This window comes from Ferrovibrio terrae (assembly GCF_943371255.1).
GTDB classification, from domain to species: Bacteria; Pseudomonadota; Alphaproteobacteria; order Ferrovibrionales; family Ferrovibrionaceae; genus Ferrovibrio; species Ferrovibrio terrae_B.
Window position 1 is genome coordinate 1 of sequence record NZ_CALRUC010000020.1, and the last position, 47340, is coordinate 47340.

Sequence of the window (47340 nt, forward strand, 5' to 3'; positions counted from 1 at the left end):
TCTATATCCAGGTGATGGTGGAGACGCCGGTGAAGCTGAGCAAACGCCAGCGCGAGCTGCTGGAGGAATTCTCCCAGCTGGATGGCGAGGAAAGCAGCCCGGAAAGCACCGGCTTCTTCGACAAGGTCAAGGAGATGCTCGGCGGCAAGTCCGAGTAATCCATGAAATGGGCCGCCGCTTCCGAGCAGGTCGCGACTCGTCGCGCTGAAATCCAATACGATCCATCGGTCGGCTACTATCTGTACATTTTCGATTCTGAAGACTGCACATACGATTATCTGCAGGACACATTCGAAATCGCCGTCGCCCAAGCCGAAGAAGATTTCGGCATTCCCTCCTCTGCATGGCGCTCTGTTAGTTCCTGACAATTCCGATATATTGGCGGCGGAACTGACACCTTTTCTGGGGAATCTCATGTCCGCAGTCCGCATCGGCATCGTCGGCATCGCCGGCCGCATGGGCCAGGCCATCACGCGCGAAATCGCCGCCAGCAATGGCGCGGCCGCGCTGGGCGGCGGCATCGAGCAGCCGGGCAATCCGACGCTGGGCCAGGATCCCGGCCTGCTGGCCGGCGTCGGCGCCACCGGCGTGACCATCACCGAGGATACCGCCGCCCTGTTCGGCACTGTGGATGTGGTGATCGATTTCTCACCGCCGGCCGCTGTCGGCAAGCATGCGGCATTGGCCGCCCAGGGCAGAACCGCCTATGTGGTCGGCACCACCGGGTTCGAGCCGGCGCAGTTCGAGGCGCTGCAGAAGGCCGCGCATCACTGTGCGGTCGTGCAGAGCTATAACATGAGCCTCGGCGTCAACATCCTGGCCGGCCTGACCCGCCAGGTCGCCGCCATGCTGGGCGAGGACTGGGATATCGAGATCGTGGAAATGCATCACCGCATGAAGGTGGATGCGCCGAGCGGCACGGCGATCATGTTCGGCGAGATGGCAGCACTCGGCCGCGGCCAGCCGCTGGAGAAAATCTCCGACCGCGGCCGCGACGGCATCACCGGCGAACGCAAGCGCGGCGATATCGGCTTTGCCGCCCTGCGCGGCGGCAATGTCGCCGGCGAGCATACCGTGATCTTCGCTGCCGATAACGAGCGCATCGAACTGACCCACAAGGCCACCGACCGCAGCATTTTTGCGCGCGGTGCCGTGCGCGCGGCGATCTGGACCAAGGGCAAGGCGCCCGGCCTCTATCGCATGGCCGATGTGCTCGGCCTCAACGGCTAGGCTTTACGCGCTGCCCAGCGGGCGCAGCCCGGCGCCGGGCGGCTGGCGCCAGCGCACCAGCGCGTCCTGCAGACCCTCAGCCAGCCGGCGGCGTTCGTCGGGGCTTAAGAACGCACCGAGCGTCAGCGCGCGGCCGTGGCTCCACAGGTGCAGCGGTGCACTCTCATCCTCGGGGTCGCAATCCACCCGCAGCCAATAGGGCTGCAGCCGCCAGACCTTTTCCCGGCCCTGGATATCGACCCGCCGCACCACCAGGGCATCGGCATCGAGCCGGATGAATTCGCGTGCCCGCTGCTGGCGGTAGCTGAACTTGAAGGCAGCATAGACCAGCAGCACATCCAATCCGCAGAAGGCGAAAACCGGCCAGGCGCCGAGCAGCCAGAAGGCCATTCCGGCGCCGAGATTCAGCAGGGCGACAAAGGCGATCAGGATGGCGAAGCCACGCGGCCCCAGCGAGCGATAGGGCTTCAGCTCGATATCGAAAAACGGGTCTGGCTCGTGGCGCGCCGCCTGGGTCATGGCTCAAGGCTAGACCCGGCCGATGCCGGCGCCAAGTAAAACTCCCGTATATCCAGTGACCCCGCCGAAGCGGTTGATTATAGTGGGCAATCCGCAGTTTACCCGGTTCCCGCCGATGACCAGCCTCGCCCCGCCGACCGCGCTTGCCCCGATCTCGCTGGAAGACGTGCGCGCCGCCGCCGCCCGGATCAAGGGCGCCGTGGCCGAAACGCCCTGCCTGCATTCGCGCACGCTGTCCGATCTCACCGGCGCGCAGGTCTGGTTGAAATTCGAGAACCACCAGTTCACCGCCAGCTTCAAGGAGCGCGGCGCGCTCAACAAACTGCTGCAGCTCACTGATGCCGAGCGCAAGCGCGGCGTGATCGCCATGTCGGCCGGCAACCATGCCCAGGGCGTGGCCTACCACGCCGGACGACTGGGCATTCCCGCCACCATCGTGATGCCGACCATCACGCCCTATGTGAAGGTGCGCCATGTGAAGGCCTTCGGTGCCAATGTGGTGATCGAAGGCGATACGCTGGTGGAGTCTGCCACCCGCGCGCGACAGCTGGCGGCGGAACAGAACCTCGTCTTCGTGCATCCGTATGACGATCCTGCCATCATGGCCGGTCAGGGCACGGCGGTGCTCGAAATGCTGCAGCAGGCCCCGGCTATTCAGGATCTGATCGTGCCCGTCGGCGGCGGCGGGTTGATCGCCGGCATGGCGGTGGCCGCCAAGGCGCTGAAGCCAGAGCTGCGCATCTTCGGCGTCGAGAGCGAACTCTATACCGCGATGTATCAGGAGATGCATGGCCTGCCGGTGCAGGTCGGCGGCATCTCGATTGCCGAAGGCATTTCCGTGCGCGATATCGGCCGCGCGCCGATGGATGTGGTGCGGCGTTACGTCGACGATGTGCTGATCGCGCGCGAGGCCGATATCGAACGTGCCATTGTCGCACTGGTGGAAATCGAGAAGACCGTAACCGAGGGCGCCGGCGCGGCCGGCCTGGCCGCGCTGATCGCCGATCCGGCCAGGTTCAGGGGCCGCCATGTCGGCATCGTGCTGTCGGGCGGCAATATCGACACCCGCCTGCTCGCCAGCGTGCTGATGCGCGGCCTGGTGCGCGACGGCCGGCTGGCGCGGGTGATCGTGATGACCGATGACGCGCCCGGCCGGCTGGCCAAGGCGGCCGGCGTGATCGGCAATGCCGGCGTCAATATCGTGGAGGTGGCGCATCAGCGCCTGTTCACGCTGGCCTCGGCCAAGTCGACTGAGATCGAATTCGTGGTCGAGGCGCGCGACCGCGCCCATCTGAAGGAGCTGCTGGTGGCGCTCGCCGCCGCCGGCCTGCCGGCCAAGGTGGAAGAGCCGGATTAATCAGCAAAACCTGCCGCTACGGCAGGTTTGCCGGCCCGCCTGAAACCCGGCTATCCTTCCCGAAACACAGGGAGGACATCATGGCCCGCGTTGCCAACAAAGTCGCGCTGATCACCGGCGGAGCCTCAGGCCTCGGCAAAGCCACCGCCGAGCTGCTGGCCGCCGAAGGCGCCAGGGTCGCCGTCGCCGACCGCAACCTGGATGGCGCCCGCGCGGTGGCCGAGGCCATCGGCAAGAATGCCATCGCCGTCGATCTCGATGTCACCAACGAGCAGCAATGGATCGCAGCCCTGGATGTGGTCGAGGCCGCCTTCGGCAAGCTGAACGTGATGGTGCATTCCGCCGGCGTCGGCGTGCTGAAGAACATCGAGGATATCAGCGTCGAGGAATGGCATTTCGTGCACAATGTGAACCTGCACGGGCCGTTCCTGGGGATCAAGCACGGCCTGTCGCGCATGAAGAAGCACGCGCCCGGCTCGATCATCATTATCTCGTCCGTTTCCGGGATTATCGCCGGCCATAACATGTCGGCCTACAACACCTCGAAAGCCGCCGCCCGCATGCTGGCCAAGACCACGGCCTTGCATTGCGCCAAGCGCAAATACGATATCCGCTGCAACTCGGTGCATCCCACCTTCATCGACACGCCGATGGTACAGGCCATGATCTATGCTGGCGGCGACCCGGCCGACCGCCGCGCCAAGCTGGAGGCGCAGGTGCCGCTCGGCCGCCTGGGCGAGCCGATCGATGTGGCGAACTGCATCCTCTATCTCGCCTCCGATGAATCGAAATTCGTAACTGGCACGGAATTCGTGCTGGATGGCGGGATTACGGCACAGTAAAAATACGGGATGGAGCATCCAGCTGATCTGCGTGCCGAAGTCATTGCTTTCGTGCGTGGCCAAACCGGCCATAAACAAAAAACAATCGGGGACGATACGACTCTTATCTACGATCTAGGCGTGGATGGCATTGATGCCATCGACCTACTGGAAGCATTCGTAAAGCAGTTTGGCGTCGACCCGACCAGCCTTGATGTCGAGCGATATTTCAACAGCGAGAACGGATTTAGGGCCCTGCATAAGGCAATATTTACGGACGACCAATTTGAACCATTAACAATTGGTATGCTTGTGAAGATTGCTGCTGCAAAACGATGGCTTTAGACAGCCGCAGAGTGACTGCCGCCACAGGTGATCGCGAAGTTATCTTCTCAGGCCCGGCGAATCGCGCCATAGTGACAGCATGAACGCCATGGCGGACATGCCTTCCATTCTGATGATCGTGCATCAGGAAAGCTCCGATCCCGGCCGCATCGGCGAGCAGCTGCGCGCACGCGGCTATCATCTCGACATCCGCCGGCCCTGCCTGGGCCAGGAGCTGCCGGCCGATATGGGCGGCCATGCCGGCTGCATCGTCTTCGGCGGACCGATGAGCGCCAATGACGACCATCTGGATTTCATCCGCAAGGAAATCGACTTCATCCCGCGTGTGATCGCCAGCGGCAAGCCCTATCTCGGCGTCTGCCTCGGCGCCCAGCTGATGGCGCGTGCCGGTGGCGCCAGGGTGGCGCCGCATGCGGACGGCTGGCATGAGATCGGCTACTACGCCGTGAAACCCACGCCACGCGGCCGCGACCTGTTTCCCGACCCGCTGCATATCTTCCAGTGGCATGGCGAGGGTTTCGACCTGCCGCGCGGCGCCGTGCGGCTGGCCTCCACCGGCTGGTTCCCCAACCAGGCCATGCGCATCGGCACCAATGCCTACGGGTTGCAGTTCCACCCGGAAGTGACTGGCGCGATCCAGCAGCGCTGGACCAAATTCGCCGGCCATCGCCTGGTGCTGCCCGGCGCGCAGGCGCGCGACCTGCAGCGCGCGCATTTTGCCAAATACGATGCCGGCATCGCTGCCTGGCTCAGCGGCTTTCTCGACCGCTGGCTGGCCGCGCCTGCGTCAGCGACGCACCAGAATCGCGGCGAAGAAGCCATCGGTGCCGTGGCGGCCGGGTGACAGGCTTAAATACGGTCCCGGCACCGGACAGGCGCCGCCCACCGTCTGCGGCCACACATCGGTCACCGGCAGCACGGTGAAATCGGGATGGCGCTTCAGGAATGCCGCCACCTGATCCTCGTTCTCTTCCACCAGCACCGAACAGGTGACGTAGATCAGGCGCCCGCCCTTGGGGGCAACCAGTCTCGCCGCGCGATCGAGGATTTCGGCCTGGCGCGGCACCAGTTCGTTCAGATCCTGCGGGGTCAGGCGCCACTTGGCATCCGGTTTGCGCCGCCAGGTGCCGGTGCCGGTGCAGGGTGAATCGACCAGCACACGCTCGGCCTTCTCGGCATGGCGCTTGATCCATTTGCCATCCAGCTCGCGGCATTCGGCATTGTGCACGCCGGCGCGACGCAGCCGCAGCTTGGCCTGCGCCAGCCGCGCCTTGCTGACATCCATCGCCACCAGCCGGCCGGCATTCTTCATCGCCGCGCCCAGCACCAGCGTCTTGCCGCCGGCCCCGGCGCAGAAATCGACGACGAATTTCTTGCCCGCGGCATCGACCAGCTGGGCAGCCAGCTGCGAGCCTTCATCCTGCGGCTCGACCAGGCCATCGGCATAGGTCTGCGTGTTGTTGACGTAAGCCTGCGGCGACAGGCGCAGGCCGACCGGCGAAAACGGCATGTTCTGACTGCGCAGGCCTTCCGCCTGCAGGGCACCGGCGGCTGCCTCGCGCGTGGTTTTCAGCCGGTTGACGCGCACATCCAGCGGCGCCGGCCGCAGCATGGCCGCTAGCTCCAGATCAAGATCGGCGCCGAAGCGGCGCTGCAACTGCGGCATGATCCAGTCCGGCACGCTGAACCTTGCCGCCGGCGGCATATCAGGATGCTCCAGCGTATGGCCTTCCAGCCGGCGCAGCAGCGTCTCGATGGCACTGTCACCCGCGGGAAACAACGGCAGCAGGCCTTCGGTCTTGGCGCCAGAGGACAGAATGCGCCAGGCGGCGACACGCAGGCGGTTGTCCGGCGGTAGGCCGGTCTTACCGGCACTGATCCACCAGTCGAGTCGGCCGCGCAGGCGCAGCACCTCGTCGACGATATGAATCAGCGCCTCGCGCTCGGCCGCGTCATACAGCTGGTGGTGCTGCTTCATCCAGGCATGCCGTACCCGGTCGCCGGTCTCGCGGTTGGGGAACATGGCGTCCAGCAGATTGACAGCGCCCTCGGCCACCTTGCGGCTGCCGGCGGGACGCAGCGTGCTGGGCCGGCGCTCGCGATCTCCCGCGTCACGCTCCCCCGCTGCACGGCCGCCAGATGAACGCTCGCCATAGCCACGATCAGATGATGCAGCCGACTTGCGGTCGGACCGTCCGCCAGATTTCACATCGGACCGCGGCCGGAAGGATTTCTCACCGGGTTCGCGGCGCGGCCGCTCATCACGGGGCCGGTCTTCCCGGGGTCTGTCTTCCCGCGGCCTGTCTGTTCTGGGCCTGTCTGTTCTGGGCCTGTCTGTTCTGGGCCGGTCTGCACGCGGCCTGTCGTCACGGGTTCGCTCCGGCCGGGCCCGGTCTTCCCGGGGCGCCTCCGCGCGCGGCCCCTTGCGAGCCGCCTCGCGCTCGGCATTGCGGGTTTCGCCCCAGCTCTTGGCCTTGGCCGGACGGGCCCCGGCCGGCTTGCGCGGGCCATCCTTGCGGAGACCATCCTTGCCTTTGGCGGCGCTGCTCGCGCCAGCCTTGCCGGCAGGCCGGGCACCAGCCGGTTTGCCGGCCCGGCCGGCAGCAGGACGGGCAGCACCAGAGCGGGCGGCGGGGGGGCGGCCCGCGGAAGACGGGCGGCCGGGAGGCGGGCGGCGGGACACGGCAGATACTCGGTTATGGGGTGGATCTTGGGCTGTCATAGGCCGGGCTTCCGCCAATCACAAGCGCCACAAGCATCTGCCCGCCCGGCCGGCGCCATGCTAAGCTTTGGCGAACCTTCCACCGCTGATCCGCGTTACCCTCCCGTGACCGCTTCCTCCCTGCCCCGTTCCGGCTTCCGCCTGGCCGACCTCACCTGGGTCGACGCCGCCGACCTGATCGGCGACGGACTGCCCGTTGTGATCCCGATCGGGGCCGCCGCCCGCGCCCATGGCCCGCATCTGCCGCTCGGTACCGACCGCCTGGTGGTGGAAGTGGTGGCAGAACGCCTGCTGGCCAGTCTTCCCGTTTTGATTGCGCCTTGCATAAGCCAGGGGTTCCAGCCGGCCTTCATGGATTACCCCGGCAGCCAGCATATCGAGGCCGACACTTTCCAGGCCCTGGTGACCGAAATCATCGAAGGCTATCTGCGTCATGGCGCCGAGCGCATCCTGCTGCTCAACAACGGCATCGCCACGGAAGCTCCGCTCAGGCTGGCGGCACAGACCATCCTGCAGCGTCACGGCATCCGTATTGCAACTGCCGACCTGCCCCGCCTCGGCAGCACCACCGCCTCGGCCGAAGACCTCGACGAGCGCAACACCTCGCTGCTGCTCGCCATCGCGCCGGCGCTGGTGCGGCTCGACCGGCTGGAACAGATGGCCGGCGATGAGGATGACGATGATTTCATCGACGGCACCGACGAACCGCGCCTGCTCTCTTTACGCCGGCCGCTGCGCTTCACGCCGGAAGAGCGTGCCGGCGGCATCGTGAACCGCACCGGCACCACCGGCGATGCCACCACGGCAACCGCGGAGAAAGGCGAACGCCTGCTGGGCGCCATCGTCGACGAGATTGTCGCCGATATGCGCCTGCTCTGGATGGACCTTTAGTGTTTTAAGGGGGCAGACTTTTGCGCGAGTTCTTGTATCTGTTCATCAGTCTGCACTGACGCACCGCAGAATGGGCAGTATCGCAAGGCTTGATCTAGCCAGGCAGTCTCACCGTCGACCTGCACTGCGCCGATTGTTACATAGTAGATGCCGCTATCTTCTTCAAAGAAATGCGATTTGTGCGGCACCGTAAGGGCATCATTCAGCGCCTTACAGCATTCCCCCAGCTTCAGCCTTTTCGTCTTTCCAAAAAGCATGCTTGCGGTATCAGACGATCCGCAGGTTGCTGCGGGCATTGCTGCGCAGTTTGAGGTCGTTGACCGCAACTTCCAGCACATTGATCGCGCGCTTCACTTCATCCAGCTGGGTCTTCAACTCGGTGATATCGCTCTTGATATCGCTCAGCTCGCTGTAGGTGAGCTGGGAGGCGCGTTCGTTGTCGGCGAAGAATTTGTTATAGGCGGTGAACTGTTTCTCGATGGCGCCCATGCGCACTTCCAGCGTCATCCGCATCTGGCTGATGCGCTGCTCGAAATTGCCCAGATGCAGCAGCAGCCAGGCGCCCAGCCACAGCAGGACAATGCCGCCACCCATCACATAGAGCCAGTCGCTCATACATCACCTTCCGCTAACGGCACCCGGGAGAATCACGCGCGCCTGCGTCCCTAACAGGATATAGGCCCCGTCCGTTCCAGCGCAACGTGGCTTTTGTCGTGGTTAACGCGGCGGGCGGAGTGAAACCGGCCGGCCCGCGAACACGACCTGGCGCAACGGGTTGAGGCCAACCTGATAGGCCAGCGCGGCCGGGCGGGCGATATCCCAGACCACGAAATCCGCCATTTTCCCGGCTTCCAGCGTGCCAACCGACTCGGCCATGCCGAGCGCCCGGGCAGCCTCCCGCGTCACGCCGGCCAGCGCCTCAGCCGGGGTCAGGCGGAACAGGGTGCAGGCCATGGAGAGCATCAGCAGCAGCGAGGTGACCGGCGAGGTGCCCGGATTGCAGTCGGTGGAGATGGCGATCGGCACGCCATGGCGGCGCAGCAGGTCGATCGGCGGCAGTTTGGTTTCGCGCAGGATATAGAAGGCGCCGGGCAGCAGCACGGCCACGGTGCCGGCTTTCGCCATCGCCTGCACACCGGCGTCATCGAGATATTCCAGGTGATCAGCCGACAATGCCTGGAAGCCTGCCGCCAGCGCGGCACCGTTCATGTTGCTGAGCTGCTCGGCATGCAGCTTCACCGGCAGGCCATGCTTGCGCGCCGCCTCGAAAACCCGCCGTGTCTGTTCCAGCGTGAAGCCGATGGTCTCGCAGAAGGCGTCCACCGCATCGGCGAGACCAGTCTGCTTGGCGGCAGGAATGATCTGCTCGCAGACCAGATCGATATAGCCGTCGGCATTGCCGGCAAATTCCGGCGGCAGCGCATGGGCGGCCAGCAGCGTGGTGCGCACGCGCAGCGGATATTTCTCGCCCAGCTGCCGCGCGACCCGCAGCGTCTTCAGTTCATTGTCGATATCGAGGCCATAGCCCGACTTGATTTCCAGCGTGGTGACGCCCTCGGCCAGCAATGGCCGCAGCCGCTTTTCACTCCGCGCCAGCAGCGTGGCTTCGTCGGCAGCGCGCGTCGCCGTCACGGTGGAGCGGATACCGCCGCCGGCGCGCGCGATCTCTTCGTAAGACGCGCCATTCAGCCGCAACTCGAACTCATGGGCACGATCGCCGCCATAAACCAGATGCGTGTGGCAATCGATCAGGCCGGGCGTGATCCAGCCGCCGCCGACATCATGCACGGCGGTATCGCGTCCGATGCCATCCTGCGGCAGGGCATCGGCAGGGCCGATCCAGGCGATGCGGCCGTCTTTCAGCGCCATGGCGCCATTATGGATGGCACCAAAGCCATCCGCGCTGCCAGCCTGCATGGTGGCGAGATCGGCGCCGCGCCAGACGCTGTCCCAGGTATCGGCCATCTGTGCCTTTCGCCTCACTGCCGTTTCTGCCAACTTATATATACAAGTTGGGAGACCCCGTCATGCGCCGCTTCCTGTTGCGCCACGCCCTGTTGCCCGATGGCTGGCACGACGATGTGCTGGTCGCCGTGGATGCGACCGGGCTGATCGCACGGGCAACACCGAAGTCTGCGGATGCCACGGCCACGCTGCTCGATGGCCCGGTGCTGCCCGGCCTTCCCAACCTGCACAGCCACGCCTTCCAGCGCGCCATGGCCGGCCTGGCCGAGCGCAGCGGCCCGGGCGCAGACAGTTTCTGGACCTGGCGTGAGACCATGTACGGCTTTGCCGCGAAGCTGACGCCGGAGGATATCGAGGCAATTGCCGGGCAGCTGTATGCCGAGATGCTGGAGGCGGGTTTCACCGCCGTCGCCGAATTCCACTATGTGCATCACCAGCCCGATGGCACGCCCTATGACGATCCGGCCGAGTTGAGCCGGCGCGTGATCGCCGCCGCCGATACCACCGGCATCGGCCTGACCCATCTGCCGGTGCTGTATCGCTATGGCGGCTTCGGCAGTGTGGCGCCGCAGCCGCGCCAGCGCCGCTTCCTGCATGACGCCGATGCCTATGCGCGGCTGCTGGAGCTGCTGGCACCGGCCCTGCGCAACCGCAGCGACCGCCGGCTGGGCATCGCGCCGCATAGTCTGCGTGCTGTCTCGCCTGAATTGCTGCGCGACGGCATCGCGGCACTGAACGGCATCGATACGGCGGCACCGATCCATATCCATATCGCCGAGCAGACCGCCGAGGTAGACGATTGCATCGCCTGGTCAGACAAACGCCCGGTGCAATGGCTGCTCGACCAGGGCATCGTGGACAAGCGGTGGTGTCTGGTGCATGCCACGCATCTGGGTGAAGACGAAATGCTGCGGCTCGCGGTGTCGCAGGCGGTGGCCGGCCTCTGCCCCACCACCGAAGCCAATCTTGGTGACGGCCTGTTTCCAGCGGTGGAATACCTGGCGGCCGGAGGCCGTATCGGCATCGGCTCCGACAGCCATATCAGTGTGTCCGTGGCCGAAGACCTGCGGCTGCTGGAATACGGCCAGCGTCTGGTGCGGCGCAGCCGCACGCTGCTGGCCGGCGCACCCGATCGCTCGACCGGACGGCGGCTGTTCGAGGCGACCGCAAAAGGCGGCGCGCAGGCGCTGGGCCAGCCGATGGGCGCCATCACGCCGGGCCATCGCGCCGATTTCGTGCTGCTGGATAAGGATGCGCCGAGCCTGGCGGCACGGCGGGGCGATGCCGCGCTGGATGCCTGGATCTTCGCGAACCAGGCACGTTCAGCGATCCGCGACGTCTATGTCGCCGGCAACCGCGTGGTCGAACAGGGCCGCCACGTCCGCAGCGACAGCCTCGGTGCCGCTTATCGCAAGGCCCTAGGCCGCCTGCTCCAGGAATGAGCGGCTGCCGGGTTCGCGGCAGAAGGCGATCAGGCGGCGCAGGAAGGCCTCGCCCTCAGCCACCTGGCTGAGTTCGATATACTCGTCGGGCTTATGCGCCTCGCGGATATTGCCCGGGCCACAGACTACCGCCGGCACGCCGCCGATCTGGAAAATGCCGGCCTCGGTGCCGTAAGACACCGCATGGGTCTGGTTCTGGCCCGCCAGTTTCAGCGCCAGCGTCTCGGCCGGATTGCGCTCGGCCGGCAGCAAGGCCGGCGCATAGGCGACCATGTCGGTGTCGATGCCGGTCTCGGGCCGGATACGCTGCATCTTCGGCACCAGTTCTTCCGCGGCATAGCGCTTCACGGCCTCCAGAATCACTGTGTCATGCTCCGGCTTCACGCTGCGGATATCCCAGGCCAGCCGGCATTCGCGCGCCAGGATGTTGCGCGCGGTACCGCCATGAATCTCGCCCACCGTGATGGTGGTGAAGGGCGGCTCGAAGCGGGCATCCTGATGCTCGGGCTTCTGGTATTCCACCTGGATGCGGTTCATCTCGGCGATCAGCTCGGCCGCCATCTGGACGGCATTGACGCCCTGATGGATTGCCGATGAATGCGCCTCGAAACCGCGCACCAGAGTGTTGCAGGCACAGACGCTCTTATGCGCGTTGACCACCTGCATGTCGGTCGGCTCGCCGATGATGGCGAGTTTCGGCATCGGGCCGCCACGATTGATGAATTCAACGATGCCATGCACGCCGATGCAGCCGACTTCCTCGTCATAGGAGAAGGCGAAATGCAGCGGCACGCTCAAGGGCTGCTCCAGCATCTCGGGCAGCAGCGCCAGGCAGAGTGCGATGAAGCTCTTCATGTCGGATGTGCCGCGGCCGAACAGGCGCTCGCCGCGCTGCACGATCTTGAACGGGTCGCTGGTCCAGGGCTGGCCATCTACCGGCACCACGTCGGTATGGCCCGACAGCACGATGCCGCCGACATCCTTCGGTCCGATGGTGGCGTAAAGATTGGCCTTCTTGCCGGTGGCGTCGAAAATCTTCTCCGATGCGACGCCGTGCTGCGCCAGGTATCCGGCGATGTCGTCGATCAGATTGAGGTTGGACAGGCGGCTGGTGGTATCGAAACCGACCAGCCGGGCGATCCAGTCGAGGGAAGCCTGGCTAGGAGAGGTCATCCAGTCGGTTTAGGACGCCAGACAGCCCCGGTCAACAGCGAATGATTCGTGACCAATCAATTGGTTCAGTCGTCCATGCCGCGGACGCCACCGCTGCTGCCAATCATCGAGAGGAATTCCTGCCGGGTGCGCGGATCGTCGCGGAAGGCGCCCAGCATACGGCTGGTCACCATGGTAACGCCATGCTTGTGCACGCCGCGCGTGGTCATGCACTGGTGCGCGGCTTCCATCACCACGGCGACACCGCGCGGCTGCAGCACGGCCTGCAGCGTATTGGCGACCTGGGCGGTGAGCTTTTCCTGAATCTGCAGCCGCTTGGCATAGACCTCGACCACACGGGCCAGCTTGGAAATGCCGACCACGCGCTTGCCCGGCAGGTAGGCGACATGCGCCTTGCCGATGATCGGCACCATATGGTGCTCGCAATGGCTTTCCAGCCGGATGTCGCGCAGCACCACCATCTCGTCGTAACCGTCGATTTCCTCGAAAGTGCGCTCGAGCATGCCAACCGGGTCTTCATGATAGCCGGCGAAGAATTCGTCATAGGACCGCACGACGCGATCGGGCGTGCCGAGCAGACCCTCGCGGGTCGGATCGTCGCCGGCCCAGCGGATCAGGGTGCGCACAGCCTCTTCGGCCTCGGTCCGGTTCGGGCGCTGGACTTTGCTTTCGTCATTCGCCTTGGCGACGGCCTGCTTAGTTTGAGATTGGGCAGCGGTGCTCACGGTAGACTCCTTCGGGCATTCCTGTGGCGGGCCAATGGATACGTCACTGCCCCGGCCCTGGATCAATCCATTCGATTAATTGACGCGGCGCGCCTCATGCGGGCTGTCCAGCGAAAAGGCCGGGATCGCCACGTCAAACTGCTCGCCGGCCTCGGTTACCATCTGGTAGGTGCCGACCATGAAGCCCGACGAAGTGGGCAGCGGCGTGCCGCTGGTGTATTCAAAGCTGTCGCCCGGCGCGAGCACCGGCTGTTCGCCGACCACGCCGGGGCCGCGCACTTCCTGCACCCGGCCGCGTGCGTCGGTGATCTTCCAGTAGCGGCTGCGCAGCTGCACCGTATCGGTGCCGCTGTTTTCGATCTTCACGTTATAAGCCCAGACGAAATAGCTCTCTTCCGGCGAGGATTGCTCGTCGAGATAGACCGGCTGGACCGTGACCGAGATATCGTGTGTTTTCGTGCTGTACATCTGACTTAACTCCGATGCGCCGCCGGGCCGAAGCCCAGCTCCAGTCCTTGGCCATCGTCTTTCAGGATATTAGGAGCCCGGGGCGGAATGTCCAGCCAAGCGACTGGAACAGCATCGTGATCTGCCCCCGGTGCCGCGCTGCGGTTGCGGCCGGGGCCGCAACCGCCCGGAAAGTGACACCCGCGAAATGCAAACGGCCGCCCCTCTCGGGGCGGCCGCGCATAGTCGGAAAGACTGATGCTTACTTGCGCAGGTAGATCTGCGCGTTGCGGTTCTCGTCGTTGCGGACGCCATCGGCGGTCGGCACACGCGGCTTCTCTTCGCCGTTGGCAACCGTCTGGATCGCGTTCTGGGCAATACCCTTCGAGCTCAGGTAAGCGGCGACCGAGCTGGCACGACGCTGCGAGAGCTTCAGGTTATAGTCGTTCTTGCCCGAACGGTCGGCGTTGCCTTCGATGCGCACATTGGTCGAACCGGTGGCGCGGTAATCGGCGATGGCGCGATCAAGCACCTGCGCCGCAACCGGGCTGATATCCGACTTATCGAAAGCGAAGAACACGATGTAGGTCTCAGGTGCACGCGGCGCCGGAGCCGGAGCAGCGGCCGGAGCCGGGGCCGGAGCCGGGGTTGCGACCGGCATCGGAGCCGGAGCAGCGGCCGGCATCGCCTTGGCCGGCGCGCCGAAACGATAGGTCAGACCCAGCATAACGGCATGGTTCGACCATTCGGCTTCAACCTTGGTGCCCGTCGTGCTGCGCAGATCGAGATCCGAGAAGCTGGCGGTGTAGCGATAGTCAGCGGTCAGCAGCCAATTATCGGCCAGGGCGTAGGACGCACCGACGATGCCCTGATAGGCAGCCACAGTGTCATGGTCGTCAATCACACGAGTGGCATTGACCCGGGCGCTGTCGACATTCACACGCGCCATGCCGAGACCGAGGCCAACGAAGGGATTGAACTGGCTCTTAGGCATGAAGTCATAGTAACCGTTGACGAAGGCCGTCCAGGCATTGACGTCACCGGAGGCATTCACGCCGGCGGCGCTGGTGCTGTCGATATCGTTGCTGCGATAGCCGAGTTCGAGTTCGGTGCGGAAGTTGTCCATGAAGCCGTAACCGAGCTTGGCGAGCAGGCCATAACCCAGATCGAAATCGACATCATTCGACGCGCCGCCGCCGGAGACGGTGCTCTCGTTCAGCCAGTTAGCACCACCTGCCAAACCGGTATAGAAGCCATTGCCTTGCGCGAGCGCCGGAGTGGAAGCCAGACCCAACAGGGCGGCACCAGCCAGCAGAGCAACACGGATGTTCATGCGAATCTCCTCAACGAAAAATTTTCCGGCCGCGCCCCGCGGCTGGGCACGCCTCAACCGGGACGGACTATACCAGCGACTGAACGCGGGCCGCACGCGTTCATCTCCGATGCGGACCAATAATGCCCGGCTGTGGCATATTGGCAACAGATTTAGCCGGCCTTTTCAAGCGCATGGGCGATATCCTCGGCCAGGTCCCGGGCGTCTTCCAGGCCTACCGAGAGACGCACAAGATCCTCGCCGATGCCGAGCCGGGCCCGCTCCTCCAGACTCAACCTCTGGTGCGTGGTGGTAGCCGGGTGTGTGATCAGACTTTTTGAATCGCCCAGATTATTCGAGATATCCACCAATTTCAGGGCATTGAGGAAACGGAACGTCCCCGCCTTGCCGCCCTTGGGCCGGAAGGCAAGCATGTTGCCGCCGGCCGACATCTGGCGCTCGACCAGGGCATATTGGGGGTGATCCCTGCGGCCCGGATACAGCAGCGCCGGCACATTGGTCGGCGCCGCCAGGCCGGGGTGTCCGGCCAACTGGTCGGCCAGGCTGGCGGCCGACTCGACCATCCGGCTGACCCGCAGTTCCAGGGTTTCGAGCCCTTTCAGCATGACCCAGGCGTTGAACGGGCTGAGCGCCGGGCCGGTATGGCGCAGATAGGGCGTCAGTTCGTTAACGATGAAGTCTTCCGAACCCAGCACCACACCGCCGAGGCAGCGGCCCTGGCCGTCGATATGCTTGGTGGCGGAATAAACCACGATATCGGCGCCGAGCTGCAACGGCTTCTGCAGCACCGGGGTGGCGAAGACATTGTCGACGATGACGCGGGCGCCATGCTTGTGCGCGATGGCGGCGACGGCCGGCAGGTCGATCACCTCCAGCGTCGGATTGGCCGGCGTTTCCAGGAACACCACCTTGGTACGGGCATTGACCGCGCGTTCCCAGGCCGTGAGATCGGTGCCGTCGATCAGATGCGTCTTGATGCCGAAGCGCGGCAGCAGGTCTTCGACGATGTAGCGGCAGGAGCCGAACACGGCGCGCGCCGACACCACCTCGTCGCCGGCCTTGAGCTGGCACATCAGCGCGGCATTCACCGCGGCCATGCCGGTGGCGGTGGCGCGCGCGGCCTGGGCGCCTTCCAGCAGCACCATGCGCTGCTCGAACATCTCGACCGTGGGATTGCCGAAGCGGCTGTAGACGAAGCCGGGCTCTTCATTCTTGAAGCGGCGCTCGGCGGCCTCGGCGCTGTCATAGCGGAAGCCCGAGGTCATGAAGATCGCCTCGGAGGTTTCGCCAAACTCGCTGCGCATGGTACCGCCGCGCACCATCTGGGTGGCCAGCCGCCAGGACTTCTCGCTCTCGTTCTTGCTCATCACACCCTCTTCCGGCCTGCCCCGCAGGCAACAAAAAACCCCGGCACCATGAGGTCCGGGGTTTTTTGACAAACCGCCCGACCTCTTTAGCGGTTTGTTTTACGTGGTCCGCAAGCCGGTCGGCTCCAAATCACCACGGCGCCAGAAAATGGCGTGGCAGCGTGATACGGCGCGAGGGCCATACTCGTCAAGTCCGAAACGCCTCCATGGCCGGCTGGGCTGGTTCAGGTTCGTTGAGGTCCGCTCGGGTCCGTTGGGTGCTCGTTCGGGTTCGTTGGGGTCCGTTGAGGTTCGTTCGGGTTCGTTCGGGTTCGTTCGGGTTCGTTGGAGTTCGCGGCATGCCCAAGTCATTGATTTCCATAGAATCGCATAGAAATGGAACATTATAAGATTATATAGGAAAATAATGACAATATCCAGGACAATCCCGCGGCCGGCGCCGGCGCCCTATTCCTTGAACTCTTCCTTCTTGGGGATACGGTTGAAGGCGATCTTGGCCCCCATGAAATCGGACTTGTGCCTGGGCAGCGGGCCGATCCGCACCGTGTCCTTCTTGTCGTATTTCTGGTTCAGCTTATCCATGGCGCTCCACAGCCGGGCACGCTTGGCGGCCGCTTCGGCATCATCCTGCTCCAGACCCGATGCGCCGCCGAACAGATCGAGTGTCACCGCGTCTTTCGGCACCAGGCCGGAGAGCCACATGCCAACCTTCATATAGCGACCGCGCGGCTTTTTCGTCTCGACCAGCATCTGCGCCCACAGCCGGGCGATGGCATCGAGGATGACGAAATTGTCCTGCGTCTGGGTCAGGCGGAAATCGGCGGCCCAGCGCGTATCGTCATCGAACCGCACCTTGATGCCGAGGTTGCCGGCCACAAAGCCAAGCCGGCGCAGCCGCGCGCCGCCCTTCACGCCCAGCCGGCGCAGGATCAGGCGGGCGGATTCGGCGTCGCGGAACTGCGGCGGCAACACATGTTCGTGGCTGAGGCTGCGGGTCGCGTCGGTCTGACTGTAATCACCGATGCCGCGCAGGCGCTGGATGAAAGCCGGGCCTTCCTTGCTGCCCCAGATGCGGCGCGCCTCTTCAGGCTTCATCTCCCAGAGCTGGGCGATACTGTTGATGCCGGCCTCATTCAACCGCACTTCCATGTTGTGGCCGATGCCGGGCAGGTCGCGCAGCGTGAGCGGCAGGATGCGGTCCGGCAGCTCATGACCCTCGATCACGGTGAGGCCGTCGGGCTTCTGCATGTCACTGGCCAGCTTGGCGAGGAACTGATTGGGCGCGATGCCGATCGAGCAGCGCACACAGTCGCCCAGATTGGCCAGCAGGCCGGCACGGATGCGGCGTGACAGCGCGATGGCGTTGTCTTTCAGACGTTCGGGCCCTATCAGTTCGCAGGAGACCTCGTCGATCGACCAGGTCTTGTAGACGGGGATATGGCGGTCGATCTCTTCCTCGACCAGATGATGGAATTCGACATAACGGTCATGCCGCGCATTGACGATGGCGATGCCGGGATACTTCTGCTTGGCCTCCCAGACCGGCGTGCCGGTCTTGATGCCGAAGGTCTTGGCTTCGATGGAGGCGGCGATGGCAGACGTCGTGTCGCTCATCACCGGCACGACGATGATCGGCTTGCCGCGCAGGGCCGGGTTGTCCTGCTGCTCGACGCTGGCGAAAAAGCTGTTCAGGTCGAGATAGAGGAAGCGCAGCGACGAGGCCGCCCAGGCCTTGCGGGCGGCGATATCGGCGTCGGAACGGGGCGGCGGGCTCATGACACGAGTTTAGCCCGCCCCGGATGAATACGAAATGGGAACATTCTCCCCTTTCTGCCCTCCGCACTCCCTCCAACCGTCATGCCCGGCCTTGTGCCGGGCATCCATCTGCGCGTTCCGAGGTGCGGAGGGTTGGGATGGACCCTCGGAATAAATCCGAGGGTGACGGTCTTTGAGTATCTAGGCATTCAGTGTGTCGAACAGGTCGCGCCATTCTGGATTAGCCGCGGTAATCGTCCGCAATTTCCATTGGCGCGGCCATAGTTTCATCGTCTTCTCGCGCCGGATCGCCACTTCGATACTGTCATGGGCCTCAAAATAAACGAGGCACTTCAAACCATATCGTTTGGTGAAGCCATCAACGACGCCCTCACGATGCTCCCATGCCCGACGCGCAATGTCGCTGGTCACGCCGATATAGAGCGTGCCATTGGGTTTGTTGGTCATGATGTAGACCCAACCACCGGCCATACCACAATTCTACCGTCACCCTTGGGCTTGTCCCAAGGGTCCATCTGCGCGTTCCGAGGTGCGGAGGGTTGGGATGGACCCTCGGAATAAATCCGAGGGTGACGGTCTGTGTAACGGCAAAATTGCTTTTAAGACCCGCAGCGGTTCCAGGGCCCGATATCCCAGTGGAAGCTTTTGGCATGCGCCGCATCGGCATTGGGGCCGAGCACCACGGCGAAGAAGCGGCAGGCCTCGCGGTTCACGCCGCGCAGATACTGCCCCTCGCGGCCCTGGCTGCGGAAATGATCGGCCACCGAAACGCGCCGCCCATCGGCCAGCACGAAGCCCCAGATGTCGATGGCGCGGCCATGGCCATGTTCGCTGATGCGGCTGGAATTGCCGGTCATGCGTTTGCAGGTGAACGCCCCGGCATGGTTGATCTGCTTCAGCGGCTGGCCGAAGACACGCAGGGCCTCGGGCAGCAGCACCTCCTTCTCGAACTGCATCAGCCGCAGCGCCAGCGGACAGGTCATTTCCGCCGGCCGCACCAGCTCGACGCCGGTGGCGATCAGCCGCACGCCATTCTGCAGCGTGCAGCCATCCTTGCCGGCCTCGGCCTGGGCGATCAGCTCGAATTTCGCACCGGTGGCGGCCAGATCGTTGAGGCAGGCGGCCTGGATGATGTCGCGGCCGATCCATTGCGAACTGGCCGGCGGCTGCGTCGGTTCGGGCAAGGGCGCGGCCTGACGGGCCGGACGCGGCGCGCAGGCCGCGGCCAGCAGCAGCAATGCGAGGGCGGCAGTTACTCGGAAACCGGCAGCCACAGCACCTCCTCGATGCGGGTCGCACCAGCCAGCAGCATGACCAGGCGATCGACGCCCAGCGCGATGCCGGCGCAATCGGGCAGGCCATGCTCCAGCGCGGCCAGGAAATCCCCGTCGATCGGGTAATCGTAGCCATAGAGCCGCCGTTTCAGCGCCATATCGGCCTCGAAGCGGCGGCGCTGCTCGGCGGCATCGGTGAGTTCGGAAAAGGCATTCGCCAGTTCCATGCCGCAGGCATACAGCTCGAACCGCTCGGCCAGATGCGGCGCGGCTTTTTTCGGCCGGCTGAGCGCGGCCTGATGGATCGGGTAGTCATGCAGGATGCAGGGTGCGTCAAGACCGAGCCGGGGCTCGATCCTGTCCAGCGCAACACGGAAATACAGATCGTCCCAGCTGTCGCCGGCATCGACCCGCACGCCGATGGCCGCGCAGGCCGCACGCATGGCGGCGAGGTCCGGGTTATGCGGATCGGCGCCGATGCAGGTCGCCAGATCCAGTCGTGCATATCGCGCAAAGGCCTCATGCACGGTGAGATACTGCCAGGGCTGCAGGATATCGGCCGTGTGCCCCTGCCAGGTGAGTGTGCTGCGCCCGGTGGCGGCGGCAATCGCCTGCAGCAGGGTTTCGCAGTCGCGCATGATGCCGCGGTAATCCGCGCCTGATCGATACCATTCCAGCATCAGGAAGGCGGGATGATGGGTGGCGGCGCGCTCGCCGTTGCGGAACACCGGTGCGAACTGGAACAGCTTCGGTTCGCCGGCCACCAGCAGCTTCTTCATGGCGAATTCCGGCGAGGTATGCAGATACAGCGGCCGGGTCGTGCCGTCGGGATTCTCCAGGCTGGTGGCAAAGGCCTTCAAATGCGGTTCCAGCCCCGGCGAGACCTGCAGGGCCGGGGTCTCGGCCTCGACGAATCCGAGCCCGGCAAAGCACGACCGCAGCGCCGCCAGGACGGCCTGGCGCAACAGCAGATTGGGCCGGCGGCGGGCATAAAGCTCGGGATGCCACCAGGGCGGAGGGCCGGATTGTCCGGAAGTGGTCATTCCACGTGACTTTTCGCACCGACTCGGGTTGAGAAGGCTGTCCCAACCTGATAGTTTCCGCGCGGTTTTTTCGCAAGCGGGTCCTTGTAGGGGCCCGCTATTCGTTTTCGGAGATACGCTTCCATGCCCAAGGTAAATGCCAACCAGCTCCGCAAGGGCAACGTGGTCGAGATCAATGGCAAGCTGCTGGCCGTGATCACCGCGCAGAACATCCAGCCCGGCAAGGGCACGCCGGTGATGCAGCTCGACCTGCGCGACCTGAGCAGCGGCATCAAGACCACCGAACGCTACCGCACCACCGAGTCGGTCGAGCGCGTGTTCATCGATACCCGCGAGTTCAGCTACCTGTTCGCCGAAGGCGACATGTACACCTTCATGGATACCGAGAATTACGAGCAGATCGCCGTGCCGGCCGAAGTGGTGGGCGAACAGGCCGTGTGGCTGCAGGAAGGCATGAAGGTCGAGATCGCGCTGTATGACGGCAAGCCGGTGTCGGTGTCGCTGCCGCAGACCGTGATCATGGCCATCACCGAGACCGAGCCGACCGTGAAGGGCCAGACCGCGTCTTCGTCCTACAAGCCGGCCATCGTCGAGAACGGCCAGCGCGTGATGGTGCCGCCGCATGTCTCCTCGGGCGTGCGCATCGTCATCAACATCAGCGAAGGCGCCACCTATATGGAACGCGCCAAGGACTGAGCCGGCATCCGGCCGTCCCGAAACAAACCCGCCACAGCGATGTGGCGGGTTTTTTCATGCCAGATTCACAGGGGCGCGAGCGGGCCGAAGAAGCCGGTGATGCGCTGCAGCCGGCCGCCCTCACCCAGCCCACAGAAATCGGTGCCCTCGCGCATCACGCTGCCATCGGCGGCATAGCGGATGAAGCCGAAACGCAGCAGGCCGTGGTGGCAATCGACCAGGCTGCTGCGCCGGATCGTGCTGCCGGGAAATTTCTCCAGCAGCGTGCCGATATGGGCGATCAGCGCAGTACGGTCGAGATCCTGCACCAGCGGGTCGCTGTAGCGGCAGTCTGCCGTCCAGGCCACGCGCAGCAGACGGTTGCGTTCGGCCGCATCCGGCGCGTTCCACGCCGCGCAATAGGTATCGATCACATCATCCAGTGCCATCATGGCTGCCTCCCGGATTTTGCCGCAGTCTAGCAAACTGTGACCGCAGACACAGGCCTGTTGCGCTGCAGCAGCCGCTGTGACCGGCGGCACAGCGGTCCGGCCGGTCCCGGTGCCTGATGGCGCCAACGAAAAAACCCGCCCCCAGTCGACCGTACCGTTTACCGCCCACCACTTCGCCTGTCGCTGCAATCCTGCCGCCAGGCCACCACAGGGGAGTGACGTGTCATGTCCTGTCCGGAAGAACTCAGGTCCCTCGAAGCCTTCTGGCACCTGAAGCGCGGCGACCGCGCCCTGCCCAGCCGCTGCGATTTCACGCCGATGGACCTGCGGCCCTGGCTCGGCAATATCGGCGTCATCACGGTTGAACATGGCGATGGCGAGACACGATTCCGTGTCGTGCTGTCCGGCACCCGGCTCGACGACTATCGCGGCCACAGCATCACCGGGCTGTATATCGACGAAGTGCCCCACAATGTCTGCGGCACCGCGACGTATTTCAAAGCCTGCGTGGAACAGCGCATGCCGACGTATTTCCTGCACGACAATTCACCCAACAGCGCGATCTACACGGAGATGGGCAAGCTGCTGCTGCCGCTGAGCGAAGACGGTGTCACCGTCGACCGCATCCTGGTGGCGATCTATCCGCTGTCGACCAGCCAGCGGGAAGCGGCCTAGGCCTCTGTCAGTCCGGGCAGGGCGCGCCGGCGCGCAGCCAGGTCGCCACCGCCACCACCAGATGATCGCGATGGAGCGCCGGGCTGCCGCGTCCGGTGCCCGGCGCCCAGGCCCAGCCAATCAGCGGGTCTTCGGCGAAATGCCTGCCCAGGGCCTCAGGCTGCAGCCCGCCATTGCGCTGCGGATCGCGCAGATCGCGGCACAGGTCGCCGGCCGGCCGGTTGCGGAACACGGCATCGCCGGCTTTGGGCATGCGCCAGTCGGGCGCACCCGGCGCGGCGGCGGTATTCTGGTTCTTGTGACAGCCCGCGCAGGTGAGCCGGGCAACGCCCTTGCCCTCAGGCCCGCGCTGCACGGCCGGCTGGTGCGGCCGGCCGTCGCGCTGCAGCGGCGCCGCCGTATCGGTGTGGCAGTTGGCGCAGCGCGGATGCTGCGTCACCTCGAAGACCGGCTGGAACAGCGCGGCCTGGGCCCGGGCTGCGTTGATGGCTGGCGCGACCGTCGCGCAGCAGGCCAGCAGCAGGAAAAAGAAACCCCTAGTCATCCTTGGGCAGGGATTTCGCCTGGCGGTCGAAGGCCGCGCGCGCGGCACCGACCAGCTGTTCGTTGCGGATCGCCCATTCCCATACGCCGCAGAGCGCCTCGCTCAGCGCGATGCCGGCCGGCGTGAGTTCGTAATCGACGCGCGGCGGCACTTCGGCATAGACCTTGCGCATCACGACGCCGTCGCGCTCCAGCTGGCGCAGCGTCTGGGTCAGCATTTTCTGGCTCACGCCCTGCAGGGTTTCGCGCAGGCGCGAAAAGCGCATGGCGCCGCGCTCATACAGCTCGTCCATCACCCGCAGGCTCCACTTGTCGCCGAAGCGCACCATCAGGTCGCGCACCAGCTCTTCGGTTTCCTTGGTGAAGGTGCAGGTGGCGGCACTGCAGGCGGCCGGCGCGTCATCGGCATTGGTTTCCGGCAGGTGCCTATCGGGTGCCGCAAGTGCCTTATTGCTGATCGGAACCGGGATTTTATATGATTGGGTCATGCAGACAGATAATCGCAGGATGGCCGGCAAAACCACTGGTTTTTTCTCCGGCCATCGCATGAATTCCTGTCTGCCGTCACAGCATCGATCAAATAAGCCGTGGTACCGAAATCGCAAGGCGGCTTTCCGTCCGCATGAGGTATACTGCCCACGCTGACCAGCAAGGGGCCGCCCGAATGCCCCGCGATGCTTTTTTTAACATCCATGGACCCGTTGCCCGACCAGGAATGGCGTCTGCTTTTTCGTCTTCACAATCCATTCTTCATCGCCCCAGTGGAGGACCACAATGGCTACCAAATTCACATTGAACGGCAAGGCTGTCAGCCTGGATGTCGATCCCGACATGCCGCTGCTCTGGGCGGTGCGCGACGAGATCGGCCTGACCGGCAGCAAGTTCGGCTGCGGCGCTGCCCAGTGCGGCGCCTGCACCATGCATGTCGACGGCCAGCCGGTGCGCGCCTGCTCGACGCCGCTCTCGGCCATCGAAGGCCAGAAGGTCACCACCATCGAAGGACTCGGCGGCAAGGTGGCGCAGGCGGTGCAGGCCGCCTGGATCAAGCATGAGGTCGCGCAATGCGGCTATTGCCAGTCCGGCCAGATCATGTCGGCGGTGGCGCTGCTGACCGACAACAAGAAACCCAATGACGCCCAGATCGACGAGGCCATGCAGGGCAATATCTGCCGCTGCGCGACCTATGTGCGCATCCGCGCCGCGATCCATGACGCCGCCAAGACCGTGAGGGCCTAATCATGACCGAGCAGAGCAAGATCAAACTGCCCCAGGAACTCCCCCTGGCATCGCGCCGCGGCTTCCTGCAGGGTGCCGGTGCCGCCGGCCTCGGCCTCGGCCTCGTCGTCGGCTTCCACTGGATGCCGCGCAATGCGATGGCGCAGAAGGCTGCGGCCGGCACACCGGCGATGATGAATGCCTTTATCCGCATCGCACCCGATAACACCGTCACCGTGCTGTCGAAGCATCTGGAGATGGGCCAGGGCACCTATACCGGCCTCGCCACCATCGTGGCCGAAGAGCTGGATGCCGACTGGAAGCAGATGCGCACCGAAGGCGCACCGGCCGATGCCAAGCTGTATGCCAACCTCGCCTTCGGGACGATCCAGGGCACTGGCGGCAGCACGGCGATGGCGAATTCCTGGGACCAGCTGCGCAAGGCGGGCGCCACCGCGCGCGCCATGCTGGTGAGTGCCGCCGCTGAGCAGTGGAAAGTGCCGGCGAAGGACATCACCGTGTCGAAAGGCGTGGTGAGCCATGCCGCAACCGGAAAGAAGGCGAGCTTCGGCCAGCTGGCCGTGAAGGCCGCAGGCATCACGCCGCCAGCGGGAGACGTGCCGCTGAAAGACCCGGCCAAGTTCACCCTGATCGGCAAGGATGTACCGCGTCTGGATGCACGGGCCAAGAGCAACGGCACCGCGCAATACAGCCTCGACGTCAAGCTGCCCGGCATGCTGACCGCACTGCTGCAGCGCGCGCCGCTGTTTGGTGCCAAGGTGAAGAGCTTTGACGCCACCAAGGCCAAGGCGGTACCCGGCGTGGTGGATGTGGTGCAGATCTCCAACGGCGTGGCCGTGCTGGCGAAGAATTTCTGGGCTGCCAAGCTGGGCCGCGAGGCGCTGGAGATCCAGTGGGATGATTCGGCCGCCGAAAAGCGCGGCACCGACGAGATCCTGGCCGAGTATAAGGCACTGGCGAAGACGCCGGGCCTGCCGGCGCGCAAGGACGGCGATGTGGACGCCGCCTTTGCCAAGGCGGCGAAGATCCTGGAAGCCACCTACGACTTCCCGTATCTCGCCCATGCGCCGATGGAGCCGCTGGATTGCGTGGTCAAGCTGGATGCCAATGGTGTCGAGATCTGGGCCGGCGACCAGTTCCAGACCATCGACCAGATGAATGCAGCCGGTGTGCTGGGCATGAAGCCCGAGCAGGTGAAGATCAACACGATCTATGCCGGCGGCAGTTTCGGCCGCCGCGCCACCATCCAGTCGGATTACATCGTGGAAGGCGTCGAGATCGCCAAGGCGATCAACGGGCGGGCGCCGGTGCGGCTGATCTGGACGCGCGAGGACGATATCAAGGGCGGTCGCTATCGCCCGATGTATCACCATGTGCTGAAGGCCGGCATCGACGACAAGGGCGAGATCATCGCCTGGCAGCATCGCATCGTCGGCCAGTCGATCGTGACCGGCACGCCATTCGAGGCCTTCATGGTCAAGGACGGCATCGACCATACCTCGGTGGAAGGTGCCGCCAACCTGCCCTACGCCATCCCCAACATGCGCGTGGAACTGCACACCACCAAGACCGGCGTGCCGGTGCTGTGGTGGCGCTCGGTCGGCAGCACGCATACCGCGTTTGCCACCGAGGTGTTCCTCGACGAGATCGCGGCGGAGACCAAGCAGGATCCGCTGGCGCTGCGGCGCAAGCTGCTGACCAAGCATCCGCGCCATCTCGGCGTGCTGAACCTGGCCGCCGAGAAGGCCGGCTGGGGCAAGCCGCTGCCGGCGGGCCGCATGCGCGGCATCGCCGTGCAGGAAAGCTTCTCGTCCTTCGTGGCCGAAGTGGCGGAAGTGGTGCTGCAGCCCGATGGCAGCTGGAAGGTGGACCGGGTGGTGGCGGCGGTCGATTGCGGCATGCCGATCAACCCCAACATCATCCGCGCCCAGGTGGAAAGCGGCATCGGCTATGGCCTCTCGGCCACCATCAAGCCGGGCATCACCATGGCCAAGGGCGAGGTCGAGCAGTCGAACTTCCACGACTACGAGGTGCTGCGCATCCACGAAATGCCCAAGGTGGAGGTGCATATCGTGCCGTCGAAGGAAAAGCCGACCGGCATCGGCGAACCCGGCACGCCGCCGGTGGCGCCGGCGGTGGCCAACGCCCTGATGAGCGGCACCAAGATGGTGTTCCGCGCCCTGCCGCTGCCGCCGACCGCGACCAAGTCCGCATAACCGGCAGTATTTTAGACCGACCCTGAAAGCCCGCGGCTCTGCCGCGGGCTTTTTTCTGATCCGGTGCAGCGGCTTAACCGCCTTGACAGAACACAATCTTTCGGAGGAAACATTGCGTCTCTGATATTAATAATGAGTCTCACTATGAAAAACTTCGGGGATTCGGCCAAAGCTCTTGGCCTTCTGTTCACGCTGCCGTCCATGGCCCTGCTGGCAAACCAGCCGGCTTTGGCCCAGGACAGCCAGCCCGTACAGCTGCAGGGCATCACCGTCACGGCAGCGGGCGACTGGCTCGGCGAGGCCGACCCGGAGGTGGTGCGCACCCATGCCGGCGGCCGCAGCGTGGTGCGGCAGGAGCAGTTCGAACAAAGCGGCGCCTCCACCGTGACCGAGGCGATCCGCGCCATCCCCGGCGTGCAGACCCCGCCCCCCAATGGCAGCGGCGGCGGCGACTACGCGCTGAATATCGGCATCCGCGGCATGACCTCGCGGCTCAGCGCCGGTGCCACCATCCTGATGGACGGCATTCCGCTGGCCAATGCGCTGTATGGCCAGCCGGAAACCTCGCTGGGCGCGGTATCGCTCGGCATGCTGCAGGCGATCGACGTGGTCAAGGGCGGCGGCTCGGTGCGCTATGGGCCCGGTACCTCGGGCGGCGTGGTGAATTTCGTTACCAAGGATATCCCGACCACGCCCTATGGCGGCGAAATCAGCCTGCGCGGCGACAGCACCGCCGGAAACGACGCCAATGGCCGCCTGCTCGGCAAGTCCGACATCATGGCCGGCGGCTCGCTGCAGAACGGCTCCGGGCTGGCCGTGTTCTATTCCGGCAACCACGGCGAATCCTACCGCGACAATACCAACCAGGATATCGACGACTTCATGCTGAAGGGGCGCCTGGCGCTGACCGAGACCAGCCGGCTGGAAACCCGCCTGCGTCACTACAATGCCGATGCCAGCACGCCCGGCCCGCTGACCCAGGCGGCTTTCAATGCCGATCCCTACCAGTCGACGCATTCCCGCGAACGCTTCAAGGGCGAGCGCGATGAATATGTGCTGAAATACGTCAACGAGTTCAACGGCGACTATCGCCTGGAAACCACCGGCTTCCATACCGAGAGCTTCCGCGAACTCACCATCGCCTCGGCGCCCACCACCTCGGTGAATGGCGGCAGCGATGCATCGCTGACCATCCTGGACCGCCTGCCGCGCAATTACAGCGTCTATGGCTTCGAGCCGCGCTTCACTGCACTGGCTGAAACCGGCATCGTCAAGCATGCCGCATCGATCGGCTATCGCTACATGACGGAATCCACCGACGAGATGCGCTTCCGCCGCAGCGGCGCCGCCGGCTTCAATCCGTTTGGCGTTGCCGAAGCGCGCAACCGCTATACCGAGGGCTCGACCGAGGCGCATGCCGTCTATATCGACAACGCCATGAAGGTGGGCACCGTGACGGTGACGCCCGGCATCCGCTTCGAGAAGGTGGAAGTCGATCGCCTCAACAAGCTGACCGGCTTCCGCGACACGGAAAAATACGAAGAGCCGCTGCCCTCGCTCAGCGCCGGCTGGGAGGTCAATCGCGACCTGTTCACCTATGCCAACTACTCGACATCGTTCAATCCGGTGACGCATCTGGCACTGGGCGATTCGACCGCTGCCGGCGCCGGCAGCCTGGAGCCGGAACGCGCCAAGACCTACGAGATCGGTGCGCGCTACAAGGCCGGCGGCCTGTCACTGGAGGGCGGCCTGTTCCTGATCCACTTCGACAACCAGATCGAAAGCGTGAACAGCGTCAACATCAATACCGGCGCCACCAAGCATCAGGGTATCGAGACCGCGGCCGAATACGATCTCGGCACACTCTATACCTCGCTGAAGGGCCTCAGCGTCTATGCCACCTATGCCTATACCGAGGCGACGCGCGAGCAGGGTGTGAACAAGGGCCGTCAGCTGGGACTCTATTCGCCCCATATCGGCACCGTTGGCGCCCGTTACAGGGTCAGCGAATGGACCTACAACCTGAACGCCTATGGCCAGTCCAGGCAGTGGGCCGATGACACCAACAGCGTTCAGGGCAGCGCCAACGGCAAGCTGGGGCCGATTGCCGGCTATGTGCTGTTCAATGGCCAGGTTGCCTATGACTTCGCCGATGGTCCCACCGTAGCCTTTGGCATCAACAACATCTTTGACGAGGTCTACGCAACCCGCGCCAGCATCGAGGCCAATGGCGGCCTGTTTGCCGGTGCGCCGCGAACCGCGTATATCACCACCAAGTTCGTATTCTGAGTCTGAAGAGGCGGCGCCAGTGACGTTACGACAGCTTTGGCGCCGCCTGCATTTATGGATTGGCCTGGCCGCTGGCGCGGTTTTCGTAGTGCTCGGCCTGACCGGCAGCGCGCTGGTGTATCAGGAAGAAATCCTCGAGCTGCTCTACCCCGGCATCATGCATGTGGCACCCGGCGAGACCCTGGCGCCGCCATCGCGCTTCCTGGCCACCGCGCAGCAGGCCGGCGGCCGCGTGGCCTATCTGCGCTATCCCGAGACAGCCGACCGGCCGGTCCAGGCCACGCTGGATATGCCCGGCGGCGGCCGGCACACCCTGCTGATCGACCCCTATGCCGCCACCCTGATCGCACCGCTGCCGGGGCAGCAGGTGTTTGCCTTTTTGCTCGACCTGCACCGCCATCTCTTGCTGGCAACCCTTGGACGGCAGATCGTCGGCTGGGTGGGGCTCACGCTGGCTTTCAGTGCCATCAGCGGCGCGATCCTGTGGTGGCCACAGCTGCGATGGCGCGCATGGAAGCAGGCGCTGACCATGAAGTGGCGCGGCATGTCATGGCATCGCCGCAGCTTTGACCTGCACAAGGTCGGCGGCGCGGCAATGACCCTGCCACTGCTGCTGCTGGCGCTCAGCGGCAGCGCCATTTGCTTTCGTGATGCCTTGCAGCCGGCGATGACCATGCTGGGCGGTATCCGTCCGCTCAGTTCTGCGACACTGGCACGGCCGGCAGAGATCGGCACGGCCAGATCGGTCGACGACCTGCTGGCCGAAGCGCAGAGGCTGATCCCGGGGGCGCGGCCGGTTTTCATTTCACCGCCGGCCCGGCCCGGCGGTGCGACCCGCATCCGCCTGCGCCAGCCCGATGAAATCCATCAGAACGGCCGCAGCTATGTACTGCTGGATGCCGCCGGCACCGTGCTGGACCTGCAGCGCGTCTCCGAATTGCCGGCCGCCAACATGGTGTTCGACCAGCTGCCCTATCCGCTGCATACCGGCTACCTGTTCGGCGCGGCGGGACGCCTGATTGTTTTCATTTCCGGCCTGCTGCCGGCGCTGCTGTTCGCCACCGGGCTGTATCTGTGGCTGCGCGCGCGCCCGTTCAGGCCGCGGGCGTGACGAACTGAAGCCCGCTGCGCTGTCGCCACAGCAGCAGCACACACAGGCCGCCGCCGAGTGACAGCGGCAGCATGGCGAGATAGGCCAGGCCGCCAAAAGCGGCAAACAGCGGGCCCACCGCCAGGGTGCCGGCCGCCAGCAGGGCCGAATTGGCCGCGCTGTACAGGCTTTGCGCCGAGGCCGAGGCATCGGGGTCGACACCGCCAGCCAGCAGCCGCATGGCGCCGAGATGGGCGCAGCCAAAGGTGGCCGCATGCAGCAGATTGAGCGCCACCAGCACGGAGAAATCGCCCGTGAAGGCCGTGAAGCTCCAGCGGATGGCGCCGCCCAGCGCGGCCAGCGCCAGCAGGCCGACACCGCCGACATGCTGCGCCACCCGCTGGCCGACCGCGAATAAAATCACTTCGGCCAGCACGCCCTCGGCCCAGAGAAAGCCGATCTGTGCATCGCTCAGACCCTGGCTGCGCCAGTGCAGGGTGCCGAAGGTGTAGAACATCGCATGACTGGCCTGCAGGCAGGCATTGGCACCCAGGAAAGCCAGGAACAGCGGGCTGCGCATCAGCCGCATGGCCGGTGCGCCGGCGATGCGCGGGCGATTGAGCGGCAGGCGCAGATCGGGCAGCAGATGGCTGCCGAGCGCGAGCCCCAGCATGCCGATCAGCAGCAGGATGAAAATCCAGTTGTCGTCGCGGCCCTTCAGCCACAGGCCGGCGAGATAGGCGGTGACCAGGAAACTCAGCGAACCCCAGAGGCGCAGGCGACCGTATTGCAGATTGTGCCGCGTGCTGGCCAGCACGGCGATGTTTTCGCTGAACGGCGCGATCGGCCCCCAGGCCGCGGTGTGCAGCAGCCAGATCCCCAGCATCGGCCAGAAGCCTTCGGTCCAGCCCAGCAGGGTATAGAAGGCGAGGCTGAGCCAGGTCAGCACGATGATGGCCTGGCGGCGGCGGCCATTGCGGTCGACCGCATGCGCGGCCATCGGGCCGGCCACCAGCCGCAGCAGGATGCCCGACGCCAGGATCACGGAAATTTCGGTTGGTGAAAGACCGCGCGACTGCAGCCAAACCGAGAAGAATGGCAGATGAATGCCGGGCACCACGAACAGCGCGGCAAAATAGACGCTGATCCGCCAGGCAATGGCGCGCCGGTTTTCAGGGCTGTTGTCGCTCACGGAATACTCCGACTGCCTTCGAATCGGGCAGGGTGAAAATTGTTTACAATTCTACGGCGTCCGTGGTTACAATTCTTTATATGCGGCGCACAAATGCCGCCGTCCGGGCAAAAATCCGACAGTGATTCGGCAGGGGGACAAGATCGCATCATGCAGGCGATGACAAGGGGATGCGGCCCCGAGGCCGCGCACCGAAATACCGTGCGGGTGAGCGTCGCGCGGGGAGCGCCGTGATGCAGGGCCCGGCTTTCGTCAAAATCAACGGTGTCAGCCTGACCTATCGTCAGGCCGAGGAAGAGACCCTCGCCGTAGAGGATCTCAACATCGACATCCAGGAAGGCGAATTCGTCGCCGTGGTCGGGCCGTCCGGTTGCGGCAAGTCGACCCTGATGAAACTGGTGACCGGCCTGCTGAACTGCACCGGCGGCAGCATCACCATCGGTGGCAAGCCCGTGAACGGCCCGATCCAGGGTGTGGGCATGGCCTTCCAGAATTCCACCCTGCTGCCCTGGCGCACCACGCTGGACAACGTGATGCTGCCGCTGGAGATCGTCGAGCCGCACAAGCGCCGCCTGCGCAAGGAAAAACAGGCCTATATCGCGCAGGCCATGGCCCTGCTCAAGACCGTGGGCCTGGCCGATTTTGCCGACAAGTTCCCCTGGCAGCTGTCGGGCGGCATGCAGCAGCGCGCCAATGTCTGCCGCTCGATCATCCATGAGCCGCGCCTGCTGATGCTGGACGAGCCTTTCGGCGCGCTGGATGCCTTCACCCGCGAGGAATTGTGGGGCGTGATGCAGAAGCTGTGGATGGAGCGGCGCTTCACCGCCATCCTGATCACCCATGACCTGCGCGAGGCGACCTATCTGGCCGACCGCGTCTTCGTGATGAGCAAGCGGCCCGGCCGGATCATCCTGAGCAAGGAGATCGACATTCCGCGTCCGCGCACGCTGGACACGACCTTTGAGCCGCATTTCGGCTCGATCGTGCATGAGCTGCGTGAGCACATTCATTCGGTGAGGGAATCGTGATGAACGAGAAGAACCTCATCCGGGCGATGCCCTGGATGGTCACCATCGGACTTTTCATCCTGTGGGAAGTCGTCTGCGTCATCACCCGCGTCGAAACCTTCATCCTGCCGCGCCCCAGCGTGGTGTTCGAGGCGATGGTGAAATTTGCCCCGCAGATCACCCATCATGCGCTGCAGACCCTGATGACCACCACGGCGGGCTTTGCGCTCGGCGTGGTCGGCGGCGGCCTGCTCGGCATCTTCATCGGCGCCTCGCGGCTGGTCTATGTCGGGCTGTATCCGGTGCTGGTCGGCTTCAATTCGATCCCCAAGGTGGCGCTGGTGCCGGTGCTGGTGATCTGGTTCGGCATCGGCACGGTGCCGGCGATCATCACCGCTTTCGTGATTTCCTTCTTCCCCATCGTGGTCAATGTCGCCACCGGCCTGGCCACCATCGAGCCTGAGCTGCGCGACGTGCTGCGCTCGCTGGGGGCGACCAAGACTGAAATCCTCACCAAGATCGGCCTGCCGCGCGCCATGCCCTATCTGTTCGCGTCGCTGAAAATCGCCATTACGCTGGCCTTTGTCGGTTCGGTGATCGCGGAAACCGTGGCCTCCAACGAGGGCATCGGATACCTGATGCTGTCGGCGTCTTCGAGCTATAATGTGCCACTGGTCTTCGCCGGCCTGATCGTGGTCGCCGCCATGGGCGTGGTGATGTATGCGGTGGCGGTGTGGTTTGAACGGCGCATGACCGGCTGGGCGTTCCGCGGCAGCGACCTGATGAGCTGACGCCGCCCACACGCGGCAAAGGGACCGGAGGCAGCATGTCCGAACCTGTTCGGTTCGTATCGCGCGGCCAGGTGGTGACGGTGGCACCGGATGTGCCCCACACCATGACGGTGCTGGAGTATCTGCGCACGCGGCTGCGCCGCACCGGCTCGAAGGAAGGCTGCGCCGAGGGCGACTGCGGCGCCTGCACCGTGGTGGTGGCCGAGGCCGGGCCGGGCGGCGGTCTGAAACATCGCGCAGTGAATGCCTGCATCCTGTTCGTGCACCAGCTCGACGGCAAGGCGCTGTTCACCGTGGACGATCTCGCCGAAGCTGAAACCCTGCATCCGGTGCAGCAGGCCATGGTCGACAGCCACGGTTCGCAATGCGGCTTCTGCACGCCCGGCTTCGTCATGTCGCTGTTCGCGTATTACAAGACCCATGACAAGGCAGACGACAGCAGCCTGAAAGACGCGCTGGCCGGCAACCTGTGCCGCTGCACCGGCTACCGCCCGATCCTGGAGGCCGGGCATAGGATGTTTGATGCCGGCAAGGCCGACCGCTTTGCGCCGCTGGAGGCCGCGCTGGTGGCACAGCTCGGCACACTGGCGCGCAGCCGCATGCTGCAGCATTCGACGCCGGACGGCAGCTTCATCGCCCCGCGCAGCACCGAGGAACTGGCCGACACGCTGGCCATACTTCCCGCCGGCGAAACCTGGATTCTGGCCGGCGGCACCGATGTGGGGCTCTGGGTGACCAAGCAGCATCGCGTGCCGCGCAGCATCGTCTATCTCGGTCGCGTGGCCGAGCTGCAGCGCATCACCGATCATGGCGAGAGCATCGAGATCGGTGCCGGCGTGACCTATACCGACGCTTTCGGCGCCATCGAAAGCCTGCATGCCGATTTCGCCCGCATGGTGCGGCGGCTGGGATCGACGCAGATCCGCAATTCCGGCACGCTGGGCGGCAATATCGCCAATGGCAGCCCGATCGGCGACAGCATGCCGGCGCTGATCGCGCTGGGCGCCACGCTGAAACTCCGCAGCAAAACCGGCAGCCGCAGCATGCCGCTGGAGGAGTTCTTCCTCGCCTATCGCAAGACCGCGTTGCAGCCAGGCGAATTCGTCGAAAGCGTGACAGTGTGCAAGCCCGGCAGGCAGAGCCGCTTCGGCGTCTACAAGCTGTCGAAACGCTTCGACCAGGATATCTCCGCCGTGCTGGCGGCGTTTCATGTGGTGCTGGAGGGCGATACCGTGCACAGCGCGCGGCTCGCTTTTGGCGGCATGGCCGGCACGCCGGCGCGGGCAAAACAGGCCGAGGCCGCCCTGACCGGCAAGCGCTTTATCCCGGCCGAAATCGAAACCGCCGTCACGGCACTGGCCACGGATTTCAAGCCGATGAGCGACATGCGCGCCTCGGCCGCCTATCGCCTGCTGGCGGCGCAGAACCTGCTGCGCAAATTCTGTGTCGAGGTCAGCAGCGGCGGGAAAATATCGGTGGAGGCCGCCGAATGACATCGGTCATTCATAAGCCGATCAAGCATGACAGCGCGCCCAAGCATGTGGCCGGCAGTGCGCGCTATATCGACGACCTGCCGGAACCCGAAGGCCTGCTGCATGTGGCGCTGCATTTGAGCGATCGCACGCATGCGAAAATCCTGAATATCGATCTGAGTGCCGCGCTCGCCATTCCCGGTGTGATGGCGGCGATCACCGTGGCCGACGTACCGGGCGATCCCGATATCGCGCCGGTGGTGCGCGGCGAGCCGGTGCTGGCCAACGGGGTGGTCGAATTCCACGGCCATCCGGTGGCGGCGATTGCCGCCCACGACCTGCCCACCGCGCGCCGCGCCGCCCGGCTGGTGCGGGTGACCTATGAAGACCTGTCGGCGATCCTGAGCATCGAAGATGCCATCGAGAAACAGTCCTTCCTGCTGCCACCGCTGGGCCTGAAGCGCGGCGATGCAACTGCTGCCATCGCCGGGGCACCACACCGCCTGAAAGGTGATCTGAATATCGGCGGCCAGGATCATTTCTACCTCGAAGGGCAGGTCAGCCTGGCCGAGCCGCGCGAGGACGGCGATGTGATCGTGCGTTGCTCGACGCAGCATCCCTCCGAGGTACAGAAGCTCGTTGCGCGAGTCCTCGGCACGTCTCTGAACAGCGTAACAGTGGAATGCCGGCGCATGGGCGGCGGCTTCGGCGGCAAGGAAACCCAGGCCGCGCAGTTTGCCTGCATCGCCGCCGTGATCGCGGCCAGGACCGGCCGGCCAGCCAAGCTGCGGCTCGACCGCGACGAGGACATGATCGCCACCGGCAAACGGCATGATTTCCTGTCGCGTTACGACGTCGGCTTCGATGAGCAGGGCCGCATCCTCGGGTATGAGCTGACGCTGGCCGGGCGCGGCGGCTGGGCGGCGGACCTGACCGGTGCCGTGGTGGACCGCGCGGTGTTCCATGCCGATTCCAGCTACTGGCTGCCCGATGTCACCATCACCGGGCTGTGCTGCAAGACCAACACGGTGTCGAACACCGCGTTTCGCGGTTTCGGCGGACCGCAGGGCATGGCGACCACCGAATATGTGATCGACGAGATCGCGCGTTTCCTGGGCCGCGATCCCTTGGACATCCGCCGCGCCAATCTCTATGGCAAGTCCGCCAACAACGTCACGCCGTATTTTCAGACCATCACCGACAATATCCTGCCCGAGATGCTGGACGAGCTGCTGGCGAGCAGCGACTACAGGCGCCGCCGGCAAGAGATCGACGCCTTCAATGCACAGAGCCCGCATCTGAAAAAAGGCCTGGCACTGACGCCGGTGAAATTCGGCATCTCCTTCACCACCACTTTCCTCAACCAGGCCGGCGCGCTGGTTCTGGTCTATGAGGATGGCTCGGTGCAGCTGAACCACGGCGGCACCGAGATGGGCCAGGGCGTCTATATCAAGGTGGCGCAGGTGGTGGCCGAGACGCTCGGCATCGGGCTGGACAAGATCCGCATCACCGCGACGCGCACCGACAAGGTGCCCAATACATCTGCCACGGCAGCGAGCGCCGGCGCCGATCTGAATGGCAAGGCCGCCGAGGCCGCCGCACTGCAGATTCGCGACCGCCTCGCCGTGGTGGCCGGCGCGATGCTGAATGCAGATGCAGGGCAGGTGGTGTTTGCTGATGACCACGTCCGTGCCGGCGGCAAATCGGTGCCGTTTGCCGATGTGGCGCACAAGGCCTGGATGGAACGCGTGTCGCTGGCTGCCTCGGGCTTCTATGCCACGCCGGATATCAATTTCGACCGCGCCACCGGGCGCGGCCGGCCGTTCTATTATTTCGCCTACGGCCTGTCGGCCACCGAAGTGCTGGTCGACTGCTTTACCGGCGAATACCGCTTCACCCGCGCCGACCTGCTGCATGACTGCGGCAGCTCGCTCAATCCCGCCATCGACCTGGGCCAGGTGGAGGGCGCCTATATCCAGGGCCTGGGCTGGCTGACCATGGAAGAACTGTGGTGGGACGACAAAGGGCGCTTACGCACCCATGCGCCCAGCACCTACAAGATTCCCACCGCGCGCGACCTGCCGGAAGATTTCCGCGTGCAGCTTGTTTCCGGCCGCGCCAATCCGGCAAACACCGTGTTCCGATCCAAAGCCGTAGGCGAGCCACCGCTGATGCTCGGCATCTCCGCCTGGCTGGCGCTGAAGGACGCCGTCGCCGCCGCGGCCGGCACCAGGATGGTGCGCCTGGATGCACCCGCCACACCGGAACGCGTGCTGCTGGCCATCGCAGCGGCCAAACGACAGGACGCGGCGATGCCCACCGACATGGCAGCCGCCAAATGAACTGGCTCAATGCCCTCAGTGACCTGGATGGTCGCGGCATTCCCGCCGTGCTGGTAACGGTGGCAGCCACCGATGGCTCCTCGCCGCGCGAGGCCGGCACCAAGATGGTGGTGACGCCGGACGACACCATCGGCACCATCGGTGGCGGCACGCTGGAATTCCGCGCCATCGAGATCGCCCGCCATATGCTCGGCACCAAACAGGGGCCGAGCTTGCGCAAATTCCCGCTCGGCCCCTCGATGGGGCAATGCTGCGGCGGCACCATGACGCTGCTGTTCGAGCCGCAGCGGCCGGACCTGTTCACCGTGGCGCTGTTCGGCGCCGGCCATGTCGGCAAGGCCGTGGTGCAGGTGCTGTCTGCCCTGCCCTGCCGCATCCGCTGGTTCGATCCGCGGCCCGATGAATTCCCCGACCATGTGCCGCCGGGTGTGAGCGTGGAAGTGACCAACGCGCCCGAACGCGAGATCACCGGCCTGCCGGACGATGCCTGGATTCTGGTGATGAGCCACAGTCATGCGCTCGATCTGGGCATCACGGCAAAAGCCCTGCAGGAAAACCGCTTCGCCTATGTGGGCCTGATCGGCTCGGAGACCAAGCGCGCGCGTTTCGTCAAACGGTTCCGCGAGCTGGGCCTGGACGAACAGCAGATCGCCAGGCTGACCTGCCCGATCGGCATCGACGGCGTGAACGGCAAGCATCCCGGCGAGATCGCCATTGCCACGGCAGCACAGCTGCTGCAGCTGCGCGAGGGCGCCCGGCAGACCTTACGCGTGGTCGACGAGAGCGCGGCTTAAAGCCCCAGAATCTTCAGCTGGTCCTGCAGCTCGGCCTCGGTCATCGGATAATCCGAGCCGTTGCGGGCATTCAGCATGCTCTTCGGTGGCACATGGGCAAGGTCGCGCTGGATCATCACCGCCGTGCGCATGGAGAATTTGGCGCGCCAGACCAGTGCGGTGATCAGTCGGCCATTGCGCACATCGATCGCCTTCTGGATCACCGACAGCGGGATACGGCCATTCTGGATCAGCGCCTGCAGCACCAGGTTCCGGTCGCCGCGCTCGATCGCCTCCTGCACCAGATCGTTGTCGAGCTTCTTGTCCTTGATCAGCTTCCTGACCTTGATCTCGGCCTCGGCCATCGGCGTCTGCGCGTCTTCCGCCTCCTCGTCTTCGTCAGCCTCTTCCAGCTTAACCTCGAGCCGCTGCTCCATCACCTGGCGCACCTCGGCCAGCGCATCGGCCGGCAGATCCTTGCGGCTGGCCAACAGCTTGAGCAGTGACGAGGCGACAAAGCCGGCAAGCCGCTTGGCCGCCTTGCCCGGCAGGTTTGGCCGCTGCACCAGCGGTTCATGCCAGGCTTCGAATTGCGGCGCCGCATCGAGAATGAGATCGAGGGTCTCTTCCCGGATCTGCGCCGAGTCATTGGCCAGCAATGCCGCCACCGCTGAAACATCACGGGTCGCCGCAATGGCCCCGGATACACCATCGGACAGGCCGATGCGGCGGGCAATCGCCGACAGCGCACCCGACTGCGCCGAGGAGGCGACAATCTCGCGCAGATCGTCATCGCTCAAGAGCGGCGAGAATTGCAGCACCGGAGCCGAGACGATCAGCTCGACATCCAGCGCCAGCTGCTTGATCAGATGATGCGGTACATTCTCGGATGCTTTCAGGGCTTCCGACAATGTGGCGCGGATACGGGCCAGTTCGTCCTGCGCCAGCAGCTCCAGCGTCTGGATCGCCAGCTCGCGCGCCTTGCTGGCCTCGTCGTCCGGCAGGTCGGGCAGCATATGCGCCACCTTGGCAGCCAGCCGCTGGCGTATCTCTTCGGAGGAATCATTGGCCAGCAGCAGATAGGCCTGTGCCGGCGTCGCCTCGTTCTCGACGATGGCGCGGCGCACCTCTTCGGTCTGGTCGACCGCAAGGTAATACAGGATTTCCGGCTGCGTATCGGCGCGCTTGGCCAGCTTCAGGCGCTCGGCCGAATTGGCCGAGGCGGCCAGCGCCTTCGCCTTGTCGTAGTCGATATTCTTGCCACTCACGTCGGGACTCCGTCCTCGTCATCGGGCAGCGGCGCGATATGGCTGCGTCCCTTGCCGCCTTTCTTGGCGGCATACATGGCCTCGTCTGCCCGGGCGATCAGGGCCTCGGTGCTTTCCAGCTGGTCGAGCCGCGAAAACACCGCGCCGACCGAAAGGCCGAGCGGAAAACCCTCGACACCGAACTGCCGGTCAAGCTCGCGGCCGATCTCATGCAGGCGCAGGCTGATCGATTCCGCCGAGTTGCGGTCGGTTTCTTCGAGCCAGAGCAGGAATTCATCACCGCCGATGCGCGAGGCCAGATCGACGCCGCGCATCAGCCGGCGGGCTTCTTCCGAGACATGCTTCAGCACCTCGTCGCCCACCTGGTGGCCGCGCACATCGTTGACCTTCTTGAAGTTGTCGAGATCGAAATAGATCAGGGTGCCGCGCAGCTTGTTACGCAGATGGCGTGCCAGCCGCTTGTCCAGTTCGGCCAGGAAGGCACGGCGGTTGAGCAGGCCGGTAAGGCCATCGGTGCTGGCCAGCTTGTTGAGCTGCTTATGCGCGCGCCGCAGCGCATCGACGCGCTCGCGGGCCTCGGTGACATCGCGCGCCACGCCGCGCACGCCGAGCCAGGTGCCCTGTGCATCCCGCACCGGAAGGCAGGAGACTTCAAAGCAACCGACCGTGCCATCCTTGCGCTGCAGGAAAATCTCGGTGGCTTCCTGCGGCACCTGTGCCTCGAACGGCAGGATCGCCGGCGCCGGCGTATCGACGCTGTATTCGGCGACGATCTGGCGCGCATCGCGGCCTTCCAGTTCGCGGGCCGTATAGCCGAGCGCGCCGCGCGGCGAGACGAAGCCGAAGCGGCCATCGGCCTTGGTTTCCCAGGCAAAATCGGTGGAGCAGGAGACCAGATCCTTGAACAGCTGGCGCGACTGCATCAGAGCCTGGATCAGGTTGCGCTCCAGCGTGCCGTCGCGACCGAGCAGCAGCAGGCGGCGACTCGTCTTGTCGCCGAGCGGAATGAGGGTGAGCTGCAGCGCGCTGCCGCCGCGCGGGCCGGCGAGATCGGCGCGATCCTGCCGCATCTGGCCGTCACCCAGCGCCGCCGCAATCGCCGTGGCCAGGGCCGGCAACTGGTTGCCGGCCAGCGCGGTCAGCAGCCCGGTGGCGGCATCATTGGCGGCCAGGGTATGGCCGCCACCATCGAGCAGCGCAGCCGGGCCGGGATATTCCGGCACCAGCAGGGCCGGATCGAGTCCGCCCGCCAGGTGGCCATCCTGGCCCGCATCCATTGCCGTGCTACCCTGACTCACCGTTCGCCCCTCTGGTTCCGGTGATCGCGTCGCGCCCCGGATACTCGCCATTTTAGCCGGAAGCCCCTATGGTGCGAAACCGTGATCTCCACTGCTTCCGTATCCTCCGCCCCCTCGGCATCCCATGCCGGCACGCCGCTGGCCGGCGCAGCGCTCCGCCATGCGGAAACCTGGGTCTTCGACCTCGACAACACGCTCTATCCGGCGGAATGCAACCTGTTCGAGCAGGTGCAGCGCCGGATGGGCGAGTTCATCGCCACGACCTTTGCCCTCGATGCCGCGGCGGCAGCCGAAAAGCGGAAATACTTCTTCCACACCCATGGCACCACGCTGCGCGGCCTGATGGTGGAACACGGTATCGACCCGGCTGCCTTCCTCAGCTTCGTACATGACATCGACCTGAGCGGCGTGGATGCCATGCCGGCGCTGAATACGGCGCTGGAGCGCCTGCCGGGCCGCAAACTGATCTTCACCAACGGCACCGTGGCCCATGCCGAGCGCATCATGCGCAAGCTGGGCGTCGACCATCATTTCGAGGCGGTGTTCGATATCGTGGCTTCCGACTACCTGCCAAAGCCGGACATGACGCCCTATCGCGCGATGCTGGCCCGGCATGGCGTGGCACCGGCCGGTGCCGTGATGGTGGAAGACATGGCACGCAACCTGAAACCGGCGGCCGAACTGGGCATGACCACGATCTGGGTGCCGACCACGGCAGCCTGGTCGAAACCCGATGCCGGCGACCACGGCCATATCCACCATACCGCCCCCGACCTGACCGCCTTCCTGGCCGCCCTGCCCGCCGCCTGAACCGCCCCCCGAAGGGTGCCCGAAAGGGAGCCGGCAGGTTGACTCAAGGCGTCTGGCGGCTATTGTCTCGCGGTCTCGCCGACCCGCATTTTCCAAGGACTATTTGCCATGACCGACGCCGCCATCCGCGCCCAGCTCCAGCCCGTGATCGATGCCGCCTGGGAGGCCCGCGACCAGGTCAATTTCCAGACCAAGGGCGAAGTCCGCGACGCGGTGGAAGCCACGCTGAATGCGCTGGATGACGGCAAGCTGCGCGTGGCCGAGAAGATCGACGGCAAGTGGGTGGTGCACCAGTGGGCCAAAAAGGCCGTGCTGCTGAGCTTCCGCCTCACCGACAACATGCTGATTTCGGATGCGCCGGGCGGCGCCAGCTGGTTTGACAAGGTGCCGTCGAAATTTGCCGGCTGGAGCGAACAGCGCTTCCGTAGCGCCGGCTTCCGCGCCGTGCCGGGCGCCGTGGTGCGCCGCGCCGCCTATATCGCCCCGGGCGTCGTGCTGATGCCGAGCTTTGTCAATCTCGGTGCCTATGTCGACAGCGGCACCATGGTGGATACCTGGGCCACGGTAGGTTCCTGCGCCCAGATCGGCAAGAACGTGCATCTGTCGGGTGGTGTCGGCATCGGCGGTGTGCTGGAGCCGCTGCAGGGCAATCCGGTGATCATCGAGGATAACTGCTTCATCGGCGCGCGTTCGGAAGTGGTGGAAGGCGTGATCGTCGAGGAAGGCGCCGTGCTGTCCATGGGCGTCTATCTGGGCGCCGGCACCAAGATCATCGACCGCGCCACCGGCGAGGTGTTTGTCGGCCGCGTGCCGGCCTATTCGGTGGTGGTCTCTGGCAACATCCCGGGCAAGCCGCTGCCCAACGGCCAGCCGGGTCCGTCGCTGTACTGCGCTGTGATCGTCAAGCGCGTCGACGCGCAGACGCGTTCCAAGACATCCATCAACGAACTGCTGCGCGACTGATATCGCATAGGTGGTGTCGCGCTGCCCGTCAGCAGACATTGTCGGTAGAACCGGCGGCGCGACAACCCTTCCTTAACGCAGAGCGGCGAGGCTTCAGGCTCCTGTTATCCCGAGTCGGTCATGTCGCTTCCGCCCGCCAAAACCCGTCGTATCGATCCCGGTGCCTTTCGCCGTTCCACCATCCTGGTGGCCGAGGGTGACCGCGGCCTGCGTCGCACGCTGCGCGATGTGCTGCTCGGCATGGGTTTCCCCTCCATCATCGTGGCCGGCACTGCCGCGGAAGCAATACGCCAGCTGATCGAGTTCCGGCCCAGCGTGATCCTGCTGGACCACAAACTGCCCGGCAACGGCGATGGCATCGCCTTCACGCGCCGGCTGCGCCGCGAGAACGACCCGGTACCGATCATCCTGATGTGCACCAATCCCGATGCCGCGCTGGTGGCCACCGCGCGCGATGCCGGCGTGAACGAGATCGCGCGCAAGCCGCTGTCGATGGAAGGGCTGGTGCTGCGCCTGATGCATGTGCTGCAGGTGCCCCGCAAATTCATCCGCAGCAGTGCCTTTGTCGGGCCCGACCGCCGCCGCCTGCCCGACCGCCGCCGCAATGAACGCCGGCTGCAGATGCCGCTGCCGCCCGACCAGGAACGCCGCAAGCGGCCCAGCCGGCGCAGCGGCGACGAGCGCCGCAAACCCAAGACACCCAATCCCTGAAAAAAGAAAGCCGGTCGGGGCGGGGAAGCCGGACCGGCCGGGCACTATGAGCGGCGCGCCTGAGGTGATTCGCAGCCTAGGCGGCGGCGATGACGCTGGCATGACAGGCGGCAGCCTGCTGTAATCCGCCACCGCAGGCCGATGCCATGAATTAGTCCGCTTGCATTACTGTTATTCCCCGCTACAATCCGGCACACAATAAAAGCCCGGCCGCCAAGAGCCGTGGGCAGGGAGGATCATCATCGTGCCAGTTGCCGCCCGGAATGCGCCGATGCGCAGGCCGAAAGCCGAGGTCGGAGTAAAATCCGAGCGTCGCGGCAGTGCTGCGCCGGTGGATTACGGCACCCTGCCCAACCATGTCGGCTATCTGCTGCGCCTGGCGCAGCTGCGGGTGTGGGAGGATTTCTATGGCCGGCTGGGCGATACCGGAATCAGCCCGGCGCTGTTTTCGGCCCTGATGCTGGTCGAGCGCAATCCCGGCATCCAGCAAAGCCGCCTGGGCGAAGCCCTTGGTGTCGCCCGTTCCGGCGCCATGACGATGACCGACCGGCTGGAAGGCCTGGGCCTGGTCGAGCGCCGCGCCGACCCGCATGACCGGCGCGCCTATGGCCTGTTCCTGACCACAGACGGCCAGCGCCGCATGGCGGAGTATATCGCCCGCGTCCAGCAGCATGACGCCAAGATCAACCAGGTGCTGAGTGGCGAGGAGCATGCCACCCTGATGCGGTTGCTGCACAAGTTTACCGCCGCGCCGGCCCCGATCACGCAGGAACGTGCCCAGAAAGTGGAAGCCGCAGCCCGTTCCGCAGCAGAGACTGATCCAGTAGCATCGCGTACCAAGCGCACCGCCCATACAGGGCGGGCGTCCTAGACAACGGTTCCAGGGAGGAAAAACCAATGAGCACCAAGCTTACCCGCCGCCAATTCGCGGCCACTGCCGCCGGTGCCGCGCTTGTCGCCGGCACCGCGCCGTTCAACATCGTGAAGGCCCAGACCGGCGCGCTGAAGATCGGCTCGATCCATCCGCGTTCGGGCTTCCAGGCCCAGCTCGGCATCGCCTGCCAGCGCGGCATCGACCTGGCGCCGCGCGTACTCAAGCAGCTCGGCATCAACGCCAATGTCGAGATCATGAATGCCGATACCGAATCCAACGTCGACGTGGCCCGCGCCCGCGCCGAGAAGCTGATCAATGACGGCGCCAATGTGCTGATCGGCGCCTTCGACAGCGGCCAGTCGGCCGCCATCGCCCAGGTCGCCGAGCAGAAGGGCGTGCCCTACATCATCAACGTGGCCGCCGCGCCGCAGATCACCGAACAGGGCTACAAGTTCGTGTTCCGCAACTTCCCGACCGCGCCGATGCTGGTCGGCGACGGCCTCAACCTGATGAAGGGCGTGTTCGAGAAGAGCGGCATCACGCCGAAGACCGCCGTGTTCATGCATGTGAACGACACCTTCGGCCAGTCAATGGCCGGCGCGATCAAGGCGATGGCGCCGCGCTTCAACCTGCCCTTCCAGATCGTCGAGACCATTGCCTATGATCCGCAGGCCAAGGATCTCTCGGTCGAGATCGCCAAGGCCAAGGCCACCGGCGCCGAAATGCTGATGCCGGTGACCCGCCTGAACGACGCCATCCTGATGATCCGCGAGATGGTGAAGCAGCGCTGGGACCCGCAGATCGGGATGAGCCCCGGCGCGCCGGGCTTCTAGGAGGGCCAGTTCTACAAGACGCTGGGCAAGTTCTCGAATTACCTGCTGACCAATGTGCCGTGGTACAACCCGCGCTCGACCCTGACCCAGAAGCTGCTGGACGAGTTCACCAAGAGCTACAAGAACGAGCTGTTCGAGCTGAATGTCGGCTTCTCGTTCGAGGCCGTCATGGTGGCCGTCAATGCGCATAACGCCGCCAAGAGCACGGCGGGTGCGGCGCTGGCCGATGCGATCCGCAAGACCAACATCACCGATCACGTGATGGCCGGCGGTCCGCTGCAGTTCAACGAAAAGGGCCAGAACGTCAACATCAAGTCGGTGACGCTGCAGAATCTCGACCAGCGCCCGAAGGTGGTTCTGCCGCTGGATATCGCGGAAGACAACCTGACCCTGCCGCTGCCGAGCTGGACCAAGCGCAGCTGATCGACCATAACCACGCGACACCATTTCGAAGAAACCGATGCCCATAGATTTGATTGTTACCGTTGCCGTACAGGGCATTCTGACCGGACTGGTCTATGGCCTCATGGCCCTTGGCCTTTCGGTCATCTTCGGGGTGGTGCGCGTGGTCAATTTCGCCCATGGCGAGATGATGACGATTGCCTCCTATGCCGCGATCGTCGCCTTCGGCGCCTGGAATATCGATCCGCTGGTATCGATGATCCCGATTGCCGTGCTGCTGTTCGCGCTGGGTTATGCGATGCAGGCGGCCCTGATCAATCCCTTCATCAACCGGCCGGAGCACAGTCAGTTCATCCTGCTGGCCGCCGTGGCCATCATCATGGTCAACGGCCTGCTGATGATCTTCGGCCCCGATGCCCGCAACGTGCTGGTCGATTACGCGCTCGACTCCATTGAAGTCGGCCCGCTGCTGATCGACAAGGTGCGCGTCATCACCGCCACCCTGGCGCTGGCGATCACCGCCGGGCTGTTCGCCTTCTTCAAACTCAGCCGCATCGGCAAGGCGATCCGTGCCTGCGCCGACAACCATATGGGCGCCCTGGTGGTCGGCCTCAACGTCAAGCGGCTCTATGCACTCACCTTCGGCATCGGTTCGGCCTGCGTCGGCGCCGCCGGCGCGATGATGACGCTGCTGATCGACACCACGCCCAATGTCGGACCGGTGTTCACCCTGCAGGCTTTCGTCATCGTCATCATCGGCGGTCTGGGCTCGATGCCCGGCGCGCTGCTGGGCGGCGTGCTGATCGGCCTGACCGAGGCGATGGCCGGGCTGTTCTTTGCGCCCTCGGCCAAGACGATGTTCGGCGTCGCCATCCTCATTCTCGTACTTTTATTCAGGCCGCAGGGCCTGCTGGGACGCAAAGCATGATCGCGCGTCTGACCGAAGGCGTGCCGCAGCGCGCGCTCATCCTGCTTGGCCTGTTGCTGGCCGCCATGCTGGCCGCACCGCTGCTGGTTGGCGATTACGGCCTCTCGGTGCTGATCCTGGTGCTGTATTTCGCCTATACCGGCCAGGCCTGGAACGTGATGATGGGCTTTGCCGGCCAGCTCAGCCTGGGCCATTCGCTCTATGTCGGCATCGGCGCCTATGCCGCCGCCGCCCTGTATGTGCATTACGGCATCGGGCCCTGGCTCGGTGTCTGGATCGCCATCCTGCTCAGCATGTCGGCCGGCCTGGTGATCGGCTTCCTGGCTTTCCGCTTCGGCATCGGCGGCGTGTATTTCGCGCTGCTCACCATCGCCTTTGCCGAATTCACCCGCGTCGGCTTCGACCATTTCACCTGGGTGAACGGCTCGGGCGGCTTCTTCCTGCCGGTGGCGCAGTACAGCATCAACGATCCGCTCAACCTGCGCGGCTCGCCCACCATGTTCTATTACATCCTGCTCGGCATCACCGTGCTGGCCTTCCTGTTCTGCCGCTGGCTGCTGACCGGCCGCATCGGCTATTACTGGCTGGCGATCCGCGAGGAGCCTGAAGCCGCCCAGACGCTGGGCATCAACGTGTTCCGCTACAAGATGATCGCGGTGGCGATCTCGGCCGGCATGACCGCGCTGAGCGGCGTGTTCTTCGCCTTCTATTACAACAACCTGTTCCCCGAGCAGATCTTCAGCATGAACCGCTCGATCGAGCTGATCCTCGGCCCGATCATCGGCGGCATCGGCTCGCTGTTCGGCCCGATCCTCGGCGCCGTGGTGCTGACCCTGCTGGCCGAAGGCCTCACCGACATCATGGCCGCGCTGGGCTACGAACTGCCGGGCGTGAAGCTGGTGTTCTATGGCCTCTGCCTGCTGGTGGTGGTGATGTATCTGCCCAACGGCATCTGGCCGCCGTTGCGCAAATGGCTCGGCCTGGGAGAGCGGCTATGACAGCTTTGCTCACCGTCGAGGGCATCTCGAAAAGCTTCCGCGGCCTGCGTGCGGTGGATCGCGCCTCGCTGATCGTGCCCAAGGGCGGTATCGTCAGCCTGATCGGCCCCAATGGCGCCGGCAAGACCACCTGTTTCAACATGATCGCCGGCGTGTTCAAACCCGATGAAGGCAGCATCACCTTTGCCGGCCAGAGCATCGCCGGCCTGCGGCCCGACCAGATCTGCCATGCCGGCATCGGCCGCACCTTCCAGATCGTGAAGCCGTTCAAAGAACTCACCGCCCTTGAGAATGTGATCGTCGGCGCGCTGCGCACCGAGCCCAGCACGCGGCTGGCACGCAAGAAAGCCGAGGGCGTGCTGGACCAGCTCGGCATGCTGGACAAGCGCGACCAGCCGGCCGCACAGCTGACCCTGCCCGAACGCAAGCGGCTGGAAGTGGCGCGCGCGCTGGCCACCGATCCGACCCTGCTGCTGCTGGACGAGGTGATGGCCGGCCTGCGCCCGACCGAGATCAATCAAATGGTTGCCGTGTTCCGTGAACTGAATGCCAAACAGGGGCTGACAATCCTGCTGATCGAACATGTGATGCGCGCCGTGATGGCGCTGTCGCAGCATGTGGTGGTGCTGCACCACGGCCAGGTGATCGCCGATGGTGCGCCGGAGCAGGTGGTGCGCGATCCCGCCGTGCTGGAATGTTATCTGGGCGAGGAGGCCGAGGTATGAGCAGCGCGGCGCTCCGCCTGACCGATCTGGATGTTTTCTATGGCGATGCCCAGGCGCTGGACAGCGTGTCGATCGATGTGCCGCAGGGCAGCATCGTCGCCATCATCGGCGCCAATGGCGCCGGCAAATCGACCCTGATCCGCACCATCGCCGGCATCGAAACGCCGCGCCGCGGCCATATCACCTACAAGGGCGCCGAGATCGGCGGATTGCCCAGTTACAAGGTCTGCAATCTCGGCATCGGCCAGGTGGCCGAGGGCCGCCAGATTTTCCCCACGCTCAGCGTGCTGGAGAATCTGGAAATGGGCGCCCTGCTGCCGCGTGCGCGCGGCAAGGAAAAGGCCACG

General features: G+C 64.9%; 48 protein-coding genes, 1 pseudogene and 1 riboswitch. Of the genes and pseudogenes, 30 read left to right on the top strand and 19 right to left on the bottom strand.

Annotated elements, in window-relative coordinates; genetic code table 11:
• The 3 genes and pseudogenes from AAG799_RS06690 to dapB all read left to right on the top strand — a co-directional run.
• A pseudogene (locus AAG799_RS06690) lies at window positions 1-158 on the top strand (molecular chaperone DnaJ); the annotation flags it as partial.
• Window positions 159-161: 3 nt separating this feature from the next.
• The gene (locus tag AAG799_RS06695) at window positions 162-365 is read left to right on the top strand and encodes a hypothetical protein (protein WP_341895032.1); all 204 of its coding nucleotides are present in this window, start codon (window positions 162-164) and stop codon (window positions 363-365) included.
• A gap of 49 nt (window positions 366-414) precedes the next feature.
• Window positions 415-1230 (top strand): 4-hydroxy-tetrahydrodipicolinate reductase, encoded by an 816-nt coding sequence (gene dapB, locus AAG799_RS06700; protein ID WP_341895033.1) that lies wholly within the window; start codon window positions 415-417, stop codon window positions 1228-1230.
• Between the two features lie 3 nt (window positions 1231-1233).
• On the opposite strand, the gene AAG799_RS06705 is transcribed toward dapB, so the two are convergent.
• On the bottom strand, window positions 1234-1749 hold the full coding sequence (locus tag AAG799_RS06705; RefSeq protein ID WP_341895034.1) for a DUF2244 domain-containing protein: 516 nt from the start codon (window positions 1747-1749) through the stop codon (window positions 1234-1236).
• 115 nt (window positions 1750-1864) lie between these two features.
• Here AAG799_RS06705 and AAG799_RS06710 point away from each other — a divergent pair, with 115 nt between their 5' ends.
• The 4 genes from AAG799_RS06710 to AAG799_RS06725 all read left to right on the top strand — a co-directional run bounded on the left by AAG799_RS06710 (window position 1865) and on the right by AAG799_RS06725 (window position 5116).
• A complete protein-coding gene (locus tag AAG799_RS06710; RefSeq protein WP_341895035.1) occupies window positions 1865-3106 on the top strand; it encodes a threonine ammonia-lyase in 1242 nt (413 codons plus the stop codon).
• A gap of 80 nt (window positions 3107-3186) precedes the next feature.
• Window positions 3187-3948, top strand: a complete 762-nt coding sequence (locus AAG799_RS06715) for a glucose 1-dehydrogenase (RefSeq protein WP_341895036.1) — start codon at window positions 3187-3189, stop codon at window positions 3946-3948.
• A 9-nt stretch (window positions 3949-3957) separates the two neighbouring features.
• Entirely contained in the window at window positions 3958-4272 is a 315-nt protein-coding gene (locus tag AAG799_RS06720) for a DUF1493 family protein (protein WP_341895037.1), read from the top strand.
• Window positions 4273-4360: 88 nt separating this feature from the next.
• Window positions 4361-5116, top strand: a complete 756-nt coding sequence (locus AAG799_RS06725) for a GMP synthase (RefSeq protein ID WP_341895038.1) — start codon at window positions 4361-4363, stop codon at window positions 5114-5116.
• Here the strand turns inward: AAG799_RS06725 and AAG799_RS06730 are convergent.
• Complete coding sequence (locus tag AAG799_RS06730) at window positions 5060-6481, bottom strand: RsmB/NOP family class I SAM-dependent RNA methyltransferase (protein ID WP_341895039.1); 1422 nt, start codon at window positions 6479-6481, stop codon at window positions 5060-5062. The two genes, AAG799_RS06725 and AAG799_RS06730, sit on opposite strands and share 57 nt — an antisense overlap.
• Before the next feature lie 618 nt (window positions 6482-7099).
• Between AAG799_RS06730 and AAG799_RS06735 the strand changes: the two genes are divergently transcribed.
• Entirely contained in the window at window positions 7100-7885 is a 786-nt protein-coding gene (locus AAG799_RS06735) for a creatininase family protein (protein WP_341895040.1), read from the top strand.
• Between the two features lie 267 nt (window positions 7886-8152).
• Here AAG799_RS06735 and AAG799_RS06740 read toward each other — a convergent pair whose 3' ends face one another.
• The gene (locus AAG799_RS06740; protein WP_341895041.1) at window positions 8153-8500 is read right to left on the bottom strand and encodes a hypothetical protein; all 348 of its coding nucleotides are present in this window, start codon (window positions 8498-8500) and stop codon (window positions 8153-8155) included.
• A 102-nt stretch (window positions 8501-8602) separates the two neighbouring features.
• A complete protein-coding gene (hutI, locus tag AAG799_RS06745; protein WP_341895042.1) occupies window positions 8603-9850 on the bottom strand; it encodes an imidazolonepropionase in 1248 nt (415 codons plus the stop codon).
• A 62-nt stretch (window positions 9851-9912) separates the two neighbouring features.
• On the opposite strand from hutI, the gene AAG799_RS06750 reads away from it, so the two are divergent.
• Window positions 9913-11292, top strand: coding sequence for a formimidoylglutamate deiminase (locus tag AAG799_RS06750; RefSeq protein WP_341895043.1), 1380 nt, complete (start codon window positions 9913-9915; stop codon window positions 11290-11292).
• Here the strand turns inward: AAG799_RS06750 and argE are convergent.
• The 9 genes from argE to epmA form a co-directional block, all read right to left on the bottom strand.
• Window positions 11269-12465, bottom strand: coding sequence for an acetylornithine deacetylase (gene argE / locus AAG799_RS06755; RefSeq protein WP_341895044.1), 1197 nt, complete (start codon window positions 12463-12465; stop codon window positions 11269-11271). The two genes, AAG799_RS06750 and argE, sit on opposite strands and share 24 nt — an antisense overlap.
• A gap of 65 nt (window positions 12466-12530) precedes the next feature.
• Window positions 12531-13190 carry a GTP cyclohydrolase I FolE gene (gene folE, locus AAG799_RS06760; RefSeq protein ID WP_341895045.1) on the bottom strand — a complete coding sequence of 220 codons (660 nt, stop codon included), beginning with the start codon at window positions 13188-13190 and terminating at the stop codon, window positions 12531-12533.
• Between the two features lie 75 nt (window positions 13191-13265).
• Window positions 13266-13658: a Co2+/Mg2+ efflux protein ApaG gene (apaG, locus tag AAG799_RS06765; RefSeq protein WP_297686209.1), complete on the bottom strand. Its 393-nt coding sequence runs from the start codon at window positions 13656-13658 to the stop codon at window positions 13266-13268.
• Between the two features lie 241 nt (window positions 13659-13899).
• Window positions 13900-14970: an OmpW family outer membrane protein gene (locus tag AAG799_RS06770; RefSeq protein ID WP_341895046.1), complete on the bottom strand. Its 1071-nt coding sequence runs from the start codon at window positions 14968-14970 to the stop codon at window positions 13900-13902.
• Between the two features lie 152 nt (window positions 14971-15122).
• Window positions 15123-16337: an O-succinylhomoserine sulfhydrylase gene (gene metZ / locus AAG799_RS06775; RefSeq protein ID WP_341895047.1), complete on the bottom strand. Its 1215-nt coding sequence runs from the start codon at window positions 16335-16337 to the stop codon at window positions 15123-15125.
• Between the two features lie 65 nt (window positions 16338-16402).
• Window positions 16403-16484: riboswitch (SAM riboswitch) on the bottom strand.
• A 300-nt stretch (window positions 16485-16784) separates the two neighbouring features.
• Window positions 16785-18113: a hypothetical protein gene (locus tag AAG799_RS06780; RefSeq protein WP_341895048.1), complete on the bottom strand. Its 1329-nt coding sequence runs from the start codon at window positions 18111-18113 to the stop codon at window positions 16785-16787.
• Window positions 18114-18293: 180 nt separating this feature from the next.
• A complete protein-coding gene (locus AAG799_RS06785; protein WP_341895049.1) occupies window positions 18294-18584 on the bottom strand; it encodes a GIY-YIG nuclease family protein in 291 nt (96 codons plus the stop codon).
• 128 nt (window positions 18585-18712) lie between these two features.
• On the bottom strand, window positions 18713-19387 hold the full coding sequence (locus AAG799_RS06790) for an extensin family protein (RefSeq protein ID WP_341895050.1): 675 nt from the start codon (window positions 19385-19387) through the stop codon (window positions 18713-18715).
• Window positions 19366-20430, bottom strand: a complete 1065-nt coding sequence (epmA, locus tag AAG799_RS06795; protein ID WP_341895051.1) for an EF-P lysine aminoacylase EpmA — start codon at window positions 20428-20430, stop codon at window positions 19366-19368. Before epmA ends, AAG799_RS06790 begins: the two co-directional genes overlap by 22 nt.
• A gap of 123 nt (window positions 20431-20553) precedes the next feature.
• Between epmA and efp the strand changes: the two genes are divergently transcribed.
• Entirely contained in the window at window positions 20554-21126 is a 573-nt protein-coding gene (gene efp / locus AAG799_RS06800; protein ID WP_341895052.1) for an elongation factor P, read from the top strand.
• 65 nt (window positions 21127-21191) lie between these two features.
• Here efp and AAG799_RS06805 read toward each other — a convergent pair whose 3' ends face one another.
• Entirely contained in the window at window positions 21192-21557 is a 366-nt protein-coding gene (locus tag AAG799_RS06805) for a hypothetical protein (RefSeq protein WP_341895053.1), read from the bottom strand.
• 225 nt (window positions 21558-21782) lie between these two features.
• Between AAG799_RS06805 and AAG799_RS06810 the strand changes: the two genes are divergently transcribed.
• Complete coding sequence (locus tag AAG799_RS06810) at window positions 21783-22232, top strand: PAS domain-containing protein (protein ID WP_341895054.1); 450 nt, start codon at window positions 21783-21785, stop codon at window positions 22230-22232.
• A 7-nt stretch (window positions 22233-22239) separates the two neighbouring features.
• Here the strand turns inward: AAG799_RS06810 and AAG799_RS06815 are convergent, their stop codons facing one another.
• Both AAG799_RS06815 and AAG799_RS06820 read right to left on the bottom strand, forming a co-directional pair.
• The gene (locus AAG799_RS06815; RefSeq protein ID WP_341895055.1) at window positions 22240-22776 is read right to left on the bottom strand and encodes a hypothetical protein; all 537 of its coding nucleotides are present in this window, start codon (window positions 22774-22776) and stop codon (window positions 22240-22242) included.
• Window positions 22769-23263: a helix-turn-helix domain-containing protein gene (locus AAG799_RS06820; RefSeq protein WP_341895056.1), complete on the bottom strand. Its 495-nt coding sequence runs from the start codon at window positions 23261-23263 to the stop codon at window positions 22769-22771. Before AAG799_RS06820 ends, AAG799_RS06815 begins: the two co-directional genes overlap by 8 nt.
• Window positions 23264-23549: 286 nt before the next feature.
• On the opposite strand from AAG799_RS06820, the gene AAG799_RS06825 reads away from it, so the two are divergent.
• The 4 genes from AAG799_RS06825 (at window position 23550) to AAG799_RS06840 (ending at window position 29627) form a co-directional block, all read left to right on the top strand.
• Window positions 23550-24011 (top strand): (2Fe-2S)-binding protein, encoded by a 462-nt coding sequence (locus AAG799_RS06825; RefSeq protein WP_341895057.1) that lies wholly within the window; start codon window positions 23550-23552, stop codon window positions 24009-24011.
• A 2-nt stretch (window positions 24012-24013) separates the two neighbouring features.
• The gene (locus AAG799_RS06830; protein ID WP_341895058.1) at window positions 24014-26227 is read left to right on the top strand and encodes a xanthine dehydrogenase family protein molybdopterin-binding subunit; all 2214 of its coding nucleotides are present in this window, start codon (window positions 24014-24016) and stop codon (window positions 26225-26227) included.
• 144 nt (window positions 26228-26371) lie between these two features.
• Complete coding sequence (locus AAG799_RS06835; protein ID WP_341895059.1) at window positions 26372-28516, top strand: TonB-dependent siderophore receptor; 2145 nt, start codon at window positions 26372-26374, stop codon at window positions 28514-28516.
• Window positions 28517-28535: 19 nt separating this feature from the next.
• Window positions 28536-29627 carry a PepSY-associated TM helix domain-containing protein gene (locus AAG799_RS06840; protein WP_341895060.1) on the top strand — a complete coding sequence of 364 codons (1092 nt, stop codon included), beginning with the start codon at window positions 28536-28538 and terminating at the stop codon, window positions 29625-29627.
• Here AAG799_RS06840 and AAG799_RS06845 read toward each other — a convergent pair.
• On the bottom strand, window positions 29611-30798 hold the full coding sequence (locus AAG799_RS06845; protein ID WP_341895061.1) for an MFS transporter: 1188 nt from the start codon (window positions 30796-30798) through the stop codon (window positions 29611-29613). The two genes, AAG799_RS06840 and AAG799_RS06845, sit on opposite strands and share 17 nt — an antisense overlap.
• 233 nt (window positions 30799-31031) lie before the next feature.
• On the opposite strand from AAG799_RS06845, the gene AAG799_RS06850 reads away from it, so the two are divergent.
• From AAG799_RS06850 to xdhC, 5 genes are read left to right on the top strand one after another with little or no spacing between them, the layout of a single operon-like run.
• Window positions 31032-31826 (top strand): ABC transporter ATP-binding protein, encoded by a 795-nt coding sequence (locus AAG799_RS06850; protein WP_341895062.1) that lies wholly within the window; start codon window positions 31032-31034, stop codon window positions 31824-31826.
• Window positions 31826-32596: an ABC transporter permease gene (locus AAG799_RS06855; RefSeq protein WP_341895063.1), complete on the top strand. Its 771-nt coding sequence runs from the start codon at window positions 31826-31828 to the stop codon at window positions 32594-32596. The genes AAG799_RS06850 and AAG799_RS06855 overlap by 1 nt, the downstream gene beginning before the upstream one ends.
• A 35-nt stretch (window positions 32597-32631) precedes the next feature.
• The gene (gene xdhA / locus AAG799_RS06860; protein ID WP_341895064.1) at window positions 32632-34089 is read left to right on the top strand and encodes a xanthine dehydrogenase small subunit; all 1458 of its coding nucleotides are present in this window, start codon (window positions 32632-32634) and stop codon (window positions 34087-34089) included.
• Window positions 34086-36410 carry a xanthine dehydrogenase molybdopterin binding subunit gene (gene xdhB / locus AAG799_RS06865; protein ID WP_341895065.1) on the top strand — a complete coding sequence of 775 codons (2325 nt, stop codon included), beginning with the start codon at window positions 34086-34088 and terminating at the stop codon, window positions 36408-36410. Before xdhA ends, xdhB begins: the two co-directional genes overlap by 4 nt.
• Window positions 36407-37204, top strand: coding sequence for a xanthine dehydrogenase accessory protein XdhC (gene xdhC / locus AAG799_RS06870; RefSeq protein WP_341895066.1), 798 nt, complete (start codon window positions 36407-36409; stop codon window positions 37202-37204). Before xdhB ends, xdhC begins: the two co-directional genes overlap by 4 nt.
• Here xdhC and AAG799_RS06875 read toward each other — a convergent pair.
• Complete coding sequence (locus AAG799_RS06875; RefSeq protein ID WP_341895067.1) at window positions 37201-38451, bottom strand: DUF2336 domain-containing protein; 1251 nt, start codon at window positions 38449-38451, stop codon at window positions 37201-37203. The genes xdhC and AAG799_RS06875 overlap by 4 nt on opposite strands.
• Complete coding sequence (locus AAG799_RS06880) at window positions 38448-39749, bottom strand: sensor domain-containing diguanylate cyclase (RefSeq protein WP_341895068.1); 1302 nt, start codon at window positions 39747-39749, stop codon at window positions 38448-38450. The genes AAG799_RS06875 and AAG799_RS06880 overlap by 4 nt, the downstream gene beginning before the upstream one ends.
• Before the next feature lie 81 nt (window positions 39750-39830).
• Here AAG799_RS06880 and AAG799_RS06885 point away from each other — a divergent pair, with 81 nt between their 5' ends.
• The 10 genes from AAG799_RS06885 to AAG799_RS06930 form a co-directional block, all read left to right on the top strand.
• Window positions 39831-40559 carry a pyrimidine 5'-nucleotidase gene (locus tag AAG799_RS06885; RefSeq protein ID WP_341895069.1) on the top strand — a complete coding sequence of 243 codons (729 nt, stop codon included), beginning with the start codon at window positions 39831-39833 and terminating at the stop codon, window positions 40557-40559.
• 108 nt (window positions 40560-40667) lie between these two features.
• Window positions 40668-41522: a 2,3,4,5-tetrahydropyridine-2,6-dicarboxylate N-succinyltransferase gene (gene dapD, locus AAG799_RS06890; RefSeq protein WP_341895070.1), complete on the top strand. Its 855-nt coding sequence runs from the start codon at window positions 40668-40670 to the stop codon at window positions 41520-41522.
• A 120-nt stretch (window positions 41523-41642) separates the two neighbouring features.
• Window positions 41643-42233, top strand: a complete 591-nt coding sequence (locus AAG799_RS06895; protein ID WP_341895071.1) for a response regulator — start codon at window positions 41643-41645, stop codon at window positions 42231-42233.
• A gap of 271 nt (window positions 42234-42504) precedes the next feature.
• Complete coding sequence (locus tag AAG799_RS06900; RefSeq protein WP_341895072.1) at window positions 42505-43104, top strand: MarR family transcriptional regulator; 600 nt, start codon at window positions 42505-42507, stop codon at window positions 43102-43104.
• A gap of 26 nt (window positions 43105-43130) precedes the next feature.
• Entirely contained in the window at window positions 43131-43940 is an 810-nt protein-coding gene (locus tag AAG799_RS06905) for an ABC transporter substrate-binding protein (RefSeq protein WP_341895073.1), read from the top strand.
• 54 nt (window positions 43941-43994) lie between these two features.
• The gene (locus AAG799_RS06910; protein ID WP_341895074.1) at window positions 43995-44363 is read left to right on the top strand and encodes a hypothetical protein; all 369 of its coding nucleotides are present in this window, start codon (window positions 43995-43997) and stop codon (window positions 44361-44363) included.
• Between the two features lie 37 nt (window positions 44364-44400).
• Window positions 44401-45270, top strand: a complete 870-nt coding sequence (locus AAG799_RS06915) for a branched-chain amino acid ABC transporter permease (RefSeq protein WP_341895075.1) — start codon at window positions 44401-44403, stop codon at window positions 45268-45270.
• The gene (locus tag AAG799_RS06920) at window positions 45267-46268 is read left to right on the top strand and encodes a branched-chain amino acid ABC transporter permease (RefSeq protein WP_341895076.1); all 1002 of its coding nucleotides are present in this window, start codon (window positions 45267-45269) and stop codon (window positions 46266-46268) included. The genes AAG799_RS06915 and AAG799_RS06920 overlap by 4 nt, the downstream gene beginning before the upstream one ends.
• Window positions 46265-46993, top strand: coding sequence for an ABC transporter ATP-binding protein (locus AAG799_RS06925; RefSeq protein WP_341895077.1), 729 nt, complete (start codon window positions 46265-46267; stop codon window positions 46991-46993). The genes AAG799_RS06920 and AAG799_RS06925 overlap by 4 nt, the downstream gene beginning before the upstream one ends.
• Window positions 46990-47340: ATP-binding cassette domain-containing protein (locus tag AAG799_RS06930; protein ID WP_341895078.1), on the top strand; the 351-nt coding region annotated here is incomplete at its 3' end. The genes AAG799_RS06925 and AAG799_RS06930, both read left to right, overlap by 4 nt.

Bases quoted from the DNA above. Each gene is read 5' to 3' on its own strand.
- AAG799_RS06695 (WP_341895032.1), top strand. From the start codon at position 162: ATGAAATGGGCCGCCGCTTCCGAGCAGGTCGCGACTCGTCGCGCTGAA.
- dapB (WP_341895033.1), top strand. From the start codon at position 415: ATGTCCGCAGTCCGCATCGGCATCGTCGGCATCGCCGGCCGCATGGGC.
- AAG799_RS06705 (WP_341895034.1), bottom strand. From the start codon at position 1,749: ATGACCCAGGCGGCGCGCCACGAGCCAGACCCGTTTTTCGATATCGAG.
- AAG799_RS06710 (WP_341895035.1), top strand. From the start codon at position 1,865: ATGACCAGCCTCGCCCCGCCGACCGCGCTTGCCCCGATCTCGCTGGAA.
- AAG799_RS06715 (WP_341895036.1), top strand. From the start codon at position 3,187: ATGGCCCGCGTTGCCAACAAAGTCGCGCTGATCACCGGCGGAGCCTCA.
- AAG799_RS06720 (WP_341895037.1), top strand. From the start codon at position 3,958: ATGGAGCATCCAGCTGATCTGCGTGCCGAAGTCATTGCTTTCGTGCGT.
- AAG799_RS06725 (WP_341895038.1), top strand. From the start codon at position 4,361: ATGGCGGACATGCCTTCCATTCTGATGATCGTGCATCAGGAAAGCTCC.
- AAG799_RS06740 (WP_341895041.1), bottom strand. From the start codon at position 8,500: ATGAGCGACTGGCTCTATGTGATGGGTGGCGGCATTGTCCTGCTGTGG.
- hutI (WP_341895042.1), bottom strand. From the start codon at position 9,850: ATGGCCGATACCTGGGACAGCGTCTGGCGCGGCGCCGATCTCGCCACC.
- AAG799_RS06750 (WP_341895043.1), top strand. From the start codon at position 9,913: ATGCGCCGCTTCCTGTTGCGCCACGCCCTGTTGCCCGATGGCTGGCAC.
- argE (WP_341895044.1), bottom strand. From the start codon at position 12,465: ATGACCTCTCCTAGCCAGGCTTCCCTCGACTGGATCGCCCGGCTGGTC.
- apaG (WP_297686209.1), bottom strand. From the start codon at position 13,658: ATGTACAGCACGAAAACACACGATATCTCGGTCACGGTCCAGCCGGTC.
- AAG799_RS06770 (WP_341895046.1), bottom strand. From the start codon at position 14,970: ATGAACATCCGTGTTGCTCTGCTGGCTGGTGCCGCCCTGTTGGGTCTG.
- metZ (WP_341895047.1), bottom strand. From the start codon at position 16,337: ATGAGCAAGAACGAGAGCGAGAAGTCCTGGCGGCTGGCCACCCAGATG.
- AAG799_RS06780 (WP_341895048.1), bottom strand. From the start codon at position 18,113: ATGAGCCCGCCGCCCCGTTCCGACGCCGATATCGCCGCCCGCAAGGCC.
- AAG799_RS06785 (WP_341895049.1), bottom strand. From the start codon at position 18,584: ATGGCCGGTGGTTGGGTCTACATCATGACCAACAAACCCAATGGCACG.
- epmA (WP_341895051.1), bottom strand. From the start codon at position 20,430: ATGACCACTTCCGGACAATCCGGCCCTCCGCCCTGGTGGCATCCCGAG.
- efp (WP_341895052.1), top strand. From the start codon at position 20,554: ATGCCCAAGGTAAATGCCAACCAGCTCCGCAAGGGCAACGTGGTCGAG.
- AAG799_RS06805 (WP_341895053.1), bottom strand. From the start codon at position 21,557: ATGATGGCACTGGATGATGTGATCGATACCTATTGCGCGGCGTGGAAC.
- AAG799_RS06810 (WP_341895054.1), top strand. From the start codon at position 21,783: ATGTCCTGTCCGGAAGAACTCAGGTCCCTCGAAGCCTTCTGGCACCTG.
- AAG799_RS06815 (WP_341895055.1), bottom strand. From the start codon at position 22,776: ATGACTAGGGGTTTCTTTTTCCTGCTGCTGGCCTGCTGCGCGACGGTC.
- AAG799_RS06820 (WP_341895056.1), bottom strand. From the start codon at position 23,263: ATGACCCAATCATATAAAATCCCGGTTCCGATCAGCAATAAGGCACTT.
- AAG799_RS06825 (WP_341895057.1), top strand. From the start codon at position 23,550: ATGGCTACCAAATTCACATTGAACGGCAAGGCTGTCAGCCTGGATGTC.
- AAG799_RS06830 (WP_341895058.1), top strand. From the start codon at position 24,014: ATGACCGAGCAGAGCAAGATCAAACTGCCCCAGGAACTCCCCCTGGCA.
- AAG799_RS06835 (WP_341895059.1), top strand. From the start codon at position 26,372: ATGAAAAACTTCGGGGATTCGGCCAAAGCTCTTGGCCTTCTGTTCACG.
- AAG799_RS06850 (WP_341895062.1), top strand. From the start codon at position 31,032: ATGCAGGGCCCGGCTTTCGTCAAAATCAACGGTGTCAGCCTGACCTAT.
- AAG799_RS06855 (WP_341895063.1), top strand. From the start codon at position 31,826: ATGAACGAGAAGAACCTCATCCGGGCGATGCCCTGGATGGTCACCATC.
- xdhA (WP_341895064.1), top strand. From the start codon at position 32,632: ATGTCCGAACCTGTTCGGTTCGTATCGCGCGGCCAGGTGGTGACGGTG.
- xdhB (WP_341895065.1), top strand. From the start codon at position 34,086: ATGACATCGGTCATTCATAAGCCGATCAAGCATGACAGCGCGCCCAAG.
- xdhC (WP_341895066.1), top strand. From the start codon at position 36,407: ATGAACTGGCTCAATGCCCTCAGTGACCTGGATGGTCGCGGCATTCCC.
- dapD (WP_341895070.1), top strand. From the start codon at position 40,668: ATGACCGACGCCGCCATCCGCGCCCAGCTCCAGCCCGTGATCGATGCC.
- AAG799_RS06895 (WP_341895071.1), top strand. From the start codon at position 41,643: ATGTCGCTTCCGCCCGCCAAAACCCGTCGTATCGATCCCGGTGCCTTT.
- AAG799_RS06900 (WP_341895072.1), top strand. From the start codon at position 42,505: ATGCGCAGGCCGAAAGCCGAGGTCGGAGTAAAATCCGAGCGTCGCGGC.
- AAG799_RS06905 (WP_341895073.1), top strand. From the start codon at position 43,131: ATGAGCACCAAGCTTACCCGCCGCCAATTCGCGGCCACTGCCGCCGGT.
- AAG799_RS06915 (WP_341895075.1), top strand. From the start codon at position 44,401: ATGCCCATAGATTTGATTGTTACCGTTGCCGTACAGGGCATTCTGACC.
- AAG799_RS06920 (WP_341895076.1), top strand. From the start codon at position 45,267: ATGATCGCGCGTCTGACCGAAGGCGTGCCGCAGCGCGCGCTCATCCTG.
- AAG799_RS06925 (WP_341895077.1), top strand. From the start codon at position 46,265: ATGACAGCTTTGCTCACCGTCGAGGGCATCTCGAAAAGCTTCCGCGGC.